The sequence below is a fragment of the Candidatus Hodgkinia cicadicola genome (genome assembly GCF_002774925.1).
In genome coordinates, this window is the sequence record NZ_CM008789.1 from 1 (window position 1) to 51,873 (window position 51,873).

7 protein-coding genes and 1 pseudogene are annotated in these 51,873 nt (G+C 24.0%); 3 read left to right on the forward strand and 5 right to left on the reverse strand.

The annotated features are described in order from the left end of the window. Positions 1–1,398: 1,398 nt before the first annotated feature. The 4 genes and pseudogenes from MAGTDC_RS01305 to rplP all read right to left on the reverse strand — a co-directional run bounded on the left by MAGTDC_RS01305 (position 1,399) and on the right by rplP (position 9,834). Positions 1,399–5,436 (reverse strand): DNA-directed RNA polymerase subunit beta', encoded by a 4,038-nt coding sequence (locus MAGTDC_RS01305; RefSeq protein WP_146656716.1) that lies wholly within the window; start codon positions 5,434–5,436, stop codon positions 1,399–1,401. Positions 5,437–5,441: 5 nt separating this feature from the next. Next, a complete protein-coding gene (locus tag MAGTDC_RS05860; RefSeq protein ID WP_462138612.1) occupies positions 5,442–7,472 on the reverse strand; it encodes a DNA-directed RNA polymerase subunit beta in 2,031 nt (676 codons plus the stop codon). A gap of 291 nt (positions 7,473–7,763) precedes the next feature. Next, a pseudogene (locus MAGTDC_RS05865) lies at positions 7,764–8,990 on the reverse strand (hypothetical protein); the annotation flags it as partial. Between the two features lie 421 nt (positions 8,991–9,411). Next, the gene (rplP, locus tag MAGTDC_RS01315; protein WP_146656721.1) at positions 9,412–9,834 is read right to left on the reverse strand and encodes a 50S ribosomal protein L16; all 423 of its coding nucleotides are present in this window, start codon (positions 9,832–9,834) and stop codon (positions 9,412–9,414) included. A 17,352-nt stretch (positions 9,835–27,186) separates the two neighbouring features. Here rplP and MAGTDC_RS05390 point away from each other — a divergent pair. The 3 genes from MAGTDC_RS05390 (at position 27,187) to MAGTDC_RS01325 (ending at position 32,683) form a co-directional block, all read left to right on the forward strand. After that, positions 27,187–27,309, forward strand: coding sequence for a hypothetical protein (locus MAGTDC_RS05390; RefSeq protein WP_278046899.1), 123 nt, complete (start codon positions 27,187–27,189; stop codon positions 27,307–27,309). A gap of 3,602 nt (positions 27,310–30,911) precedes the next feature. After that, entirely contained in the window at positions 30,912–32,000 is a 1,089-nt protein-coding gene (gene rpsB, locus MAGTDC_RS01320) for a 30S ribosomal protein S2 (protein WP_146656718.1), read from the forward strand. Between the two features lie 5 nt (positions 32,001–32,005). Then, entirely contained in the window at positions 32,006–32,683 is a 678-nt protein-coding gene (locus tag MAGTDC_RS01325; RefSeq protein WP_146656719.1) for a UBA domain-containing protein, read from the forward strand. Positions 32,684–43,578: 10,895 nt separating this feature from the next. Here the strand turns inward: MAGTDC_RS01325 and MAGTDC_RS01330 are convergent. Next, entirely contained in the window at positions 43,579–44,517 is a 939-nt protein-coding gene (locus MAGTDC_RS01330) for a PLP-dependent cysteine synthase family protein (protein ID WP_146656720.1), read from the reverse strand. Positions 44,518–51,873 lie beyond the last annotated feature (7,356 nt).

Sequence of the window (51,873 nt, forward strand, 5' to 3'; positions counted from 1 at the left end):
ATTCCAACCAACACAAAAACCTGATAATAACTTACATACTAATCAAATAAATAATTAAAAATTAATAATTAAACTATAAATTAAAAATTGATTTAATAATAGTTAACTACAATCGGTAAATCAAGCAAAATATACCAACTACCTTTATTATTTTGAAAAGATCCAAACACATTAACAACATGTATACACATTACTAACATCAAATATCGATCATGGATGTTGTATTAATAATTGATAATTAATAATAAAATAAAGATATAAATCTAATGGCCACATAAAGAATACTTTAACTAATTATGATAATTGATCAAATTATTTGATAAATTGTATTATTTCGATTAATCATTATCAGTGATAGATTTTATATAAAAAATATTATCCTTTAATATAATTAGTAAAGCTATATTGCTGTTTTAGTATTATATAAAAGAAATTAATTTCTTGATAGCTTCATGCATAACAACCATCTACACATCGATACAATTATAGATTTAAGTATCTAATGATATAAAACGCATATAATACATCTCAAGATTCAAATTTCTTATATTTTAACAATTTATTACTTTAATAGAAACTTTACCAATCAATTCGATGTTATCATCGGATAACTACCTAATAAGTATATAAAACATATACTAAATTTATAACATAAATACCTATCATATTTCTCTTTAAACTTAATCAGTATTAATACTCTAAATGATTACCTACATTTTTTATCAATAAACAACCAAACATAACAAACCAACATCAGTAACCAACATATTAATAACTGCATATAATATTTCTAACTTCATGAAAGATATTAAACTTATAGCTTGATATTAAATTAATATTATCTTTGTATATAACAACATTACCAATAACTTATCTATACATTAGCTGATATCATACATATCTCTTTTTTGTTTGTTGTCATTAAATATGCAGATCATAAATATGAATAACAACATTAAAAAACATCAATGAATTCTTTTAAAACATTAAATCAAGATATAACAGGTTGTTATCAATCTCATAAATTTTGTATGATGTTACTTCTCGTTTATTGATATTATTTCCATTTCGTAGTACAATTCATGATGCTCTTAGTCTATTTATATATATTTACATATATACATTTTAATTTAAATTAAAGTCTTTATCCCTATCAAATCTCTTTAATGTACCAACATCTAATAATTAGCATGGAGTAGTAATTATTGATTGTATAATTCTATCTCTAACATATAACATATAATATCCCATCGTTGACACTAAACGATTTCTTTGCCTTACTCGTCCTCTAACTAATACATATTTAATTAAAACACTCATTGTTTAATCAAAGAATTTATTAGATAGAATTCATATTTCATCCGAAGGAACCTATCCAATTCTCTAACTATTTTATACCTAGATCTTTCTATTAACAGGATCGCTTTTATTTAACAATTTACTTTCAATCAACCTATGTTCGTTTATAAATCCCGTACCAACCAATGGTACCTTACCTAACATAATCTTATCTTTTATCATGGATATTTCATAGTTGTTATTAGATATTATAGCTTTTATTACTGATTTTATTGCTCCTTGGAAGGAGATAGCGGATAGTATAGATTTTAGATTTACACATGCATTTGTTATTCCAACAATCTGTCTATCACCTATTACCATCTTTCCTCTTAATATCTTAATATAATTATTAATTCTAGAAACATCTTGTCAATTATAACAACATCCAACCTTCAGGAGTGAATTACCTGGATTGGATATACTTACTGTGTTAGTCATTTGCCTCAAAACCATTTCAATGTGTTTACTGTTAACATTAACTCCTTGGTTACCATATATTTCTTGAACAATACTAATAAAATAATTAAAAAGATCATTGAACCCATATACTTCAGCATAATTCGACAAATCATGATCTCCATGTAAAATGATTTGTCCTTGTTTTATCATCTTATTTTCTTTAATAAAAAGTTTAACATCTAAATCAGAATAAACAACAGGATATTCGTTGATTTTTTTCGGATCAATAATGAATGATCTGTTTCCATTACTATCAGTTCCATGTTTCAATAACCCAGCTATTGGACTAATGATTGAAATGTTATCATCATCAATGCTGTTATCAAATAACTTCGATAATCTTTCAAAACCCTCAGTCAATGCCATGTCATTTTCATCTTCATCTTCATCTTCATCTTCAATCGAGACTTCTAAGATCCCATCAAATAAATTTATTTTCTCATTAGGATTTATTATAAATTTATTCCTACTATTAACGGAAACATAATGTAACCGTTTCTTTCTTCCAACATCCAAACCAATCAATGACATTTCTTTTCTTATAACATCGGGTTTAATATTAGTTATTATTTTTTTAGTTATATTGTGGGTTTGTTTCTTAATATTTAAGTAATACACTAAGTTTTCAAAGAATAAAATACCACTAACTAAACTCAATAAATTTTTTGACTTAATACAGTTAAAACATAATATTTCTTCGGCTTCAACGTACTTATTGTTCGATACTAACAAGTGAGTACCTCTTAATAGTTTATATTTTCAAAGTTCAATACCATTTTTAACAATTGATAATACACTATTAGAATTAACAACAATTATATCATCTGATTTTGATACAATACACGTAACATCTTTGATCTTAACAATTCCTGAAAATGGTGATATTAAACAGTTCTCTATTACCTCTCTATGAGTTTTATCTTCACCATTTGTTAATCCATGGAATGTTCTTAATGTAAGTTGGGTTCCGGGTTCACTAATCGATTGAGCTGCCAAAACACCAACAGAATCACCATATTGTGCTATATTTCCACTACCCAATTCTATCCCATAACAACGTTTACAGATACCAAGTCTTGCTTGACATGTCAACGGAGATCTGATCCATAAACCACCATTACAATTCATTAATATATTACAAATATTATATTCAGTAATTAGTTCATTCCTCTTTATAATTATTTTTTTATTTATTAATATCGGTTTAGCTATAAATCTTCCAATCAATCTGTTCTTAATAAATTCAAAATTTATGATCGGTTTAACATGTAAACCTGTATCGGTATCACAATCATCTTCACTTATTATCCATTCTCTCGTTGATTCAACAAGTTTTCTTGTGAAATAACCGGAGCTTGCAGTTTTCAACGTTGTATCGATCAATCCTCTTCTCGATGAAAATGTACAATAAAAGAATTGAATTAAGCTTAATCCTTCATTATAAGAGTTCAAGATTGGCAATCTACATAGTTTTCCATCAAATCCAACGATGTATCCTCTAGAACCAATTAACTGTTTGATCTGAGACAACGTGCCTCTGGCACCAGAGTTAACTATTAGTTGAATCGATGTTTGTTTTGAACTATATCCTGTTATTTCTAAATTAATGTTATTATTAATAGCATCTAAGACCTTCGGTCATATTAACAATGGCATCGAAATCTTTTGTTTGTTGCTAATCTTTGATCAGGATTTTGTTGTTTTTGATTGTATATCTCTAAGAAGTTTTCTTTTATAACTTTGATTAGTAAAATCGGAGTCTGACAATGACATACCAGATTGTGTTGCATATTTAAATCCTAATCTCATCAGTTTTTCACAAAATGTTGTCATTTGTTTTAATCCGCATTTGTTTTTAACTAATTCGATTATATCAAAGATTAATTGTTTGCTAAATTCGGGATAATTTCATTCATATAAAAAATTACACTCTGACGGAACTAATTCCGATATTAACAAACGACCTGGTGTTGATAATATTTCAGTTATCTTTCCGTTTACAATGATTCTGAATTTAACCTTGGTATGTAAGTTTATTTTTTTAAAGAATAGAATTTTGTGTACTTCGTTGTATGAGGATAAACATATATCCTTGTGTTCTGGTGATATTAACGACATGTAGTATAAACCGAGAATCATATCTTGAGATGGCAGGATGCATGGATCACCATGAGCTGGATGCATTACATTATTATTAGCCATTAACAACGTTGTAGCTTCGATTCTAGCACTAAAACTGAGTGGAACATGAACTGCCATTTGATCACCATCGAAGTCAGCATTGAAACCAGAACATACCAATGGATGTAATCTTATAACTTTTTCATTAGTTAGTTTCACTCAAAATGCTCTTATACTTAACTTATGCAACGTTGGCGCTCGGTTTAACAACACCGGACAGTAACTTACTACTTCTTCTAAGATCTTATAAGTTAAATGTATATCATCTTCTAGTATTTTTTTGATTGATCCTCTGTCATTAAGATTCGATTTCAACATTAGTTTAGAATAAATGAATGGTTTAAATAATTCAACGGCCATTGATCTTGGTATCGAACACTCATTTATAGATAAGTTTGGTCCTGATACTATTACACTCCTACCGGAATAATCTACCCTCTTACCTAATATGTTATACCTAAACCTACCTCGTTTTCCTTTCAACATTTCAGCCAATGACTTCAGTGCTGGTGTATTGTACTTATTGGGATTACCAACATTTGAAGAATTATCAATTAAATCATCAACTACCTTTTGTAATAATTTCAAACCTTCGATGTAACTATCAAATTTATCGATATTATTTGATTCAATCTCGTTTGTTGTGATTAAATGATTGTTGTTAGCGATTATTATATGTTTATAAAGTATATTTAAATCAGAATTTACTAACGTATCATCATCTAAAACTATAGTCGGCCTCAATTCAGCAGGTAGAACTGGTAAGATTCTTATCACCAATCAGTCCAAACTAATATTATTTGATATAAAACCTTCAACTATTTCCAACCTATTCTTTATCCTATCCAATAATTCCTCAGACTTTATATGTTTGATCTCTTTTGTCAATTCTGTCTTGATTTTTTTAACCTGAACGTTTGATAACAATTCCATAATAGCCTGTCCTCCTGATGTCACTGAACATCGATCATTCCTCATTCACATGTTTCTGTATGTTTCGGTTGATATGATTTGTCCGCTTCTGTATTCATCTAGATTAGACTCTGTTATAACATGAAGTTCACAATCAATTATACCTTGAATTATTTCAACGTCCATGTTAAGTAATTCAGCTAAAATGTTGGGTGTTGGTTTATAAAACAAAGTATGCATTACTGGTGTTGATAAAACAATATGTCCGAATCTAGATCTTGTTTGTAACCTATCAGCACCAAGGTATATACCACAAGTTTGACAGATCATTTTGTTGTCTATTTTAGGTATTGAACATATACATTCGTTTTTCTTCCTAGAACCAAATATTTTCGGACAAAATAAACCACCAATGATTGGTTTTCCATCATTATCATAGGTATCTGCATTGCAGATTTCACCATATGACCATGACAATATAGTTTCTGGTGATGTTATCTTAAATCTAAGATTAGATATATTTTTACTAAATACTGACAACATGTTGGTTATTTTGTTACTTCAATTTCAATACACATTGAAAATAATTCTCTTACTAAAACAGCCATACCTTCAATTTGATGAGGGGTATACCTTGAATATCCTTTTAAGATAGACTCTTGGATCTCACGTCTTGCCACTATGTCATCACATTTTGCTGTTAACGATTCATTTAAACACCGTGCAACACCATAGCTCTGCAACGCCCATACCTCCATTTCACCCAATCTTTGACCACCTAAATTATTTTTTCCTTTAAGAGGTTGTTGAGTTACAATCGAATATGAACCTGTTGATCTGGCATGGAGTTTGTTATCAACCAGGTGATTTAATTTATATATATATATAATACCTACTGATGTAGGTCTATCAAATGGCAATCCAGTTATACCATTGTATAATTGAACCTTTCTAGTAGAATTAATTAACAACCTTCTGTTAAAATCTTTCAAATATGTTTCAAACGAAACATTAAACAACGGACAAGATATCTTTACTCCTTGTGATAATTCAGTTAATAAGACCAAGATCATGTTGGTTGTTAAATTATTTATATTTGGATATATTTCAGTTAGCTTTGGTATTACCATTCTCAATATTCGTTCGTCATTGGTTTTATAAAACATATTTAATACATTTTTAAATTCTAAACCAAACTTATAACTAATTAAACCAAAACTAACTTCCAACAATTGACCAATGTTCATTCTAGATGGTACACCTAACGGGTTTAGAATAATATCTATTGGTGTTCCATCAGCCATGAATGGCATATCTTCCTTCGGAACTATCCTCGATATCACACCTTTATTACCATGCCGTCCACATATTTTATCTCCAATTTTAATTGATTTACGTACAAGTAATTTAATCTTAATAATTTCTAATACTTTACTATCCGCATCTTGTGTTTCATCTGTTAACCTATTGGTTAATTTAGATAACATAACCGCTTCCAATTTATTTAAATAATCTAAATATTTTTTATACAATAAATTAAGACCATCTTGAACAACCTTATTTTCAGATAAAAACGAACATGTTACATTCGGACTCTCTATATTACTAACCTGCAATAACAAACAACATCTCCTAATATATTTTCTTGTTACAACATTCCGACAATATATATAATCTTCTAGATCTTTATTTTGATAACTTCATTCTCCATTTGATGATCTTTCTATTTCTAAAACTGTTGCACATTCTATACCACTCGGTACTCTAAGTGAGGTACTATATACTAAGTCCATAGAAACCTTATCCCCATATTCTTTCTCTTCTGCGATATCATTAATTCCATCTATTACTTTCATTTTTTCCTCAATCACTCCATCCTTTCCATCTATCACATCATTTTCTTCATCTGAACTTAATTCATCCCCACATATCTCTTTGAATTCTTCTTTCTTCCTTTGCGCATCTGATCTCGGAGCCAACTTACCTACCAATACATCTCCTTCCCGAACATTACTACCCACTTTAACTATCCCGTTGAGATCTAGATATCTTCGGTACTTTATTGGTAATTCAATAATGTCAGAGCTTAATAATTCATTACCAAATGGAGTTTTCATAATTTTTGTTTCAAGTTCTGTTATGTGAAATGATTTAAAGATACCTTTACTAATGATATTATCAGAAATTATTACCGAATCTTCAAAGTTATATCCTTCCCAACACATAAATGCTACTAATAGGTTGGCACCTAAACTCATTTCTCCATCATAACTTGATTGACATTCAGCAATAACATCTCCTTGTTTCAAGATTTGTCCAAAGTTAACAACTGTCCGCATTCTTTGATACATCTCTTGATTTGATGTTCCCGATTGCGGTAAAATATAAACTCTTCGTTTCCGATCTTTTGGTTCATAAACAACAACCCTCTTGGAATCAAGACTAACTACTACCCCATAATTTGATGCCACAATGTTATGACCAGTATCTCTCATTACATTGATTTCTTCTCCAGTTCCAACCAATGGCGGTCTCGGATTTAATGGAGGTATGGCTTGTTTCAACATGTTCGCTGCCATTAATGCTCGTGTCGGGTCGTTGTGTCCAAGAAATGGTATCAAACAAACAGCGGGTGAGAACACTTGACTATTCGACACTAGATTCAGATCTACTTTATTATTATTTATTATTTTGATTTTATTTCCAGTTAAACACGTAACCAATTCCTTCTGAAATTTATCTCATGATAAAGCAACGTTTAATCGTTTTTCTTCGAAATGATTTAAATATATCACCCTGTTATTAATTAATCCATTACATGTTTTATAATATCCTGTCAATATATACCCGTTAACATCAACGTTGGCGTATGTTGATAGTGTTAAAACCAAACCAATGTTCTGACCTTCAGGTGATTCAATCGGACATATCTTGGCTAGTTGTCATTTTTTTGTATCTCTTATAGTGATTTCAACATTTTGTTGTGTTACTCCACCTTCACCAAAACATGTTAATTTACCCTTATGAGATAATTCCGATAAACTATTAACTTGATCAAGGTATTGACATAAATTTGATGAAATAAAGAATTTATCAATATTTTTTTGTATTTGTTTCATACAACCTAAAAAGATATTAATCATCATGACATCGTCAGGTGGATCATTTGTATCGTTAACGCATAATTCACGTTCCAACGTTTTCTTAACAAGATCTATTATCATATCACCACTTCCCTTTACTACCCGAACATTGCAATCAACGTGCTTAAAATTACTACGATTAATTGATATCTCCTTCCAAATTAAGATTAAATCTCTTTTAGTTAAAAGCTCTAAGCCATAGTTTGAGCTATCGTTTGTTAAATCATTTAAAAAAATCCTTCCTGGAAGTGTTAATTCAACATCATCGATATCTTCATAAGTTATTTCACTTTTATCTCTTAGTTTTGCTTCAATTATTTCATTAATAATATGAAAAATTTTATTAGATTTGGTTATTGTTAAAGAACTTGAATAAGTTAATACACTGTTTTTATTTAAAACCATTTTCTCACCAATATTAACAAATTGGTTCTCTGATCTATTAGAGTGACCGTTGACAATGATGTTATTGCCAATTTCGAGATATGTTATTATAGTTTTTTTCAATCTAAGTGATCATTTCGAATTATATTTAAATTTATTTTGATAACAATTACTTCAAGTTAAATAACACCATTTTCCTTTGTAAAACATTACTTCTTTTGTTCCATAGGTATTCTTAAATATATGGGAATGTTTAGTTTTTAACTTCAATAGACTTGCTAGAAGATCAGATTCACGGGTATTGTGTTTTATCTTAGATTTATTTATTTTTAGATAATCAAGATATTTATCTTTTAAGCTTATTGATTCACTTTCCTGATCAAACGATACTGCTGATTGTTTTATCAGTTGCATTACTAATATTTTTTTAGTGTTATTAATGATCAGAATTCCATTTTTTGTTAACCTTGGTAAATTCATTAATGGTACATTAAAATCATGTCGATAACAAATAAATGCAATGTCATTTTCAAAGTACCATCATGTAATATTTAATTCAAGCTCAAACATGGTCGATCTCTCACTCTTAATAAAATTTCTAATTCTTACTAATTCTATGTTTCAATATTCAAAATCAAGAGGAAACAACGTTCGTATGTTTAATTCTAATTTCGATATTTTTATTCCTTCATTGTTATACTGGCCTCATAATATGTTGTTATAGAGCCTACTTTGCAGTCCGCCATGATTCAAATATGGTTTTTCGAGTAGGTTATTATTAAGATTAAATCTTTTATTCAAATGTTTACGTAATTTTCGATGTAACTTCGAGATAATCTCTACTTATTATAGTGGTTACTACATTTTGTTTAATCTTCATTTTGTTTAATCTTAATATCTTTATTATCTAAAATAATACTCTTAATTAGGTATCTTTGATCTATTTTATTTGGGTTTTTGTTCATTGGTAGAACATCGGTAATAAACAGAATTAACATGTTAAATCCATGATTCTATATACAAAACTTGTATCGATTCCAAGTTTATAACTAGCCGCTCTTAGAGCAGCTCTTGCCACTTCTTCGGAAGTTCCTTGTATTTCAAATATTATTCTACCAATTCCAACCTTAAATATCCAATCATATACTTCCCCTTTTCCTTTACCCATTCTAACTTCAATTGGTTTCTTTGTTATCGGTATATTTGGAAAAACTCTTATTCATAGCTTACCTACTTTCTTTATGAACTTAGAAATAGCAACTCTAGCAGATTCAATTTGAATACCATTAATTCTACCACTACTTGTTGCTCTTAATCCATAAGTTCCATATTCAATAAAGCAACCAGCTTTAGATTTTGTTTTGTAATGCCCTCTAAATTGTTTTTTATACTTCGTTGCTTTTGGCTTTAGAATCATTTATATGTAATCAAACATTCAAATAGGTGTTACTAGCTATTTAATAATTGATGTCAATAATGAGACATATCGGTAAGAAATATTTCTGTAGTAATCACCATCATCTTTAAAACATAACATTAATTATACTTACTTAACAGTACTTATCTTCTGCTCTTTATAAGAGACTTTATATAATTCTTATTTCAGATCTTATTTTTTTTTAAATCGAAGATAACAGTAATCTGCTACCATATTTCTCTATGGTATTCACATTGAACATCATGGTTCTTGTTGTTAATCATTTACAAATTAATAAATACAAACAAATTAATTAAAAAATTTTAACTAACAATTCAAATATAATTTATCATAACACAAACATTGACATCGAATTGTTTACATCACATAGTATATTACTGGTTTAAAAAAATTTGTAGATATAAAGATAATATTAACAACGATTATAATCTTTAACTATTAACTTTAAAATTATCGTGTATTTCAATAAATTAATTATTTCAACTTCATTGTTATCTGATTGTTATAATTTAACTACTAACGTTTAATATCTTCTAAAATTATTTACATAAAATATGAAATCCTTAAGAACATTACAATCGTTTAATCATTAGATCTAAATATCAACATTAATTTGGAAACATTAAAACATTAATGTTATAATAAAAATTTGACTATAATATTAAATTATTTACATCAATCAAGATTGAAAATAATAAATTTAATTTACTCTTTATAATATGGATACATCAATTTCTTCAATGTATTTTTATATACAAATAAGAGATCTTTAATAAGAGATCTTTAATTTCCAAGATCGTTGTTAATAATATCAAAAAAAATATTACTCGTAATAATCATTAATTTATACATCCCAAACATATACATTAATTAACTTAAAAAACCAACCATTACTTATTATCTATTAGTATTATTTATATATTTCAAACTAAGATTGACATAATCTTATAATATTCAAATCTCTATCAATTTAAATATAATTACACTATAACCATGTTTGGTTGTTTGTTTAATTACATTACTCTTAATTACAATCCAAATATCATCATATTAGTAAACAAATGTTAATAATTTTTATTTTTAACTAATGTTTAGAAATATCTTTATTAATATCTATATTAAATATTTGATGCATATTTGTAATAATGGAATTAAATGTTCTCAAGGAGTAAATAAACGATACTTGTCTGTTATGGCAGAATCTTTATGACCTCATTGAATTTATATACCTGTTACACTAACAACGTTGTAATAAATTTTATGATCATTTTATCAATAATAATGTAGTACCGAAAATAATTCTTTAACTATAATATTTAATATCAATAAAGATAATAATTTTAATCTGTTTAAATTTATTGGATTATCACTTATGTTTAATTTAACTTAAATAAACATATGGTCATATGGATTCTTAACTGACTTATAATAATCATTGAACTTATTGCTGTACACAAGTTCTGATTATAATTAATATGAAAACGTGTGATTATGACTTACAAAATCCTAAGAGTAATCTATAATATAGATCAAGATTAATAATTTAAATCTGAAATATTATTTTAATCGTTTGAAAGCCATTTATTTTAATTTTTTAAAAATAAAAGATATTATAACGTCAATAAATAACATAATCAAAAAAAAGGACTAACATCCTAATTCCATATTTTAATAGATCTAACAAAAGTTAATATCCTACTAATAGTTAAAAAACATAAATCAAAGATAGAATTCAAGTTATTTTTATGTTTGGTCGTTTGTTCTACTCATAAATACATTCAAATTATAATTAAAATTCTCGATCTTATTTTTTATAAATAGTTTTAATATTATTGATATATTGGTATTTCTAATAATACTATGATGATAGTCATGCCCATTGATATACTAACACAATCTGAAGTTTTAATCAAAATAAATATATTTAATGATAAAATTATAATTGATACAGTTATTCATATGACATTTTTTTTTAAAATTTGTTTTATCCATCATGATATAACAACAATGTTTAAATTTACCAACGCAATAATATAATTATTATAACATACAAAATCTCAATATTAAAGATTATACTTGGTTAAAATCTATAAAAATAACTATTAATTTTAATAACAATATTGTTATCTATTGTTAATATTTTGTTAAATCAATATAAAAAAACCATATGACATATCTCATTATATAATGTTGAGTACAATCAAGATTTTAATAAATAAGTTTTTTTGAATTAGTATTCAATTATTTTCTAACAACAAATAGATGTTAAATAAGTTGACTCATAGAAGTCGATTATGTTATTATATATTCCAAATCCCATTATATTATAAAACCCAATAACTATTTGATTTTAAACTTCTATCGAATACAACCATTAAGTCATTAGCAATTTTTCTACCTTATATTATTAATAAGTTTTTATATTTCTATTAAATTTACCCGTAGAAATTCTTATATCATATAATATGTTTGTTGTAATATTTAAAGATTAATGTCTATTTGTTATTGTTATTATTTAACTTAACATACTGTTGTTGATAATTGTAATTCAAATATCAGTATGTCGACTCATTTCAACAAGTTATAAACAAACTGATAAATCGTTATATTATCTATATCATTATAAAATCCAATATCTTCATACTTCATTTGATTTAAAAACACATACTACACATTACATATTAATCGTGTATGTATTAAATAGATTCCCATTTAACCAAATAATTATGATGATGTTCGGTTAGTTCTAACAATCACATATTATTATCAATGTCATTAATATTAGACAAAAAAATATTAACAACCAAACATTAGTTGAACCCATTATACCAATAAATTAAACAAAAACCATCGTATCATCTTAATATTTTAATCATCAGTATCTGTTTTCCATCAATTTAAACTACTCTTATTAACATATTACCTATTCTATTTATGTATTAATAAAACATTTTACACACCTGAATCGCTGAAATTTTATGAGTTATATATTGGATGTCCCTATCAATTATATAATAGAATAAGTTTTTTTTTACCATTTCCCTCTTTGTACTAACAATACCCATAGGTCTATGGTATTTCTGTTTATTACAATTTAAATTAGTTAATTATACTTAAATTTTACTTTCTGTTTATTATTGTTAATTCTAACTTGATCTAATGTAACTTGTAGTCTTTTTTTGTCCTTTGTGAAATACTTAATTTGTTTTCTTAGTCTTAATATTAAAAGTAACTTATTTAAACAATATATTCTCTCAATTTATCATTTTAGATCTATCTTACTTATTGATAACCAATCATTGTTACCATGTTTGTTCCAAACCTTTGATAAAGGTATCAATCAATCAATATTAGATTGATCGGTGTAATCTACAATTCTCATGAATTGAATTTGATTTCAAGTTAAATCATTTAATACTTAAACCATTAGTACAACACATTAAAGTTAATGTTATCGTTCATGATAGTAATTACTTCTAATATCATATAAGATTATCATGACCTTTGAAATAGATATCTTTTGGATTCTAAATTAACCACAGGTCAGATATTTAAATCTTGGTTGTATCAAAATTGAAATTAAGAATGATAAGAATCTCTATTAAGAACAAAAATTATCGATTTTAAACGATAGAAATTAAAAAACCCAAGTAGAGATTAGTAGTTAGGGATTTAATCCTTAAACCAATACCAATTAATGTTTGAACTTTTAGATCAACTTTTTAATTTGAAGATCTTCTTGTTTGGGATGATTAATGTTAATTAAAGTTATCAATATTTCACCGATACAAAACTTTTAAAAAAACGAAAACATGAATACCTTCAAGAATCTCATTTCCAATTAAACGATCATAAAGTATTGACATGACCCATAGAAAGGGGCAATAAATAACACAAATGGTTAGTTGAAAATCGAACTTATCTCTGTTATTATACTATTGTTATTCACAACAAAATAATTATTTACTTATAAGATCAAATAATATCAATAACATAGATTTTATATCAATTTTATTGTTGTTGATAGTTCAGTGATAGAAATGCTGGCTCTGCCAGCTTAAATGTTTAATCAGTATCGCTAACATATGAAAATTATAATCGATTTAATATTTATACTTGAAATCAACATGAATTACCAACCTATAATAATCTTCTAAATATATATCCTCAATTAACGACCAGAAATTATTATTTAAACAACACTAGAACTCATGGAGTTTTTGTTTATAACTTCTTATACTATCTTTTGGATAATAGCTAATACCATGTTGTTTATTTCTAATATTTTTTAAATAGTGGTTCTAACTCTATTTGTGCTTGATCTAAAATTTAATCTAAATTCAAAGATTATATTGATCTTAAGTTCTACAATTAAACAAATCTAAAATCAACAGTTCCTATTTTTTAAAAGTATAGAGAACAACGTAAACATCGATATTGTTTTCGTTTATTCTGATCTTTGAGAAAATAACCTATATACGTATGTATATATATATATTTGTTTTTTTAAAACTTATTCTAACTTCGATTTACCATTATTTCGATTAGTACTATGGTCGTTATCATACCATTTACAATGATATTATTGATATTAGTTATAATTTTTTTTCAACGTTTTAGTTTTGGTATTATTCAATTCTCCACTGAAATTAATATCTTCGTACAATTAATTGTTTTAATTCTTTATATTTTTCACTTAATAAGTCATCTGTTCTTAAATCTATAACAACATCTCGTCTAATCAAAATTTAAGATAATTTAAATACCATCCGATTATTCATGTTTATTTTATCTATTATTTCAATTTTCTTAATACTTTCTTATAAAAATCAATATCGTTATCATTAATTATGATCAATATTAAAATAATAGTTAAATAGCATAAACAATATTTAAAATGTTAACTCTGTTTGTTTAATGACATACATAGAAACATAATTTTTTCTTGGTCTTTAATATAACACCTCACTTTCTGTTTAAATTTAGATGTATAATCTAACAACAATTATTTACTAAATTTTGAGCTAGTAAAAAATAGTATCATTAATATTTTCTGAAGTTTAATTAAATTTTATAATCGAAACAAAAATTGTTTGTTTAATAAATCTCGATGATATTTAGGATTAACTTAAAATCAAAAATAGTAAAAAAATGTTAAGAAATAAGTTCATAGATGTTAAATCAATGATGATTGAATCAATAATATAACTGAATCTCAACACCTCTATTCCAATATCGAATAACCAAATTAAATTGAATTAAATCTTAGCATAAAATATGTCGAAGAATATAAACTATTGTATGATTCTTTTTGGCCTAATAACAAACAATAATAAATTATGTTTCAATCTTGATTAACTTAATTGTAATGTATCAAAAACCCAAATATATATAATAATAAATCAAATATAGAATAAATACATTCAGATCATTTATATAAAAAATACTATTTAAGAATTTAGATATTATATATATAAATATTATGTAGAAAAATTATGTTAATCGAAGTTTTTTTATTAATCCCTTAACATGAGAAATCACTGATATTATCAAATCTTATGAACTAGGATGTTTTCTCCATATTTAATTAGATTAGTTTAATCTAATAAGTTAATAACGTTATTACTTGTTTAATTAAAGAAAATTTATCTGTTTATAATAGACATCTAGTGAAGAATAATATAGTGACCAATGATCTATATGTTTTACTTACATCTATATTTAATGTTGTCATGTAGGCCAACATCGAACCAATATATAATCCTCAATCTCATTAAACATTAAAACTATTTAATTCTTAATTATATTTTTTTTAAATACTTTTTCTTTAAATCCAATTAATTGGCATTTATCTTAACAACAATCCCATTTCTCCTTAATATAACATTATTGTTAATCCCAATGTATTCATTCACTAATCTATAACTATACTATAGAACCGATTAGAGAATAAAACAATTACTGTTCCAAAGTTATATTTTTTAACAACAAAAAACTTAATAATATACCATAGTTAGTTTCTATTAAATATATGTTTAACATTTATTACTATTATTAAAATTAAGCATATGTAGTAATAATTAGATATAAATACACCAATCCAACTTTTGGTTTAAACATAATGATATAAAACTAATAGTAAAAACGAGGTACCATTAGCCAACAAATCATTGAATAATTAAATCAAATTAATTAACATTTGATATATTATTTTAACGTTGAATTTAGTTTTATTGTTCCAAATCAGCTATTACCAAAGACATAGATCAAATATATCCAAAACTACTTGTTTTAATTGGTTATTTTATTCTTATCATAAATAACATGTATATATGGTTTATTGAATAGTCAAAAATAACATGTTTATTCAAGTATTTCAGTATTTTCATAATTCCTAATAAAGATATAGTTACAAAGCTACTAAACATCACTAAAATTGGCAGTTTATTCTTATAATTAGTTGAATATCAACATAGGTATCAATACACTATGGGGTAATATTGAACTATTGGGCTAAAGTCAACATTACTTATCAACCAAACCAATAAATCTTTTCATTATAATAATCTTATAATCACTTAAGAAGTATTATATGTTTGCAATCCATTAAGTGCTTCGGTGTTTAATTATTAAAAAATATGATCTTATAGATCTCGACTCCGTTACTAAATTTACATTCAGATCAATATAGCGATGTTTGATTGATCCAATGAAATATTTATCAACAAACAATTATTATTTGTTTACCAATATTAACAGTTATTCCTAGAAATCGAGTTATACTCATTGAGATAATTAAAAAAATAGTTATAACTACGGATCGTTAACAATGAATTAAACGACTATGGTCTTTAGTATATTTAATCAACATGTTTTACTTATAACATTATAATATGTACGTGATAAAAATATGGTATCAATTTATAGATATTGATGTGTGTTATTTATTTATCTTATCATAGATTTGATTTGATTACAGATCGATATATTTATATCATATATTTATGACTTATAATATAAGGATGTTGTCCGCAGATTTTTCTATTGATATAACACATTTATTAGGTTGGTATTAACATATAATATAAACTTTAAGATATTTTATATTTTCAAACATATCAAAACATGGTAATATCTAAATGAATTAATTCAATTATTTTTAAATTATAATCTAAATATATATAATTTGTACCGAATAAAATCTATATGTGCATTTGAACTTTATAAAGAATCTCTTCCAAGATTATTTCTAATAACAATTAACAAAAAAAACTACCAGACACATAATCATGTTGATTAAAATAAGTTCAAAACATTGATATTAGTACCTTAAAAATTTTAATAAGGATCGATGTTATTCTTCACCTAAATGTTGTAGCATGTTAATCGCAATGCAGACATTTATCTTAAATCATTATAACATATATCCATGTATATTTGAATAATCATATTATCATTTTAGACTTATATCATATCATTATATCTAATGATCTGTTAATAAGATTAATTATCTGTAAATCTTTAGTTCGTATCGTTGAATACTATTTCTATTAATGAAAGAGACCAACCTACTAGGTTGTTACTATGATGTTGCAGTTTTCATTTTATTAAGTTAACCTATCTTACCAATTATATTAAAACATTTATCATAAACATAACCAAGATCCGAATATTTATCTCTATAAACAAAACAACTATTCGAAACAACGCCCAAACATCCTGTTAATTAATAATAAAATTATCAATAGTTAAATCAATTTAAACCTGTCCATTATTCTGATTTTCATTGTGTTTATCTATTTTTCTACCATTGTTTGCTTTATTTTTCCCTATTTCTCTTATTTTTAATATTTGAGTAATACTTCCATATAATATTCTCGTTCATATTTTACAAAAATTATTAAAATCTTTAATAGACAAATGATATAAAATGTTAACCATCTATGATCTGCTAACGAATGTACTATGACTAATACTATGACTAATAGTGGACCCAATATAATTGTTATTATTTATGTTTAATCCAGTTTATTATTTTTTATTCTACGTTTTATTAATTCTTATCTCTCAATAGAAAGGTTTTAACTTAACACCTAATCACAACAAAAATTATAATCTTATAAATCGAAATTATAAATATACCACTAAGACAATGGTCATTTAAGTTTGGTTACCATATGTTTATAGACACCCTCTTTGATACATGATAGTTATATTCAAACAAAACCAGGTATACATGTTTCAATATTAACATATTATCTGATCGTAGTTTTTTCACTAACTTGATGTAAGCTTTTAACTTATTATCATAAGAAATGTAATTGTCATGCATTAGAAGCTGATATTAATATCGAAATAAGATAAATAATAAGTAATGTTAAAAAACAAATAATATTTTGTATTACAAATTATATTCTTGATTATAACAATATATGAACAACCCATGAACAACCAATAAATTAATAAATAAATAAGTAATAATCCTCTTATAACCGTGTTGGTTTATTATTTATAAAATACTTAATTCTATAATTACATGTAAAATAGATAAATATTTAAGACATATATTTAACTGCTTCATGTTATGGAATTTATAACGTATGTTTCTTCGATATCAACATACCATATCTGTAATTTATCTAAAATCTGTTATTATGTAAATTAATACTAGTTTAGTAAAGATAAAAAACATAAATTATTGTAAATGTTCACATCTAGATATTTAATCAAATATCATCAAAATCATGAGAATTAGCTTGATATTACCAAGATTTTAATTGGATTTTGTTGTTATCTTTATATAAAATTTCTAAAAAAAGGATTATAAAATAAATTATGGAAATATTATGATGTGTTGGTATGATATTTGTTGGTATTATAAATTTGTTTGTTATAATAAATCTTCTAACCGGTTGTCTAATAACCAAGAAATTATAAATAATTAACAATTACATCTAATACAAGTTAAATGATTTCTTTGATTGCATTTCTGAACATAATTGAAAATACTTTTACCTGAAATTTTTACTAATCTTATTATAATATTATACATATGATTATCTAGGTTATTTGTATCGTAGACATGTTGTTATTTTGTTGTAATTGGAGTTAATGATCTTATCAATGAAAAAAACCATTCACTATTTGTTGTCAATGTACTTGTATTAATTTGAAATGTTCGTGATCTCACATGTTAGGTCCTTGTTATCGTGATTTTAGCATTAAATTCTTTTATTTTAATCTATGTCTATTATCCTATGGAATTTTGATTGTGTATTAATTGGCATTTGTAGTAATAATGCTTTTTATATATAATATATCAATCAAACTGTTGGAACTAATAAAATAATCCGATCCTGTTTTGTATATTTAACTACAAAATATTATTCTTGGTATGAAACGTTTGTTTATTTTTTTAATCATTTCTGTCTGAAGTTTAACACCAACATTTAACATCTAATGTTATAACACCATCATTCGATAAGTCATAAGGTTTTTCCATTTCAGCAGTATAATCAATATGATCAGGAGTATCTAATGGCATTAAATTAAACATCGTCAGAACAAATCTGTCTTTAAACTTTTAGAAACAACATCTAATGTTATCGTTATTCTATGTTCCCTTTTTTAAAAACCACAACAATCCATGTTGGTATTTCCATCATGAATTCTCCCGATGTTATTTTGTTTATCAATTATAAATAACGACTTCTTAATGAAGATTGTTTTATTAACATCTATTATTGATTATCATACCAATATTCTTTTATTCTTATGAGATTTAATTTTATTATCTTATACGAACAAACGTTTGGTTGTTTTTTTGTCTAAGTTGTTCATGGTTTTTTTCGTTCAAATGAAGAACTTTTTTCCTAGAATAGTATCTATTATCTCTAAAATCAACCTCAATCCATGCTGTAATCACCCTATGTTATTTTTTTGTAACATCAACCATCTATTTTAAACCTAAACCCTAATCTTTATATCAATGGGTATAGTCGTTGGTGTAGAATGTGAAATAACATTTAACTCTCATATTTCTAACTTCTAATATATGTATAACATTATCAAAATACGATGTAACATTATTAAATGTTTTGTATATAATCTTCAAGGGATTTGTGTGTAATTTATCATTATACAATCCAATGATTATGGATATTTGGATAAATGTTATTTTAATAAGTTTTATTATTTGTATTGCGGTAATCTTTTAATTTAACTACCCTGTTTTAAATAATACATTATTATTATAATTTATTCAATACAACAACAACATGAATATTAAACTTATAATAAAATTGATGTAAACATCTATCAGACAAACATTATCAATATTAATATCTGATTAAACTTAAAAAAAATTAACATGATCAATGATAACAAAAAATTATCATCCTAATTCATAGTTTTTAATAACGTTTCAACTTATTAATCTGATAACAACCTTCAATATGTATATATATATATATATATTTAACAAGTTATTATACCTATGTTGTTTAGTCTACTTTAGTTATTATAATATTTCTTAATCTCAATAGTAAGCATAACATTATTAACTCAACGTTGAACTAAAATTAAAGATCTTTAGTTTTTTTCCTTTTTTGTTATTTTATGTTCTAGATATCATATTACAGATATTAATTAATTTCTTGGAAGTCTCAACCAAATGATTCTAGACTAATATCTTTAATCTTTTATTCATTAAGTATTCTTAAATTAATTTTGTTTTTCATATTATATTTTTTTAATAAATTAATTACTTCGTTTTTCATCAGATTTCTTTAATAAGTTATAAATTCGTTAATATGGTAGCCACAATTGAACAACCACTAAGTTTTCAATGTTCCTGACACTAACAATTGAAAACAAACAATATTACTTTTATATGTTTAATTTTTATAACAATTATAAACTTCACTAATAATAATAATAAATTATCAATCCTTAACCAATATTTTAAATAAAATCTATTGGTATCTAAGACTTAACATCTTATAATTGAAAATATTTTGATAATATCAATAAAAAATGAACTGTCGTTTAATGATCTTAAACGTTGTAATAGTGTTGTATATTTATTTAGATATTAGATAGAATAAACCAACAGATATCCATCTTTAAATGATGATTGTTTCTATTTAAAATGATGTTATACCAATAATTGTATGTTATGAATACTTCTAAATATTATAAATTAATAACATCGTTTATTATTTAAATCATAAATATACCTATCAATTGAAATTAGGTTCTTACTCATGGATGAAAATAAATCAAAAAAAACAATCGAAGAAAAAATTAATAATCAATCAATCTACTTGATGAAGAACATATTAATATTACATGAAACATTATATATAGTATACAACATTTTGTTGATACACCGATATGAATTAAAAAATATGGAAGAATATTCAACAAAAAAACAATAACAACAACGATTAGTTATCAACTAGTAAATTAGTTATATATATTAATATAATTAATAATAACTTAATTGGGTGTTTAAATTCTGATAAATTAATACATGGTTCTAATTGATCTAAATCTATTAGATATAACTGGCTTGTAACATAATTAAGTATTGATAAACATATATATCGAATTATTTATAGTACAATAAATGCCAATCTACAACAAATACAAACAAACCATATTGGTATGTTGATTTTAAATATTGATAATGTTAGGAGTATTAAACATGTCATAATTAGAATGATTTGTGTTTAGTTAATACTGAAACCGGAAAAAACATGAATGGGATAATATTAAATGTTTAAAACCTTAAATAAATTCAACATTGATGTATTTAAACCTGTATAAATTTATTAGGTGTAAATAAGAGATAAACTAACAAAGAGAAAATTAAAATCAGTTTTAACAAAAGTATTATTGTTAATCTATGGTAGATTATAAATATATAGGAACATTTATACATTAGATGTATTATTTGTTATCTTAATAATAATAGTTATTTAAATTAAAACTTAAATATTTGAATGGTGTTTAAATATGATATCGTATGGCATATCGAACATTTATCAAACATTTAGAAAATGGAAAGATATAACTTAAAAATAGTTCAATAAAGAATAATGAATTAAATGAGATTAAATGCTTTTAATGTATTGTATTAATATTATTCAATTTTTTGTTAATATGAATGAAAAGATAAATGACGTATAATTCTAGATATTAGAAACTAATATTTAGTAAACTTATTAAGACCTAATAAACCTAATAAAATTCTAAGAACTCATTCTTGCAAGGGGATTTATGAAATTTTTTGTAATATAATAAACCAACGAACAAAGAACCTCTCTGTGTTTGATTAATAAGCATAATTAACATAGCAGTTAGTAGAAATCAAGCACGTTTAGTAGATATTAAAGATATAGAGATAAAACAGTAATCTATGTTTAGATTTATATTTAAAGTTGATTCTTAAAACTAAGATATTTATATTATAACCTCTAGAGAACATCAAAATGAAGTAATCATTAAGTTAATTTAAGATAAGAATAAAACAAAAGTAACAAATCGAACAAATATTAAGGTGCAGATATAACAATTTAAAACATGATAAAAAAACGATTACTTGAATAACTCAAAACTATGTTCAAACGTTGTAATAGATAAAGAATACCATACACTTAGTAAGTCACTTGTTTTATAAACTAACTAACCTCGATTTGTAATTATTAACCATAGATATAAATTTAGATATAATGTCTATATTAGTTTTTCACATATTAAAATATCAATATTATAGAAATTATGAAATAACAAAACTATTAATATTAGGTTTTTTAAAAAGTGTTATTTAGGTTAATTTTAATAAATTTAAATAAGCGTAGTAAAAATTAATATTATTATATATCACATAAAAATAGATTAAATATTAACCAGATAAATGTTCTTAAGCGTTGTAACAATATATATAACCAAGACTTTGATTTAAATTAATCAATCAACAAATAATTGAAATTATAAAACTTCAAACTATAGACATCGATATTTTTGGTTTCTTTTGATGTTAACTGTTCTATTGGGATTAACATGTTGTTAGTTCTTAAATGAACTTTCTTAGGAGTTAAGTCCATATTTCTTGCATTACTAAATATGTAAGATTATGATAAAATATTAAATATGGTAGGTATATATACTATTCGTGTTTTTTTCCCGCATATTGTTATCATCTTGATTGTAATCTTGTTTTTATTAAGATCTAGATTTATTCTATTTTAGCAATCAATACATAATTGTATATACCTCGATTTAAGTTAATTTGATTAGCCAAGTAATTTAATAATGATAATATTTTGATATATTTATGCACCAATTTATATATTATATCTATATCATTATTGATGATAGGATTTATGGTTAGTACTTTTACTAAAGTTTTTTTATGATTTATATATAGTTCCAACAAAAAAATTTATCTCAAGTATAAATTGTTTTAAATCTAGATGTTTCATATTATTAATTCACATCATATTATTAGTAACTTGTATCTATTTTTATTGGTTGAATGTTCCAATTAATTGTTGATTGGTCGATAAAATTGATGTGATTATAACAACAAAATAACAAGTAGTCTTAGCATTTATTTAGTTATTTAATTTACTATGATATCTAATGTGTCTTATTCGTGTGTTTACTTCTAATCTATGTTGGTCCTAATCTTTTTTTTTTAAAATATTTTATTGATAAATAATATTATTAACAAAGTTGGGTATTATATTGTAATTGTGTTGTAACATATACTAATGTGATAACATGTTTGGACATATTTGAATATGTTGATAATAAATAGTTATATTTAGTATAAAATATAAAATTATATTAAGATTATATTGAGGTTAGTATATGCTTGATTAATTTTGAATGTGTATATAGATTTCTTAATAATCTATCAAAATAAACATACAGATTATATATATTGGTATGGGTTGAGATATCTGGATTGAGATGAATGATTTCTAACAGGTAAAGATAAAAAATAAATCAATCGTATAGATTGAATTGATACAGAATATTACTTGTAGAAGTACAACCAAGATATCATATAAATATCTGATAAACAAAAAAAACTCATTAGTAAATTTACCAATGAATCAAACAAATATAAATAAATTCACTAAGCTGTTAGCAACTAACAAGAAGAACAACTTTTGAAATTTTTAATCTAAAAAAAGATTTGAATAATTTGTCTTGAATGTTGTATTTTAAACATTTTAGTAAATAAGATGATATAAGGAATAGTTGGCAATTTAGTCTAATTCTGTAATCATTAGAATATCTCTTATTCATCTGATTGAATTTTTACTTAGTAATTAATATATAAATTGGTAAGGATAATATCTTATTAAACCGTAATGTTAATACTGAGTATATAAGAAGTTATAATACAATAAAAATTATTATCCTAACATTATAATTTAGTTATCATGAAGATAAATATTATAACACTGATAGGTAATTAAGAGTATATTTTAAAAATTTGACATTCAAATAACGAAAGAAGCCATTGATTATTTACTAATTTTGTTGTTTATGATCGATTAAATTAAGGTCTCATAGGATAATATATGTCATAGGATATATATGAAATAAGATAATAATATTAAATCCGATAATAAGTATATTAAGTTATTAATATTTAATTATATTATTATAAAGATTGGAATCTATATAATATTTTGTGATAGAACAATTATTAACAGATGTTATGTTTATGCAAACAAAATTATAATAGTTTTTTATATGCGAATATGTTCAGCCTATAATGACGTTATTATAAATTTTGATATTAAGAAATTATTCGAATATTGACAAGAAATAAAGAGAAAATTAATGGTATAAATTGTTATAAACAAGTGAACACACATAAAACTTAAAATAAAACTTAAATTGTAAGAAATAAAATATAAAGATAAACAGTTAATGTCATTAATGTTAAAACGAAAGATTTATTAAAACGATGAAGAGTAATTCATACTAGGTGAAATTAACATGTAGATATTGGTTGGAATAATAGAGAATAAGTATAACATTGGCAATAGAAATAATAAAACGGCATAGTTATAACTTAATTATTAGGTTTAAATAATGGTTCCTTTTTTTTTGAAGAGATAAGGTTCTATTATCGCTAATCATATTATTATTTACCATAATTACATTATAATTGAATATCTATTCATCTTAAATCGTTATATTTTAATTGATTTTTAAAAATAACTACATAAACAACAAGAATTGGAATAAACTTTACAAATTCTATTTAGAATTTTATTTAATGTATATAAACAATAGTTTATGTAGGAAATAATCTATTAAATGAATTGATCTCTAAGTCTAACATCATATGCTATCAGATATTTGTTTCAGAGTATTAAGAATAGGTAATTCTTGATTTAAGTTAAGGTGTATTTCTCTTTTTTAAAGATTAAAAATTTTGTTGAATTAATATTTTGGTTTAATAGCTCACGAACTAGTGGATAAAATGTTGGGATATAACCACAACATCCGATAAAGTCAACACAGATGTTTCCGCTAATCCAATCTATACATATATTATATATAGTATATTATATGTCATCTATGTCATCTATATAACTAATGTTAGATGGAATTTTATGTTTATCAATTATGTAAATGGACGTTGGTTCGGAATTGAATCAGTAATTTGTTAAATAATGATAAATATTATTGATCATAACATATTGGTATGATCCATACACGATTGGGTAAACTTATAAAGATAAGGTGAATATTATAATCAGTTAATACTAGTAAATCATAGCTGTTATTAATAGTTTATATTTTGTTGAAGAAATAATGATAATGTCAGCATGTCGGAATTGAATATTTATTTAATCATAAAAAATGATTAGGATTTGAAAGGAAACAAATCATTATAATATTGTTCATGATGTCGTAGTCTACAATTTAGGTAATAAAATCAAGATAGACAAGTAAGATGATATGTTAGAAATTAATAAAACAGGGGTAATTGTTGATGGTAACATCGGTTACAACCGATATAAGCTTAGACCAATAGTTGTTGTCTTATTCCAAATATAAGGTGAGTTGAGATATATATGTGGTTAAATGAATTGAATAAGAACTAATTTATCTAAAATATTAATATCAAATACAAAACAAAATTCTAATTATAAACAGGCTGTTGTTGATATTAATTCTAGTTACAGTTTTTTAAATAATGAAATATTTGTATTTTTAATAAGTTATTAGATTGGTAATTAATTACATTTATTAGCAACTTCAATAATAAAATAAATACTTTAACTTATAAAGCTTATAATTATTTTATATATTTCAAATATTAGCGGTCGTTATAATATTAATTATAATTCTATGTTATAAAATAGTAAAAATGTTGTTATCTTATAAACAAATGGTAATTACTCTTAAGATTTATATAAATAAATATACCGCTTGTGACGTATTTCTGTATACGTTTATTTGTTTAAAGTTATAAAATATTAGATGTCTCTAGAAGAGATCGGCTGTTATACTAAAACAATATCAACATCGATGATGTTGAAACTATAATTTATGTACTTAATTGGTAATAAGTTTAATTCCAGCTCAAACATGTTTACAACATAAATTGAAGGATTAGATTCAAGAAAATTAATTTAAATCTTAACTATAAAGATACTAATAATAAATTATAAATTTGTTAGGCTTATTAGAATAATTAAAATATTGGATATATTCAATGATGTGGTTCATTTGGTTATTTCTTATCGTTTAGTTAAGACAAATACAATTTTGAGAAAATAAATGATACGGTGGATTAAAATAATTATTCCTATGTATATAATTATAGGTAATGTCTAAGATCTTGTAATCAAGAATCATATGTTCATGTTAATTGTTTGTTTAAATTACTTTACAAGAAAGATTTAGTAACCATTATAAAATTGATAAAAGTAGTTAAATCCAAACAATGTATTTAAGATACTGAAACATAGATCATAAACTTAATAAGTAAATAGAACATATTGTAGAAACTAATAGCCAGTCAATGTTAAACCTTTATAATATTTGTGGTACTTGTTGGTGAATGATTAGGGAGAAATAATTATAAATGTTGTAAGTTCGATTGATGTTATGGAATCATGTTAGAAATAGGTAGATATTATATAATCTTTTATTAAATGTTTGGCGTAATTACTAGAATACTATCAATCTTGTTGAGTCTTGCTGAGAATTAAATTAAAACATCTTGGAATACAAGTTAACAACAAAAAACTTGTTAAATTAATATATAAAAGATGAAGAATATAGATGATAGAACCAAAACGTTTATATAATTCTTCGATAACATTCTTCGATAACAGTACATATGTTAATACTGATATTTTATATGGTGCTGCCAATAGTTTATCAATAGTATGGGTAGTTTATTAATTTCGAAGTTAGTTATGTCTAATGATTTGGGCTATGAAGGTAGTCAGTTTATATTCTTTCTTTATTTTGTTGTTGTTTAGATTAATTTATAGTGACATTGATGTTAATAAAAGGAACGTTTAATAACTATGGTTCTATAACGAGATGGATCTTATATCCCCACTATCTAATGCTAATTATTATACTTATAGATTAGTAGATCTAGTTATATTTGTAAGTATATTGGCATGTATTCTATCTATAATTATTTTATCAAACTTTATCTCAATGATTATAACACAAAAAAAATAAGATTTATTAAAATGTCACTTATAGCTTGGATGTTGTTAAGTTACAACTTTATTATTTAAAATAATGTTAGCGTTAGTAAATACTATTATAACTATTTATGTTTTGGATAGAAGATGCAACACAGTATTCTATGAACTTTAAGTAGGAAGTAATCTTACAATGTTTTAACATTTGTTTGGATTTTTGACATCCGAAAGTCTATACATTAATACTACCAAACGTTTGAAATAGTAAGTGGATTATATCTAAACTTTCAGGTAAATCTAATCTTTGAAAGATCTGGTATAACATTATTAATTATGTTTATAGTATTATATAGGTATGGATGTTTTAGTTTATTACATGTATACTGTGAGACTTATGATTTAAATTGATGAGTATATTTTATAATCTCAACAGTGATGGTTGTTATTCTAGTTGGAATTAAGGTGTTTTCTTGACTTGGTATCTATGTGAGTTGGTAATCTTCATTTAAGATATCCTATGATAAGAGTATTAAGAATTTGTAATATTGTTTATTGTATGATGATTTAACTGGAATACAATTAGCTAATACTACTTTAATTAAGGTATTACGTGACATATATCTATGTTGCTTCCTATTTCCATTATATGTCGTTCTGTCACATTAATACTTATTGTCATAACAGGATGATATTATTGGTTCCAATAGAAATATTTAAATTAATGTCTAATACAACATTATGCATATTTATGCGTAGTTATAACATTTATAGCTTTAAATACAAATATTTTCTACCATCAACTCTTTTAAAAGTATCATGGAATACCAATGAGGGAGTATAAATTACGTCAAGGTTTATAGTGATTAAAACAAAGATGTCAACATATGGTGCATATTTTGTTATTATCTAGCATTTTTGTTGTTGTTTTTTTTCACATTATTATCGATCTCTCAAGTTAGACGGTAAAATTTGTGTTAACAAATCTATGATATAAATGTTATCAATAAGCTCAAAATTAATTCGTGAATTAAATATTATAATATCATTTTAATAGTAGGTTTATTTCTACTTTAATAACAGATATAAAAAATGTTCTGAGCTTAATCTATCGGAATTCCAAAAAAAAAGAGATGTTAATCTTGACGAGAACCTACGTTATCAATCTATTCAACTAAATATTATTTACCTAAATTAATAAAACGTTAACCTATGTTACTTTAATCATAATATAAATTATATAATTTTAATATTTGGACAGTAATAAAAAACTGAAATGTAAATTTAGGAATAAATATAAGTGATAACTATTATATTAGTGGGATAACTAATAACATTATACTACTTTCAGTAAGTAAATATTTCTTATAAATTATTCATAGTTTGTACCAACAAGATAACAATACCTTAATATACCAATTCTGTGTGATAATATTAATCGTCTTACATTCATGATTTAAATATAAATTTCAATGATGAGACTAAGAATGGAAGAAAAAACCTTAACATAAATTTAAAATAATATGAAAATATGATAGAGTTAATTCTAACAAGAAACTTACTATATTGTTAGCTATGTTGATAGCTAATATAGTGGTTTAATAATCTTATATTAATAATAAGTTATTATGACATTTATACGATATTAATAGTTAATTAAAAGTAAAAAATTAATAATTTTGAAACACTGAGTATATTATGTTAGTCTTTTTTGTTAGAATTATGTATTTTATTATTAAAAGTTATAGATTACATATTGTTGTTGTAATCGTTTTAAGTGATGAGTTTAGCTGATAGAATTTATATCTTTAATTAATTAGTTTTTTTGTTTTCATAATCTCTAATTTTTTAAAATATATTAGTATAAACATCGGTGTCTATTAACATAGTAGTTAGTTGTTAATGTTACTTATCTGGACCAACGTTGTTAATTAAAGTGGGCTTAAGATATTAACAAATATATTGACAAAAGATTAGGTCCTTTATAAGACATATATTATAATTTTTAAAAACCAAGTGTTAATTTAATATCCATTAGAATAAGATTTTACTATTAATCAAGGATCAACACTAGGTGATAAGTTTTGTTTAGTACATTTTGTAATTTTTTATTAATTTTAACATCAAACATTAATAACGCCATCAAATATATGTTTAAAATATTTAATTCATAATTCAATATATTTCGTTTTATCAGTGTTAAATTAATATATTCTAGATACCATTATTAATAATATCCCGTCAACATCGCGTTTATATTAACATATGTTTTAAGTTTTTTTATAATTTACTGATATATATAATCCAGATTTATAAGTTATCCAGTAGTTTCAAATAATAGAGATAATTTGGACTTATATATCAATACATCTAAATCTGTTACTAACAAACAAATGATATTGAGAGTATCATCACAATCTAAATTCTAAGGCCTGTATTTATTTAAAATTTTTATTCTATTAAGTTTAAACAATGAATTCTTTAAGTCTAACGTTACTAATACGATCTATTTCTTTGCCATACTAACGACTTAACATCATAGATATGTTAGTACTTTGTTAGATTTGTTGTTCTTGTTGGTTTGGTCATTTAAATTTATTCTTTATCTTATTTTATAATATTGTTTATTTTTCAATATCATAACTCAGAATTAACTAAGTCTTCATTACTAAGTCATCACTTTGATGATTCAACATTAAGTAAAATTTTCTTCTTTTATTCGAATTATACATCTTCTTATGAACTAAACACCTATTAAAAACTATTACCTAAAATCTTATTATTTCTATCAAATTAATTAAATACACGTCAACAACCAACAATCTGATTGTGCTTACTATACCTCTAACTACGTTAGAATAACGAATCATTACAACATCATGAATGTTTTAGATTACTTCTATCCTATATCGTTTTAAATTTAATTCAAATCATTCAATTATTAGTTTATTCAAATAATCAACTAATATATTCTTGTTATCCTGAATTAAATTTACAATAAATATTTGATGTGTGGTTTATTTATTAATTCTAATCTCAGATAATGATTTTATGTGTAATATTTTAAGATAAAATTTAATATCAAGCTATAAAACCAACATTTGCTATCATGAACATAAAGAAATCTCTTAATTATTTTTATTCTTTCAAGACTGTTTCTTAATCTAAATCTTAGGTCGAATTTCAATAATCTAATGCTATGTATTAATTTAATATTTTTTTTTAATTATTTTTATCGCTTATAACACTAATTAAATTAAATCGTTTTAAAAATTACTAAACTATAAAATAATTAATTATATCAAATAGTTAAAACATCTACCAATAACAAAATAGGTAACAAATAATTTGTTTGGAGATAGAATAAGTTTAACTGATATTAATACCTTTATTGTGAACGGGATCCACTATGATAAAAAAATAAGTTTAAACAAAGCCATATTGAAACCTATTATGTTAGGAATATGGCATGATGTTGGGATATTGAATATGAATAAGATAATATTATCATTAGAATCAGCATTAAACTTAATTTTTACTAAAATATCTCAAGGTAAACGTTTATTATTTATTGGTAATGAGCATTTAGATCTTAACTCAATTGGATATTATTTATCTAATACAAATCAATATTTTGTTATGAAACCAATAGGTGGATTACTATCTAATTGAAATACTTTTAGAACAGCAAAAACATGATCAACTCATTATCAAGAAAGATCAATTAGAACTAGAGATAGACGTTTATCAGATTTTTATCACAGAAAATCAAGCGATATAATATCATTGTTTGCCAATTCATCAAAACTTGAGGAACTACCAGATGTTATAGTGTTATTTTGTAATGAAGGATCGGAAGTAATAATTAAAGATGCAAATACTATAGGTATACCGATTATTGGTGTAACATCGTTGGAAAGTAATTTAGATGGAATAAAATATCCAATTCTAATCAATAATGATTCAAAACAAGCGATATCTTTTATTTGTAAGTTATTTTGAAATATTATTGAAAAAGCAAACATGATTTGGAGAAAATATTTAAATGAATCTGATACTAAGAATATATTAAACAACATTGGTAAACATAAACTAAATTCAGTATGCTTGAGATTTAGAAAGAAGTTTATAGAAGATAAACGATTGATAATATCCGTTTATAACAATCCGAATATGATACATAAGATACTAGATTTGAATCTAGAAAACATCTTTACTCTTTTAAGAAATTATAATAAATTTACACCATTAAAAGTGGTGGTTAATAATTTAAAACATAAAATAATATCAATGTTAAAAACTAATGATTCCCGTTATGTTAATCTTGTCTTGTTTGTTAATAAAATTATAAAAGATTTAGAGATTATGATGGCATTAGTTAAAAATAAATATAACAAATATCTATTAAATAATCAAGTGGTAACTTATAGATTCTAACTATGATGGACGGAAATTATATTAAATTAATAATAACTTTAAGAAAACAAACTGGATTAAGTATCTCATACTGTAAAGAGGTTATCAGTAAACACAATGGTAACTATATCGATGCGTTAAGAACTGCACAAATCGAAAGTAATAGATTATTAACATATGATGTAAATGGTGATCACTTTATAAGTTGAATTGGTACAAGATTCGGCTTATATATTTTTAAATTAACAACAAAATCCGAGGTATATAATAATCGAAGTATATGAGAACTAAGAAACAAACTAAACAAAATTATTCAAAATCACCAATTAAATTCTGAAAAAATCTTAAATATAAACGTTGTTAATGATCTGGTAATAGCTTCATGTGTTGGCTTAAAATATAGTAATAATACCTTTGGATTATATTTTCATGAAAAGATAAATGAATTTATATGTAAAAAATTTGCTATATCCGTTATCTCGTCATATCCATGTAACAGAAAGAAATTAATTGTTCTAGCAAGGATATTTAGTCGACAAGTTCTAAGCTATTATGTTATATATAAAAAGGTTGTTGACATTAAAACAATTCTAAAATCCGAATGTTTATATAACACCAAACAAACTATGGGTAATATTATTAATAAGTTTTCAAGCTTAAACAAATGTTTTGTTGGTATTCAACGCGTGTTTATTATGGCATAGATGCATAAATATGACGTAAATTATTTATTAATGTGAATTATTATTACTTACATAGTATGTTTATCAATTACCATCACAACGTTGTGTCGATTTATTTCCATTAATCTTACCGTTATTAATTAATTCAAAAACAAAAAATAAATACATTTAACTTAATATATAGATGTGATATGTCAACGGTACATAAATACCCAATAACATCTATTTTTAGGATAGTAACATACTAGTTCTTAGTTAGAATCTCTTCCCATTAATTCATGTTATAATCGTTTTATAAACGGTTCAATGTTATGTTAATCTGTAATGAAGATAATAGAAATCGTAAGTATATCCATTAGAGGTGTTTAGCTATTAAAAAAGTTAAAAGAAAATTAGACACCCCTTTGCATATAATGATAATGTGCTTAAATTATTAACATCATACGGTTTCATCAATTGTCGTATTAACATTTAAATAATTGGAAATTAAAAATTAATCTCATTATTACCAACATTGTAAATCACTTATCTTACATCTTATTAAACACTACTTTTCGATAGCAACAAATACAACAAGTTGACACTTATATAGTAAATTTCTTTCAACATTTAAATTATTTTATTCTTTTAAATCTTCAAAGTAATTTTATCACTTCAACTACTTATTGCTGCTAACCACCGAAGACGATGTATACATCATGATTGATATTAATATAAATTACAACAACAAAATAATGAATAACATCCAATATAACCAAAATTATATCTTTTTAGACCATATACGTTTGTAACCTATAATATAAGTTTAATAAGTAAAATACATTAAATTATTGGAAATTATATTAAATTATTGGAAATATTAATACCAAATATGATTAAATGCTTAAATCAAATTTAATATCATTAACTAACATAATACTTCCTTTGGAATAAGAAACATACATTAAATATATTATAAATATTTTTATGGAACTAAACGTTTAGACATGTAGTTTTAATTTCACTATTAGCATCTTATGTATTTAGTTACTAATAAATCTATAGTTAATAGAATTCATTAAGTAATGTTGTCGTGATATACTATTCAATCTAATTCAAACATGTTATTACGTTAATAACCAATACAACGTTGTAATAACAGAAGTTCTTACTTACTTTATTAATAATAGATTATAACAACTTATTAATATAGTGTTAACCTCATCAATTCTAATTTATTTAATCAAATGAAATACATGGACCGATATATAATATAATAATCAATAATTTTTTACATATAAACTATATATCCTAATTATAACATCTAAAGAACTACCAATATAAACAGTAATTATTATAACTGAATTCGATTTATAGAAGTTGTAATCTTAATAACAATGACATTATGCCCATAATATCACCTCATAAAACAGGATAAATGATAACAAATTTTTTGTTTCTAAATCAAAAATATATATAATATAATATTAATATTAAATTTACTAATAATGTTTTAATCAAACTAACAACATAACACCATATCTCATCAAGGAAAATATCATTAATATAATTAGTCTCCTAATCTATCTTGTTTGTTGTTAAATCTGTTTATTTTGTATTAAAAATTAATAATAACGAAAAAATATATTAAAATCAAACATATTGAACATTAAACATATTAAACATCAATATGTTGAACATATCAGTTTGAAACATAAGTAATAAGAATTAATCCAAATGATGTTAATATGTTTATAGTTTATTCAATTATATATATTTTTTATCTACATGTAAAATCAACTGTTATAACATCAGAATATTAACATTGTTTATATAAAAACTGAAATACCTTATAATTATTTATAAAATTAATTAACAATATCCATTTTCTCTCAGTTACAACGTTATACATAACTTCCATCGTCTTGATCAGTCCATCTAAATTAATAGATTGTTATTACTAATATAATTAATAGTTAAATAACAGCTTACTTAATAACCAACAGTGTAAAAAATTAATGTTATTTGATATACTTTATTAAATAATTTAAGTTTTTAAAAATACTTATCAACATCGGCAACAACATATCGTACCCTGATTATTATAATACATATATATATTTTAATATTAAGTGAACATTTCAAACGTTGATATAAATTTCAATAAAACAAACCAAGTACTTACTTTGTTATTATTCTGTTTATTATAATGAGATTTGGTTAGAATCACTTATATAATCTCAATTCAATCGATAATGATATAAATATTAAATTACGTTAAATAATAAAAAATTATTCTAATAATTTACATCGATAGATGATATCAACATTTAGTTGTTCGAATTGTAATGGTTCGATTACTCTTTTAACAGTTCGATTAAAATAATAAACGTTATAACAATTTGATAAATAAGTATAGCTAATATTGATCTAAGTTTATTACTGATTTAAATTAACCGATTTTATCAATAAATTTATATTGTTAATGTAAACGTTATTTAAAAATTAAAAACATTCGATCGCTAATGTTTAAATCGTAAATATATAATTATATGATATAAATAATCACGGTGTTGTATTTTTATATCAATGTTGTATAAATAGTTCTAATCTTTAATTAACATAACTAATCTTATATGTTTTATGTCGATTAAGTTATCATACTACATTAATATTAATTGTAGTGGTGTTAAGATTAATGATAGCAAATAAGCTACTGATACAAAAAATATTGGGATCATTGGTACAATATAATCAAAAAAAAACTGATTGAATATTTTTAATAAATATAATGACTAATCACTATAAATAAATGTCTATAGGTTATAACAAAACCAAGATATTCATAATTATTTTAGATCTGTATACAATGACATATTAAGATAAATTATATGTCTTAAGCCATAACTTAATTATAAAATACTTCCAACGAAGTTAAACCTGATATTTAAACAATAATATAATAATATGTTTATTATACATTGATATAAATTTAGATTAAATCCCTCAATATTTCGGATATTACAACGTTGTAATAGTTTTATATTGGTCTAATGATACTAAGTCATTTAATCATTATAAATTATAATAAATCTGAGAGTTCGAACCTTTCAATCAACATCAATATGTCTAATTAAGAGATAAAATCTAATAAACGTAGATGTTTAGATCACCATCATAAAAACCTATGTACGTTGTTTATTTTAATATAAATTTCAATACATATAAAAACTATACCGAACTATTAACTTCTAAATATATAGATGATGTTAACCGCTATATTACCTACGACCTGTTAGTAATGTATTCCATCCAGATTTACACCCAACCATAAAAGAAATAATTTCAACGGTAATAACTTCTAATTTAATATATATATCTTTAATTCATTAACAACAAATATCCTACCATATGTATCCTATCAATATTATTTATCTTCTAGTATATCACTATCAATACATGTTTTATCTATGACCAAACCAAACACTAAATAAAATCTTAATTCTTTCTAATTTTTTTTATTTCATTCAATACTTAAAGATAATTTTGTCAATAATTAATTGGTTCGACATTTTTTTTGTAAGAACAGTTTGATATTACCTACACCAAATGGTTCATTACATTACACTATCTCTGTCTTATTAGACTCTGAACATTTTTTTTAAAATTTTAATTTCAAGAACCAAAATCCAAAGACTTAGTTCCAATTAAAAACCAATTCTCAATTCCCGTATATACAATTAATTTCAATATATCTTAGTAATTTATTTCTACTTCAATCATTTGGTTCAAAGCAAGTCAAGTTTATACATCTATTAACATTTGTTTATACCATGAGTACTTTCATAGTTTTAACATTTATCTTATTGTCTCAAATAATGAACTTACCATTCCCCATCTAATGATGAGATTAACATATAACAAAACTTATAAACATGAGTCGATGTATGTCTATTCTAGCTAATAAATATTTCAGATGAAGAAGTCTATTACTAACCATAATAAACAAACCATGAGTCAACACAGTAAGAATATTAACCTTTATTTCTATTTGTAATCTATTAACATTCAAAATAAAATACGTTCATGTATCAGATAATTAATTCTAAACACTATCAAATATACTTAATATATCATAAATAACCAGTAACTACTACTACTCTTTATGATCGACATACACAAATCAAAACTACCAACATCTGATCAATAATCCTTAACACTATAACTTCAATTTGTATACATTCCGTAACAGTTTCTCATTTCTTCATAATAAACTAATCTCATGTTTCTTTATTAATTTAACTTTATTCATATTCAATAATTATTTAGACAAAAAATAATATTCGTTAAAAAAACTTAAACCTGTTTGATCAATAACAATCGACAGCTATTATTCTTTTAATGGGATTATTGTTAACAAATAAAAGAACCAATATTTCAACACAAATACATGCATGTACATGTATATTTTTTGTTTATCGTTTACAAATTTTTATCTAATATAATTATAAAATATCCTTGAACAATTTATTTATTCTTATGATAAATGGTTCTTTAACAACATTCATAACATATAATTCACCTCTCTTTCAATTTACAATAACGAAAATGAAACAAATAGCCATCTTTTAGTAACTTGAAATATACCATTTATATTACTATTATTCTCTTGTGCTTAAACATATAACAACAGATAAATTATTTTCATTCTAAATAAAACCATACATAACACCATCAGTATTACTGATTGCTTCTGTTGTTACTGAAAAACCATAAAAACTATACATGTTTGTTGTTCATTGAAATGATTTGATCTAATCAATTAATTATAACAACGAAACAAGTTATAACATCTTAATTACTTTAGGCATCTTTCAGTAATTTATGATATACTTTTTGCCTTAAATAACAAATTCATTGATATTAGTTTTAAGTTAAATATATAAATATTTCATTAACAAACAAAAAACCTAATTACCGTGTTGTTTTATTTTTAATTCAATACATAAAGTCACGGTTAAATATATCTTTAAATAATGATTTACTCTATGTTTGATTTTAAACCGAATTATATTACAACATCAATTGATCAAATACTCAATTCTACTTATTAAACGTAATAACTCATCTGAAGACTAATATTATTAAAATTATTTCTAATATTAATAATATATTAACTATTTGTATAACTAGTTATTATTCATTAAATTAAATCAAAACTTGTTAAATCTATACATAGATCAGATTCTTTTAAAGATGTCATTGATCATGATTGACACTTATTTCTCCTACACATACGTTAATAGAAACATGTATCAATGATTTGTTGTTAATTAATCGATTCATTATAGGATGAATCATCTAGTTCGTATGTCGAATGTAAATCCTAAATAATCTGTAATAAGTATTATTAATGATAGCAAATCCTTACTAGATACATAATAGATCCAAAAATCTAAACAATTCAAATCCAACGTTGTTGGATCTTTCATATAGAAATATATCAAATAAATTTATAACTAACAAAGATTTCAACACTTTATAACGATCAGTGATCTAAATAACATTTATAAATCAGTAGCATATCTGTATTGAAATAAATCGAATCTATGTCTATATTGTAACCCTGTTATTTTTTAATAAAATATATATATATTAGGTATTATATTTTATGGTACTATTAAGTAACTTCTTGACAACGTGACATTGGTTAAAAAAGCGAAAACATGTTTAGATCTAATACTAATTAGACTAATGTAAATATGTCTCGTATTATCAACTAATAAAATACAACATATCTAATGGTTTTAAAAAACAAATTATGTAATCATCGGTAATAGATCTTATCCAAACAAAGTAATATCTAATTATTTTTAATAATTTTTATGCCAAATGTGACTGTTAGTAGGAATGATTTCGCTTTGTTATTTTTATTAAAATACAATACACATGTATTAAATGCAGTCTGCAACAGGGTAATCCCTAGATTTAACACCCTAGATTTAACAACCCTGCTCGAATGAAATCGATAGAATAAGATTAACTCAATTTCTGAAACCATTAATACAAACTATAATAATCTTTGTAATGCCAAACTGCATTTATTTTGTACTCGAAATCTAAAGCTATAAATTATTATCAACCTACCTTTCTCTGGACTCAGAGACATTAACATTTAAATATCCCCAATAATCATCGATTGTTGTTAGTATTAAATCATTATTATTTTATCAGAGATATTTATTCATCAACCTAATAACACTTTCATGTTAATAAAATAATTAGAACGTGATAACAACACGCATTAACAATTTACAACTTAAATACTAACCTCTTGATTCCAATCCTTGTTTGATTTATATCAGTTTTTATTGATAATTATTATTAAACTGATAGCTATTCATTAAATCTAACACTGGTAGAATAGGATTTAATACCGCTATTATCTCGAATAACATATATTTGTTTGGTTACAAACCCCGTTCCAAAATCAACATCAAATGCAACCATATTCTCACATTTATTAATCTTGATCTATTAAACATGTAATTTTTAATGAGGTTAACTACCAACATTAAACTAAACTAACATAAATTAAAACTATGATATATTTAAAACCAACATATGGTGAATTATTCTTGTTAATGTTAATTGGTTACTAATAAAAAACCATTATCACCATCTTTATTAAGACTACTATAAACATTGAGACAATACATAACTCGTTACTATCATAAATATACCTAAATCTGGTTTGATATTTAACATCATAATAATGAATAATCAGTAACAAGAAATAAAACCAATAAATAACAGTTATAGTTGTTATATTAACACCAAAATCAACAACTAAAACCAAACCAACAAACACCTAGACCTAACAACATTTTGTTTAGTTCAATAATTATTAACAAATTAATCCTGTTACTTTCTTAAGATTTAAATATCATTTCAAATATATTAACAATTAATACACCAACCTTCTTATCAGAGGGGCTTATATTATAAAATTTATTAACCACAGCTATTAGAACTAAACTTTCATATTCTAAATTCATTTTATACTACCAAATATACTGTCTATTATTAATTTTAAAATCCAACACTACCACCAAGGTACTAACATCACCTAAATATCTATGTTAACTAAATAACCCCATTCGGTACAACATAACTAACAAGAACCACATGAAATACAGATATAAATTCAACTTACCTATTAACGGTCCAACTCTGTTATAATCTCTATATAATTAAAAAATAATCATAATAAATATCTTAATAATTTAACTAATAACCTATAAACAACAACATATGTCAACCACACGTTTGGTGTTATAATCGTATTTTATAATTATATCATACAATTGATTAATATGTTTGGTCTGATAACTTACAAAACATAATAAACTTAAAATAAAGTTTATTTGATCATCATACATTATCAAACAACCGATTGTTAACATCTGGATATGACTACCATTATAGTTAAATCAGTCTGTTAAATAAACTATTTTAACAACTATTCTGATATCTTGATCTGATATCTTGATTTTATTAGACTTAAAACCAATGGTTAGTATTACCACGATTAATTGTTTTCTCATAAATAGTTTTTATTTTCCGATATCTATACATAAAAGCACTGAACAAAGTTCTATTAGAATCTTTGAACTTAACAAGTTAATCTATCCTCTTTGTAAGAAAAGTTATTACTTTAAATTTTAACAGCGGTTGCTTCACATCACTGAATCAGATTTTATTCGTGCATTTTGTTGATATCAACCAAACATGCCATTATCCACTATTAAATTATTTCATAGATCATAAACTATCATGAATAAATTCAATTACATCAAGATCAATCTTAAATGTTATTAAATCAAACATTATTACCCTTAACTACATGTTGTCGACGCCAATCTTAAAACATAAATAAAAAACCTCTAACAACAACACTCACATCCTTTTTTTGGTTCGTTTAGTATGACTTGCTTAAGCATCAGAACATACAAATTATTAACCATGTCAATCGCATACATTTTGTGTTAATAATTAACAAGATCGTTTCTCGAACCATAGACATTAATCGATTAGTTTATAAAAAAATAATTCAACAACCAATCATCGTTGATAACCATAGCTTGATAACACAACTTTTTTAAAGTAAATATATATATATATATAAAAAAATATATGTGTGTGTGTATATATATATTATAATCCAACTTAAATCATATTATGATATAATCTATTAACTATTAGTGTAAATTTATTAACAAAAATAACAAAAATTTGTATACATCGGATCAATTATACATATTTACCCAATCCCATGTTTAGACTATCATTGTTATTATAAAATTGTTTATTAAAAGTACAGAACCAACCATTAAAACAAATAAACATGAAATAATATCTTTAAGCCTAATTTGTATAAGAACTTAAGTACACCAAATTCTCATGTTTTAACAATCAATGATACAGAAAATTAAAAATATAAGTAAACGAAAAATTGACATTCTTACTATCGAATATTAACAACTAATTCTTAACAACAACAGAAATTGATTGAAATCACAGCAAGAAATGAATTATCATAATCTTGTTACTATATTTTTATACTATTTAGACAATTAATAGAAAAATATTAATGACAACATTGATTATTAACTAGTAACCCGTTATTCAGTGATTTATAACGACAAGTAATCTAGTAATAACTTCTAATTAGAAGAAATATCAGAAATGATATTACATTTTATCTTATAGATTTCCATTATAGTTTAACCAACATTGGGATTAGTATTTATAGCCATTACAAATGAAAAATGAATAAGTCTATAATAACTCCATAAACATATTCCAACATAAAAAAACATGTGAACAAACAACAACAAGTGATCCCTTTTATTCAAAGGACAGTATTAAAACCTATGAGTATTAATAAACAGCTTACAACGTTGTGGTTAGAGATGTAGAAAAATTCCTATTAATAACAGTTTATAATTTAGATACGAATATCTAATGATTTAAACATGTTAATTAAGAATAATTTATTTAAAGGTAATAAATCCAACAACAAGATATAATGATTCCAAGTAATGGAAGATTATAACTCCTAAATCATGTAACAATTTCACATATAAGATTAAACCATCATTGGAAATGATATCAATACTGTTTAACTAACTTTTAAAGCACCAAGCAAAACATATATGTTACATGAAAAAACCAAATTGAACTTATACAACTATATTCTGATATAAAAAACTTAATATCTCTTCTATTAACAATGACAAAAAATATTTGTATAATCTTTTAAACATACAATTAATATAATTCACAAACAACAAAGATGCCTGTTTTTTTATAGAAAATTGTTTAGTGATGCCAACAGGCAATGTTTATAAATAAAAATTAATATAATTATATCGTTGTTTATATCATAACAGATTCTTATTAAGTTATAACATATCGAATATAAATTCATAAATCTTAGAAAATTAGATCTTAAGTACTAATGTTGATATTATCTTGTAGTTTTACTAGTTATAATATCTTATGTAATTTTAATATTCTCAGTAAAGATACCAACATAATTAATAATTGATAACTGTTATAACAGATAAACATGTTTGGTAATAATTAGTTTCGGTATACTAGCAACTTGTTTAATTTAAACTACTACTACCAATACTAATCAATCTAATATCTCTATCACATTATCGCTTTCCTAGCATAAGGTTGTTTATTAAAATCTTTAACGTATAACAGATATTAGCCCTTAAACATCAATAACATCTTGTTCGGTTTTAACCTTCATTCGGAGGTTCCGAGTATGATAATCATATCCCATTAAAAAACCGAATAATCTGTTTCATACCTCAATTAAACATATATCCTAAAACCATAGATTAAAGTTATTGAAGCATATGTTGTATCAACAATTGGTTAACTACCTAATTTATATACATAAATATAAAGTTTTGTTGTATAGATTATAATGATTATTTCATAGATTAACAACATCTCGACAATTAATTAAATTTAAGACACATCATAACGTTAGCCAACATTATTACTATAAATCTAACTTGTTAATATAAATAACTAATTAATAACATAAAAGCAATTATATTTCCGCTAGTTTTATTCAGATTTTAATTTAACATTTTTATGTTGGTATTAATAAAGATTTTCTATATATATATATATATATATTGTTAATTAGTATGTTGTAATTGTGTTTAACATTAAATATAAACGTATTAAATTATATTGAAAAGTTACGATTTAAGAAAATATGTCATTATGGGTAATTAATTTGGTAAGAAATATTTATTAACCTCAGAGAGAACAAAAGTTCGATCCCTTTATCGTCCATTCAATGCGATTTGTTTAGATCAAAAAAAAAGAATTAATCCAAATAAACGGATGAAATTTATATTCTAAGTAAAGACAGAAGTTGTTATTTTGTTGTTAAAATTAGTCCTCTAAAGGAAATAATAAACCAAATAAATTATTCTAGATAGATTAATAAGTAAATACTAAGAATTTATTTTGATGTTTGGTTATTAAATTCAGATATTGGTCAGAATATTACCATTAGAATTAAAAAAATAAATATCTCAATAACATCTAGAAGATATATTTATACGACTATCATAATTCTTGTTAGTAAATTTTATTAGCATATCAATGAATTATTGTGATCATCCGTCAATTTAATTATGATAATTATAGAAATAAATAATCGAAATAAAAATGTAAACCCTATTTAACATAACCAACGTTCAGAGGTCACATATATAATGTTGAGACTAAAACATATATGTTGTTAAATTAATTATAAGACAGGTCCTTGTTGTTTACTCAAGTTCTTGATTACATCTTGCCTCTGGGTGGCCAGAGATTTCTACTAACTCTAATAATGATTAATGGTTGTTATCAGATAAATCTGTCAATGTATATCTTTCTGCAGACGATGGAACCATTATTAATATTTTTTTAAGAGGATTGTTGATAACTTCACCTAACTTTATTCCAGCACATATTGCCGCTCCCGAAGATAGACCTACCGCCATTCCTTCTGTGTTTGCCATGATTCTGGCATATTCAACTGCTTCATAATCCTTTACTCTAAAGATATAATCGATAATCTTAATATTTAGAATTTTCGGAAGAAAACCAACACCCATACCATGTATACTATGAGGTTGAACTTGTTTTCCTGATAGAACAGATGCCTTCCAAGGCTCAACTGCAACAATTGAAGTATTTGAATTCTTTTTCTTCTTTAAAACCTCTCCAACACCCGTGATAGTACCTCCTGTTCCAACACCACAAACAAAATAATCTATGTTATTCATTGACCTTGTTATTTCTTTTGCTGTTGTTTTCTTATGAGTTTTAACAACAATCTTGTTTTCAAATTGACGCGTCATTATCGCATGTTTAACTTGTTTTGTAAACTCCTTAGCTGTTCTAATTGCCTCTTCTATTCCATTTGAACTGAATATAATTTTAGCACCTAATAGGTCCAACATGTTTATCTCAGCGTCTGAAACTCCTTCATGAACAACTATTAAACACCCCAAGCCCTTACGGGCAGCAACAGCAGCAACACTGACACCAATATTTCCGTAACTTACTTCTACTATTATTGTATTTTTGTTATATTTATTTCGTTTCCAAGCATCTTCAACCATGGTTTCAGCAACTCTATCATTAATAGAACCAAATGGATTTAAATACTCCAGTTTAGCATAAAGTTGTGTCTTGACGTTGTACTTTTCTTCTATTTTCTTTAATCTTACTATCGGTGTATTACCAATAACTTCTGTTATCGATGAATATATTTTCTTAGTTCTCATATTTTAATGTATAATAATAAGTTAAATAATTTTCTAAAAATAAAATACAAACATATAATACCAGAACTATAATACTATATCAAATATAAATTAATAAGAAAATCTATATACGGATATATTTGTTATCTGATTTGTTATTAAGGTTATAGCTGTTTATTTTAATTCAATTAATAATAATATTAATACATCATGAAATGATATAGGTCTAAGATGGAATATTCAACTTCTAATCATCCGATTCGATGATCGATTACTATTCTATTCTTAGAAATAATTAATATACTTACTTCTTTTTATAATTTTATCTTTATGAAACATACAAGTAATTTTAATCAATTTGTTACAACTGATTACTACCTGTTGTGGGTTAAAAATTCACCTATTTCGTTTTAATAAATCTGTAGTACTTATCAAGTATAATTATATTCAATTTATCAATCAAGTTACCTATATTTCTATATATATATAACATGTCATCTCATGTTGTACTAAGATAAATTCCTAATCTATTACCCATTCTATTGACCTAACATGAAGTTATCTCTCCCCTTGGTTTCACATTTATTACCATCATGGGATTTAGATAATAACTATATAAGTAAATAATTTTTTTATAACTTCGATGTGTTTAATGTTCTCTTTTAATACTTAAAAATATTACATCAACGGTTGGTACTATTTACTACCATAACAAAATAGATAACTAAACACTTCTATTATTACCAAGAAAAAACATTCCGATAGGAATTAAACATCTCTCGATTTTATTGTCTTAATAATAATCGAATCATGGTGATGTTAAATCTTTTACAACAAAGTAATCAACAAAGTAACAAGTAGTCCACTTGAGTTCATTATTAGATATATTTCCAAAGTATTATACTCTATATCAAATTTATGCACAGAAATAATATCTGAACATAGATCGATCATCTTAATTATCAAATCTATCATTATAGGTTAATTAGATTTAAAGTATTTTAATTAACCCTTGGTTTTATGGTTTTAGAAACTAAATGTTTAATATAAACGTTTAAACTTAACTATTTTAGTCGAGAGTATATTTGTTCGATTATTCAAAATAATTTAAGTCTATTACCCGTTTTATATTATAATAATATTAATCGCTAATAAATACTTTACCTAAAATGAATTAAATACTATTAATTATTACATATGTTGATACATGTTTTCATTTTAAATAAAAAATCAATAAACAAATGACTATTAGCGGTCTTAATCAAGGTTTACTTATGTTTTAATCGAACCTAAACTATTATCTTAATTTTCTAACAAAAAATACCCGATTATTCCATAATCACTTAATATCCTGTAACCAAACTTCATCTCATATAAAACTGCTCCATTATCTCTGTTTAATTATCACTATAAACCAATATTTGGTAACAACTTTCTTATAAGTTTATAATATCAATGATATCTACATTAACGAACCTATATAAACATTGATTACATAAGATTTAACAATCAAATTATTCTTAATTCTAAGATCATGATTTAACACTACTATTAACATCTATTACTATTGATATTAATGTAGTATTAATCTTTCAGAATTAACAATCAAATTTTAAACAACATACTATATCGACCAATATAAATTTTTTACACTCTTAACATATTCCTTAAATCTCATCCATAATATATGAAATTTTGTTGGTACATTATTCTTATTTAACTAAAACAACATTTTAAACATCATTTTAAATAATATAAATATCCATATCATTTATTAATTCATACTTCTGTTACACTTTAATTAATTTTAAAAAAGGGAAATTATAACATTGGATTGAAACTCTTACCTGTTTTATACAGATCGATTGATTAAACTTACAACGTTTGAGTATAAATAGAATTTCAAAATAATATAGAATTATCTTATCGTATTATACTATTTGGTTTCAATATCTTAATATTACTTATCATGAAATAAAATAGTTCTAAACCAACATGTTAATCTCAACTAATTCATTTCTTTTATATTCATCAACTAAAAGTTTCATTCTAACCGAATGTTGTTTACATTAATCAAAATAATTTATATACTTCGAGATTATTAGTAACTAACTAGAACCATATCCTTTATCCTAACTTTATGAAGTTAATATCTACCTTTAATTCTGTCCACAAAGCCTATCCCAACATTAACATATTTCCTATCCATCGATCTAAGCCCAATCTCATTGGGATCTGTCTTAGTTATTCATATTTTGTATCAACTACATGTTCTTGTTTTATATATAATTAATTCACTGGTTTGTTTAATCTAATATTAACACAATCTCATGGTCAAATCATCGAATTAATTCTTTCAATTTATCCATCAAGACTAATTTCTATGTTTCAAGACTACATGTATACATATTCTGTTTGATTACTTGTAATAATTTAACAACATAAGTACTATCAAGGTACAAATCTTATTACTATTACATCCCATTGTATGTGAATTAACCTTAATTTCAACTAATTTAACTAACCATTTTGATTTAATCTCAACAGATACATAACATCTATTATAATTTTATACCTATTAATGAACCGTATAAATTAAACAATATTAACATATAAACAACTGGATTATTACTTCTAATATAGAAACCATAAAATTGTAATATCTCTACTATTAAGAAAAGATACATTCCAAACTCTGAATTATCTAATCCCTGTTGTTTAAATGATTCGTTTGTACAAAAACCAACAAAATAATTTCTAACTTATAATTTCTCCGTTGTTACAACAAAACTCTTTTATTTAAGATATTTGATTCTAAGTCGACAACACATAAATTTTGATTACTATTATCATAAACTTGTCTTATCAAGACTTTCTTATCGACAGATTTTTATAAATTACAGTTATAAATACTTTAAAACATCATGAATTTTGTTCTTATATTTTATTAAAACATTATAGTTTATCTACTTTTTGATTATTGGTATAATCATAATTCATTTAATAATTTGAACATTCTGTCTTTATTCTCGTTAAGAATTCAATTAGAATTCTATTACCTCAAACATCAATCGGATGTTGGTGTCTTGTTTAAGAATTATTTGTTTTAAATTAATTTATTAAATCTATATAATATAATCTAAATTGTTTGTTGTAATATTGATCCATTGACGGAAATCTATAAGTCTTATGTTCTATCACCAACTTTATATAAACACCAATATTTGTTTCGGTTTAAACACACCTATAATCCAACCTCTTCAAACATAAGATCCTTCACCATTCTTCGTTTAGAACGATATTAATCAACATCTAATGATTTGGTTAACACTTAATAACCCCAACATAAATTACCCAAATATATGTTATATCTCGTAGCTGTTGTATCTTGTTTAACTTCAACAACTCAAAATTGATACTTAAATCATTTCTAATATAGTTTTCATGAAGGTTTAGTAGTTATCGAAACCTGTTTAATCATTCCATCTAATCTTTGATTGTTCCAATATTATTGTTTTTTATCTATTAAAAATTTGATATCTTATTTCTCCCAACATCCTCATCTCACTATCACGGTTCCTTACCAGTTTCTCTATCTTTATTATATTCTAAACACTTCAAATAAAAACCTATTATCCATCATGACTTTTCATTAAACACATAAACAACATGTGATGGTTATAATAATACCTTAGATATCTTAAAATTATATTCTATCCTTTACAAATACTACACCTAATAACATCTATGTCTTAATTAACCGCTATGTTGTTATAGTTATTACGGATCGTCAAAATGATTACATATTCGTTTTTATCTACTATTACTAGTAAACTCGTTTATATTCACTTCAAATTCATAACATATATCAGGAGATATATTCCCGTCACTATTATACTTATTTTAACATCTTGTTGATGTTTATCACTAAATGTTTTATCAAAATAATTTATTAACATATTTTTTCAATATAAAACGATCAACCACGGCTTGGTATATTTTTACTCTATGTCTAGTTTTCTTCAATTAACATGGACATGTTATAATCTTAAAATTAACTTTTTATTTAAGATAGATCTATAGAATCATGTGTTATGGTTGCTTGATTGAGTTGAATCCACTTCGAATCAAAATAAACTTAATATAAGGCAGATAATCTTAACGTGAACAACATCAAAATTACACAGATATAAATACTAATGAATAATAATAAACATATATAACACCGTTATAAAAAACCAATTAATTAAATCATGATATATCTTATGTAATTTATAAAACCTTTTAAGTTTATTAATAAATGACTGAAAATAATAAATAGATTGATCTATACGAATTAATCAATCAGAAACCATAGATAAACGTTATGGATGTTGGTTTTTGTTATTATAACTAGATATAAATAGAACATTAAACATAAATAATTACTGATATAATAGGTGATAATAATAAACCAAATTAAAATATATGTTGTTAAACATTGGAATGAAAATAATACCTATGATGTTAACATACAATTTATAGATAATTGTACAGTAATGAATGATATTAATATTATATTTATTAATATACTTTTGTATAAAATCGGAATCTATTATGCACATAATGGTTCATAGTTGCCATAACCTTATGTTGTTCCTGTTTTATCTAACGTTTACCACATCAATTCAAACAACTAATCTAGTAACTGATTAATTCTCAATCAATATCATTTCAACTATCTCGATAGAATTAATAAAATCTAACATTGCATCTGTTAAATTAACGTTGTCTAATGTTTCAATGTTTTTTTAATATTAATTCAAAATCCATACTACATCTATGGTTATTTATGTTTTATAGAATTATGACTTTTTCTTAATAATATTCAATTCTATGTGTTTTGTTCGTAGATCAATGGTTAACTTCTTGAAATTCAAAACAATATTGTCATCAATGATAATTTCATCTCTAAACTTCTAACTTAATATTAAATCCAATATATACCCCTATTTCATCTTTCTCTTTTTAACTATAATTTAATTTTAATTGATCTATTTATTCTTAACACGATTATTTCATCAGCTAACATTATCAACCGTTTGTATGTTTTATTTTGTTTATTAATAAATCTCAACCCAACATCATCTCACTACCTCTAACATTTGGTTTTTTTTATTACTTTTGTTCATACTTACCATCTAATCTATTAACAATACCAATAGTACTATTCCCATGATCACCTTTTCTATGATTTCTAATCAGTTGATAATTATATTTAACAATATTCGATTACAAACTTTAAATAAATACTCAATATATCTCAGTGTTAATTAACAACAACCATGTTATCAAACATCCGTTGTTATGTTTATTCTGATTTATTAAAACCTAATAATTAACCATCAAGGAATCTTAGATTGTTGTTCTTAACATTAATATTGAGATGTAAATATTGTTAGTTCTTAATGTCACTGGAAACGGTCATAAGGTCTATTATCAATTTCTACAGTAACAAATATAATCTCTAATACAAATAGAGCTAGTTACATACCGGTTATGTTTAGTCTTATTGAAACCAAATACATAAAGTTTAATTTAACACCACAAGTTATCATTTTAATCTAAATATAAGTACTCAGAGATGCATATACTTTACCGAATCTTATTCCATTATTATTTCTAATCGAAAAAAAATTTAAACGACTTGTTTCTTTTCAAAAACCACCATCACCATCCTTACTTACCTACCAAAATATTGTATTGATGTTAACTCTGGTTTCTCTATTTCTATTAAATCTATTCGAATTGTTAATTCAAATCTAAATAATTATCATCTGACCAAAACGTCTGATAAAAATTTTGTTAACTAACCTTTGGTTATTTTTAAAAACTTATAAAAAACGATTCTACCTTCAATATTTTGATTTGCTAAATTTATATTTAAATTACAACTTCTATATCTCTTTGTCAATATTTTCTTAAACGAGATAATGTTCACCTACAATACTACTACTAATTTCTTATGAGATTATCCTTCTAACAATTAGTTTCTTATAAGATTATTCTTTGATTACTTTAATCATAACATTAGCCTAGTCCCCATTTGGAGCCAAATGTTCTTGTCTATCTGTTGATCTATTCATCATTTTTAGTTACCATCAATTCTATTAATAACAGCATTCTTGTTCATCTAAAGCATAAAGAGTTACTTTAACAGCATTGACATCATTTTGTTAGTATGTTGTCTTCAATTAATAATCATATAGTTGGTGTTTAAAAAAAAAGATAATAATACCATTAAAACCATTGAATTTATTGAGTACAAGATAATTATAACCAATACACCATTACTAATATATTAATTGGGATCATTATTTATAAAAAATTTCAATCAGTATATAATATAAGATCACTTTTAATATAAATTATATTCGTTTATAAAAGTCAAAACTTAAATTAATGATAATTTTCTCGTAAGAACACATGATCATTTAAATCTTAAATTAATAAATATTATTCTGGAAGGTAACTTATTTCTAATAACCAAAATCATAATTGTTTCATTTAATAAATACTTTAACCATGTATCCTCTTAGCTTAAGTTTAAGGACTATTAAAATGGAGAATAGGATAAACAATCAAAATGAACAACAGATTTAAACGTAACATTTTATTAATTAAAAAACAAGATTGGAATGAAACAGATGTATACATGTTATTAGTTATCATTTAATCATGTTAACATATACCTGTGTTAATTATGGTATTAGAATTTAATTAAATAACATAGATATTAATATGGATATTTTTAATGTAATTAAAGATGTCTTAATTAGTTTTATAATAATGAAATTCATATCATTGCTTACAAACATTAAACTAAGATTAAATAAAACGGTTATGTTAATACTAGTGATATAGGAATTGGAGATAATAAACTACCAAAATATCGAGATGTTGTAATGGCCTTAATATATTGTTATATGATTTAACTTATCGATTAAAATTCATTAAACATATACTAAATTAATCAAAAATTATATGTATATATATCCATATATTATGATTAAATCAAAAAAACCTACTACACATAGCCATATGTTAACTCTTATTATTTTAAATTCTATAATTAAATATTTCTATCTTGCTATTTACCGAGCTCAAACGTTTATAAATATCAACTCAATCACATTATAAGGTAAATAAATTTAATCATATTATCTAATCTACAATTAAAACAAAAGTTCTAGATGAGTAACAAAAATCCTATTAACAAAGTACTAAAAATTACTTCATTTGATTTCTTGATTAACATAGGTCAGACATAAATTATAATAATATACCGATCATGGTGAAAAATTTATAATATTACTATGTTGTAATAAGTGAAATAAT